The following is a 57,474-nucleotide window of genomic DNA, read 5'->3' as shown; positions in this document are numbered from 1 at the left end:
GGCTGAACGGCCTGGTCATTATCCATCTGCTTTTTAATAATGGTTCCTTCAGCCGGAGCAGTAATGGTTTGGCTGTTTTGGCCGCCTTGGATTTTGGCAATTTCTGCTCCTTCTTTCACCTCGTCCCCTTCATTGAGGGTGAAATCCGATAACTTTCCGGCCACAGGCGCTTTGATCGTCTGTAAATCACCAGCCACCTTTGCATTATCGGTCGTAACAAAATTCGTCTGCTGGTAATAGTAATAAGCTCCTCCTGCTACTAACGCAAGAATAACAATGATTCCTGCCATATTCAGTAAAACAAGCTTTCCTCTCGACATACCCATTTCCTCCCTATATTTCTATTGGTTAATTACTTTTTAAAAAAGTTACTTTTTTATAAAGCTATTCACAGAATGATACTCTATCACACCTTTCTTTTGTTTTTCAATCAATTTCATTCGGAATAATAGATGATTGATCCCATATTGCATGAAAACAATGAGCAGAACCGCTTTACAATGCATTAGAATTGAACTAAATTTATAGGAGAAAAAGGGAAGCATAAAAGGAGAGCGAGGATGAAAAAGAGCAAAGATCTTCAGCTGGAACGGCTGGATGAGATAAAAGATACATTTTTCACTCATAAGCAGCGTTTGATTCAAACGAAAATTAAAGAAGTGCCCTATAATTTAACCCCAACCAAATACCACATCTTAAAATTCATCTTTAGAAAATCAAAATGCAAAGTAGCAGACATTTCACAGAAACTCTTCTTAACATCGGGAGCAACCACGACCTTGCTCAATCAGCTTGAAGAGGATGCTCTCCTGGCGAGGGAGCGGGACATTGCAGACCGCAGGATTGTCTGGATTGTTTTAACAGAGGCAGGAGAGCGCTTCGTCGAAAGGATGATTGAGCAGCGGAATCAATTTTGGACAAATATGCTTTCTGTCCTGGAAGAGGATGAAGTAGAAGAATATTTTCGAATTCTTAATAAAATTGAGGCCGGAATACTGGAAAGAGATCAAACCAACTAAAAAACGGAACCCCCGGGTTCCGTTTTCGTTATTTGCCAAGATACGCATTCAGCATCCAGTTATGTTTTTCAAGGGCCTGGTGAATGGCGAGCAGCATGTCACCAGTCGTTTCGTCCCCTACTTCAGCAGCAAGGTCCATTCCCTCTTTCAGCTCTTCCGCTACAGCAGTAAAATCTGCGAGCAGCTGCTGTACCATCTGTTCGGCGTTTTCATTTCCTTCTGCTTCCTGAATGGTTGACAGCTCCAGGCATTCTTTCATAGTTGCTGCCGGTCTGCCTTTCAGGGCCAGAAGGCGTTCAGCCAGTTCATCAATATTCGTGTTTGCCTCATTATAAAATTCTTCAAACTTCCCATGAAGCGTGAAGAAATCCTTCCCCTTTACATACCAATGATAGTTATGCAGCTTTACATAAAGCACCGTCCAATTCGCTACCTGTTTATTGACGGTGTGAAGTAATTTTTCTGACACTCTTTTTTCCTCCCTCATTCATTGCTAAACTTCTGATTCCCTTATTATTTTGACGCAAAACCAGCTTTTCTATCCAATCGGCCGTGCTACAATAAATGAAAGGGGTAAAGGGGATGGGACCATGTATATATGGATTTTAGGAATCTGCATCATAATTGTATTTATCGTCCTTGCGTTAAGCGTAATCACCACAAATAAAGCGTATAAGTATGAACACACCATTGATCCGGAAGATAAAAAAGAAGACGGCAAAAAAAACTCTGCAGATTGAGCAGAGTTTTTTTTACAGTGTGCTCTATATGTTTCAGTCCGTTCTTTCCGGGGAATCTAACCAGTACAACAAAGTGATAAAGGAGTAACACTGATGCTCTGGCAAGACGACGGAATCTGCGATTGTATGGCTGCTAGGCTGAGTACTAAAAATTGCCGGCATTTCTGTTAACCTTATATTTCGAATCGCTGCCGTGCTACTTGTAATGCAGCTTATAAAGCGGAGGAAAAAGCATGTGGTGCTCTTTCAACGCCGCACTTAATCAACTGGCGCAGCTTCGGGGCTGCAAGGGTGTATGAGAGGAAGGGCTTACACTGTTTAGGTGCTGAATGACAAGATTCCTTTATCCCAGAACCGGATTCCGGTTCTTTATTTATGACTTTGTATAAAAAAGCCCCTCTTCATCGATGAAGAGGGGCTTTTGTTCAGCTGCTTGTAGAACTTAACGTTTCTGTTAAAATCGGAACGATTTGTTTTTTACGGGAAACGACACCTTTGAGGATTGCTCTCCGGTCCTCCAGTTTCACGCTGTATGCTTGCTCAACAGCCTGCACTTGCTTGCCTGCAGCCAAAGCAATGGAGTCACTTTCAAGAATATCGGTAACAACAAATACAAATAGATCCAACCCTTTTTCCGCTACGGTCTGCTCGATCGCCGCTTCAATTTCTCTTTGGCGGGCAAGAATGTCGTTAGGGTCCACCGCGTTTACCTGGGCGATTTCCACACGGTATTCTCCCATCTGGAATTCCTTTGCATCGAGGGAAATCAGCTCTTCAACCGTCTTGCTGCTCAGATCCGCTCCCGCTTTCAGCATTTCCAGGCCATAGCTCTCAAGATCGATCTCTGCAATCTCAGCAAGTTCTTTTGCTGCTGCAACATCCTGCTCTGTGCAAGTTGGGGATTTGAAAAGCAAAGAGTCTGAGATGATCGCAGACAGCATCAGACCGGCAACATTCTTTTCAATCTCAACGCCGTGTTCTTTATACATCTTATTTAAAATGGTCGTCGTGCATCCAACCGGCTCTGCGCGGTAATACAAAGGGTCACTCGTTTCGAAATTTGCGATTCGGTGGTGATCAATTACTTCAATCACACTTACTTCTGTAATATCATCCGCACTCTGCTGGCGCTCATTATGGTCAACCAGGATGACCTGATTCACCTCAGGAGCCACTCTTTCCACCAGACGGGGAGCCTGCGTATTAAACGTTTTCAGCGCATATTCCGTTTCTCCGTTGATCGCACCAAGACGGACAGGCTCAGCATCCATGCCGAGTTTTTTCTTAAGCTCCGCGTATGCGATTGCGGAGCAAATCGTATCCGTATCCGGATTTTTATGACCGAAGATCAATACTTTTTCCATTGTATCCTGCTCCCTTGCTATCCATAATTATGGCAGAGCTAGTGTCTAACCCTGCCTCCGTCCTCTATTTTAACATAATTCGGCCATTTTATAAGCAGTAGCAAACAAGCTTTTTTCCCACTGCTGCACTTGGCTCAAAACCTGTCTTCCTATATCATGAAATACAAGAACCGAACAGGGAGAGGAGGAGACCGGATGCCGTTTGACAAAGCTCTGTATCTGCTTGTTCACATCGCTTTGCCTCTTACTTTTTTCATCTCTGCAGTGGGATGGGGACATTTCGGACTTTCCAGAAATTTATGGGAAAACGTTACGGACAACCTCTCAATCATGGCGATTTATTATGCCGGAGTGTCCCTCTTATGGATAGCGAATATGAAAGCAATCAAAAAAGTGAGCGCGGAGATGGGGAAGTCCCGTCAGCATGAGGACTTGTAATCCCGCAAAAAAAAACGGATCCGATGTCCAGCGGGGTGGCGCTGAAGACTCAAGGATCCGTTTTTTTTCCTCCAGCCGGAGCGGCTGCAGGACGTTTAATAATTTTCATACACATACGGTGTTTCCGGCTGGTCTATTTTCTTTAGCTTCGTGACCAGAATGACCGGGAGCTCTTTCCCATTAAAAGATTGATGCGTCAACGTACCCTCTGCTTCGACCCAATCATCTTTTTTAAATTTGGCAGCCTCTCCATATTCCCCTATCATTCCATATACGGCAGCATCCGCTACACAACAGGAGATTCCGAATCTCGCAATCGCAAGCTGGCTCTCTGCAAATCCCGGTTCACGGTACACGAAACCTTTGATTTTGACCTTTTTCCCTTTATACTGCTCCGGTTTTTCGTCCATCAGATTCGTGATCTGGATAAAATCCTCATCTGTGAAGGGGATCACGTCCATTTTCTTGAGTTCAGCTTCTTTTTTGCTGTACGCTTTTTCTATCTCTTCATCTTCAAGGATAATGCCATCCGGGTTTTCTTCAAGCATTTCCTCCCGTGCTTTTTTGGATTCCTCTCCGGGTGCTTTTGTGCGCTCATCCAGCTCTTCCATGTACCCTTCCGGATCTTCCAGATAGGCCTCAGCAAGACTTGTATCTCCGGCTGAACCACTATCACCTTGGGAAGCAGCCACACCTGATTTAAATCCTCTTTTCTCTGCTGCCGAACTGTCCAGAATCACTTCAGGAAACATGAATCCGGTTAAGACCGGAAAAATAAAAATCAAATATACCGCACCCGAGCGAAAAGGATTTTTACTGATCTCATGCCCTGCCCCGCAGCCGCAATCATGTTTTTCCTGTTTATCTGATCCGCTCCGCCACATTTGCATGATCCCAAGGATCAGAAAAACGGCCATCGCAAAATACATGAAAGGGAGCATCCTTGGTGCAATAAAATTCTGGATGTTCCCAGTTGTAATGAGTTTGAACAGGAGCATGGCAAATCCAGTTAAAATGATCCCTCTAATAAACAAGTGAGACTTGAGCTCTTTCTCTTCCATCTTAAGCACCTCCTTTACAAAATAAGAGCCTGGTAGAGAAGGGTGACCCCATAAACAACTGCCGTTATCACCAGGATTAGAACGAACACAAATTTCGCTCTGAAATAGGCAAGCAGCATAATCGTATTCTTTAAATCAATCATAGGCCCGTATACCAGAAAAGACAGGATGGCTCCGGCAGAAAACATGCCGCCAAAAGAAGCTGCTACAAACGCATCCGCTTCTGAGCATAAGGACAAAACGTAAGCGAACGCCATCATAATCGCAGGCGACTGAAAATCACTGGAGCCAATAGCCTGCAAGAAGGAGCGGTCCAAAAATGTTTGAAATAGACTGGCAATGGCTGCGCCGAAAATAAGATACTTGCCCATATCAAAAAACTCATCGCCGGCATGATAGAAAGTAGATTTCCATCTGCTTACACCCTCGTGAACATGTCCGCTCCCGCTGACATCCCCTGCCGAATGCTTAAGCTGATCGGTGTTTTTAAAAAGAAGATAGATCGTTAGGCCGATCAACAGAGCGCAAACGAAGGCCATCGCCATTCTTCCGTACGCAATTTGCGGATTTGATTGGAATGCATAGTAAGTAGAGGCAAACACCACAGGGTTCAATACCGGTCCGGCAGCAAGGAAAACGATGCCGGTATGCAAAGGCATGCCCTTTTTGATCAGTCTTCTCACAACCGGTACGATGGCACATTCGCATACCGGAAAGATGATGCCCATTAGAGAAGCCGGCAGCAAAGCAAGAAGAGGATTCTTTGGAATCATTTTTCTGACCGTCTCTTCTGAAACAAATACCTGGATTAGTGCTGATACAAATACTCCTAAAATAATAAATGGGATGGCCTCAAGAATGATGCTTAAAAAGATCGTATTTACATTAAGCAAGGAAGCTGGAATATCCCAGGTGTCTTTGTGAAGATCGGCAAATAAAAACAAATAGAGGAACAGAGCGATAAGAAGATAGGAAGCCGAATCTCTTAACAGCTTTTGATTTCGTATTTTCATTCTATTAATCTCCTGAAATAGAGTTTGTTTATTCTATGCTGCTGCCTCCTGTAATATGTACAAGCATCTACAGTTTAACAGGGATGGTTGAAAAACGGAATACAATCCTTTATTATAAATCGTAATAATTACGTTTTATTACAGGAGGCTGTTTCATGTTTAAGTGGCTGATCATCGGCGGCGGCATTCAGGGAATCGCTGCTGCCTCCTTTTTAAGGGAATCATCGAAAATAAAAGCGGAGGACATTTGCATCCTGGATCCGCATGATGAGCCTTTGCGGCACTGGGACCGGTGCACATCTCTTATTTCCATGCCCTACTTGCGCTCACCATCTGTTCATCACCTTGAAAGAGATCCCTTCGCTTTACAGAAGCACGAGAGAAAACGGCCCGACCCGCGTTCTTTTTACGGCCGTTACAAGAGGCCTTCCCTAGATTTATTCAACACTCATTCTGCGGACCTTATCAGCAAATTGGCCATCCGAAAATCATGGGTCCAGGACCGGGCCCAATCCATCCTCCGCTCAGGCTCCTGCTGGAAGGTTTCGGGAGAGTCAGGGAACCTTTATTCAGCAGAACATGTCATACTTGCAATCGGAATAGGAGAACAGCCTGCTCTTCCGGAATGGGCAGAGAAATTGGCCCGTGATTGCTCAGAACCGGTCTATCACATTTTTGACCAGCACCTTCCGCCTCTGGAAACGCTAGAGGGTCCTATTGTGGTTGCAGGAGGCGGGATCACAGCGGCCCATCTATTAATTAAACTTTCTGATCTATATCCCGGAAACGTAAAGCAAGTTATTCGCCATCCACACAGAATCCATGATTTCGACAGTGATCCTGCCTGGATTGGACAGAAGAATCAAGGGCCTTTTAGAAAAGTATCCAGCTATGCAGAGCGGCGCAAGATGATCAGGGAAGCAAGACATAGAGGCTCAATGCCAAGAGAACTTTCATTGAAACTGAAAAAGCTTGTGCATGATGGAAAAATTGAATCTGTGACTGGAAACATTACTTCCATAGAAAAGCAGCAAACCTCTCTTTCGATCCTTCTTAAAGAATGGCCGGAGCCGTTAAATGCGGGAACGGTTTTACTGGCAACAGGATTTGAAAACAAACTGCCGGGTGCAGAACTGCTCGCTCCCCTGATTGAACAGGAGGACCTTTTATGCTCGGAATGCGGGTATCCGATCGTATCGCCAAGCTTAGAGTGGAAATCAGGTCTTTATGTTATGGGAGCACTGGCAGAGCTTGAAATGGGACCTATAGCCAGGAACATTGCAGGAGCAAGGCAGGCAGCAGAAAAAATTGCAGACACAATCTAGCTAAGCGGACACAAATAAAAAGACTGGCAATCGGAACTTTATGTTCCCGCTGCCAGTCTTTTTTTATATAAAGCATAGAAAGCATAGTTTTTCCGGCTGATCCTGTTGGCCGGTATAATCCATCCATTTATACCCTTTAAGTCTTTCTTCCAGCTTTGTCCCTATTTTATCTTCAATTTTCTGCATGGCGGCAACGGTCTCTTCCAGGGTTAACTGAAAACGCTTTGCTGCCTGATGGTGAGGAGAATGTACGGTGAGCAGATTCATAAACTGCTCTCTTGTATCACTTTGGCGTGCGAGATTGTCCTCCGCCTCCGTTATGAACCGGTAAAGCGCTCTTTCCGGTTCCGGCAATGCGGCTGCAATCTCCCGTACTAAAATTTCCATTACATGCGCATTCCTCATGTCTGTTACCAGCTTGCTTTCTTTACACCCGGCAACTGCCCTTTATGCGCAAGCTCGCGAAAGGCGATCCGCGACATATCAAACTTTCTCATATATCCTCTTGGACGGCCTGTCAGAGCACAGCGGTTATGAAGCCTTGAAGGAGCAGAGTCTCTTGGAAGCTTGCTCAGTGCCTCATAATCCCCCTTCTCCTTCAACTCCCGTCTGATTTCTGCATATTTTGCAACCATCGCTTCTCTTTTCAGCTCTTTGACCACTTTAGATTTTTTAGCCATATTGGTTCTTCATCCTTTCTTTTGTTAATTTTTAAATCGTAATTATTACGTTTTATAATTTAATCACATTCTAATGGTCTTGGCAAGTGTGATGATACAAAACAAATTTTCCGGTCTCCAGAGCCGCTATTTTCACTCAGTAAACGTTTACACACCCAGTTTCGGTCTCAGATGCACCTATTTCCCTCTCACAGCCCGAAATCCGGCCTCTTTTTACAAAATAGCGGCCGCTCAGACCGAAACGGCCTCTCCTATCGTTTTTTGGCACAAATAACGGCTCCTGAGACTGGTTTAGCTGTTTTCCGGTCTCCAGAGCCGCTATTCCTACTCAGTAATCGCTTACACACCCAGTTTCGGTCTCAAATGCACCTATTTCCCTCTCACAGCCCGAAATCCGGCCTCTTTTTACAAAATAGCGGCCGCTCAGACCGAAACAGCCCCTTCTTTCGCTTTTCTGCACAAATAATGGCTCCTGAGACCGATCTAGCTGTTTTCCGGTCTCCAGAGCCGCTATTCCCACTCAGTAATCACTTACAAACCCAGCTTCGGTCTCAGATGCACCTATTTCCCATTCACAGCCCGAAATCCGGCCCTTTTTTACAAAATAGCGGCCGCTCAGACCGAAACAGCCTCTTCTTTCGCTTGTTGGCACAAATAACGGCTCCTGAGACCGGGTTAGCTGTTTTCCGGTCTCCAGAGCCGCTATTTTCATAAGGTAAACGTTTACACACCCTGTTTCGGTCTCAGATGCACCTATTTCCCTCTCACAGCCCAAAATCCGGCACCTTTTTAGAAAATAGCGGCCGCTCAGACCGAAACGGCCTCTTCTTTCGCTTTTCTGAACAAATAACGGCTCCTGAGACCGATCTAGCTGTTTTCCGGTCTCCAGAGCCGCTATTTTCATAAGGTAGACGTTTACACACCCTGTTTCGGTCTCAGATGCACCTATTTCCCTCTCACACCCCGAAATCCGGCCCCTTTTTACAAAATAGCGGCTCCTCAGACCGAAACGGCCTCTTCTTTCGCTTTTCTGCACAAATAATGGCTCCTGAGACCGGGTTAGCTGTTTTCCGGTCTCCAGAGCCGCTATTTTTATTAGACCGAAACGCTGCCCTTTAATGATTTCCCCGTATCCATCTGACCCGATTCACGATCAATGATGATGATGCTCAAGTTCCTCGTCTTGTTCTTCTTCAGGTTCAGCACCAGCCTGTCCAACGGTTATTTTTGTTTTCGGCATGACATGCATATCCCTTGCGGTTACGTGGGTTTGAACATAAAAAATCCCATCTTCCCCGAACGTTTTTTTCACAGAATAGATTCCGTCCCCTGCGTGCTTTGCTTCAAGCATCTCGCTGCTTTCCTTCTCTCCGGATTTCCAGATTTCAAATTCCACTTCATTGGCATCCTGCACGATTTCTCCACCCTGTGTCACTTTTACTTTTAACTCCTGGGTGCTTCCCGGGTCCAGCTTCTCCGGTATGATGATTTTCGCTTCCACCATTTCCGGCAGATCAGAGGCTTTGCTTCCCTGGCAGCCTGCAAACAGCATGGAAATGGCAGCGAGAATGGCGAGCAGACCGTATTTTTTCACGATTATCCCTTCCCGTCTTTCCTTTTCTTTCTATTATAATAGACCTTTGTAAGCGATACCATCACGAAATCAAAAAAAACCGGCAGCTCACAGCTGCCGGCCGATTTTAACCGAATACCTTTTCAAGCTCTTTTTTATCCTGGTCCAGCCAGAATTTCATTAAGCGCTTTGCTCCATCTAAATCATGCAGCTTCGCCTGGCCGCACTGCTTTTCGTTGGCAGCCGGAATTTCTTCTGTTTCAAGCGCTGCTTTCAATGTGTCGTCCAGTAAATCAATGATTTCCGTTACGGTCGGCTCACCGCTTACAACGAGGTAATAACCTGTCTGGCAGCCCATTGGTGAAATGTCGATAATATCAAAGTGATCATATTTCTCTGCATGATCACGGATATTGAAGGCAAGCAGGTGTTCCAATGTGTGGATCGTGTCCGGTTTCATCGCCTGTTTGTTCGGCTGGCAGAAGCGGATATCAAATTTATTGACGAGGCCGTCCGACCCAACTTTGTGTACTCCGCAATGTCTTACATACGGTGCCACTACCGCGTTATGATCAAGCTCGAAGCTTTCTACTGATGGCATGAATCATCACTCCTCTTTTTATCCTTAAGGTTATTGTATCAATTCCGATAAGTTCCATCAACTTAATAGGCTATTATCCCGGAATTTATCCTTTGATTTTTATATTCCTTTAGATTAAATTTAGAACATATAGTAGGAGGGTCCCATTATGAAAAGAATATTCCTATCCCTTATCCGCTTTTATCAAAAGTTTATTTCTCCGATGACGCCCCCGTCATGCCGGTTTTATCCGACCTGCTCCAATTACGGGCTCGAGGCCATTCAGAAGCACGGCGCCATCAAAGGATCCTATATGACAGTAATGAGAATCCTCCGCTGCAATCCTATGCATCCAGGCGGTTTTGATCCGGTTCCTGAGAAGAAAGAGAAGCATAGCCATTGATCACTTCATCGAGTTTCCCGGTAGCCGGATCAATCACCAAGCCGTGAACGGGAACCCCATCCGGAAGCAGCGGGTGATTTTTGATCACATCTACGCTGTGCTTCACACTGTCTTCCACTTTATCAAACCCTTTAAGCCATTCCTCTAAATGAACTCCGGAGTAGCGCAGCATGTCTATTTTCTCCGCAGAGACTCCTCTGCTTTCTGCTTTTTCCAGGAACGAAGCAGCATTCAGCTTGCTCATTCCGCAGTCATGGTGCCCGACTACACAGATTTCATCTGCTCCAAGCTCGTAAACTGCAACAAGCAGGCTTCTCATAATGCCTCCAAACGGATGAGCGACAACTGCTCCTGCACTCTTAACAATTTTCACATCGCCGTTCCTGAAATTCATCGCTTGCGGCAGCAATTCCACCAGTCTTGTATCCATACATGTGAGAATGGCCATTTTTTTATCCGGAAACTTGCTTGTTTGAAACTCCTTGTATTTTTCTGTTTCAACAAAAGTCTGGTTATGTTCGAGAATCTGATTTAAAAGTTTCAAATTACCTGTCTCCTTTTTCATTTGATTTCTTTTAATATAGCATACCCCTTGCCATGTTTGCTTTATTGAAGTAATATGGAAAAAGTATAAATCGTAATCATTCTTTTTTAAACAAGGAGAGATGTATGAGTACATTAATACCCGTTACCGTGTTAAGCGGCTATTTAGGGGCCGGAAAAACAACCCTTTTGAATCACATTCTTCATAATAAAGAGGGGAAAAAGATAGCCGTCATCGTGAATGATATGAGCGAAGTCAACATCGATGCCAGCCTGGTCAAACAGGGCGGCTTTTCCAGAACAGATGAAAAATTAGTTGAAATGCAAAATGGCTGTATATGCTGCACACTCAGAGAGGACCTTTTAATCGAAGTTGAGAAGCTTGTTTCTGCAGGAGAAATTGATTACATCGTAATCGAATCATCCGGAATCAGTGAACCTCTGCCTGTTGCCCAGACTTTTTCTTATGCAGATGAAGAATCAGGGATTGATCTATCTTCCATTTGCCGGCTGGATACCATGGTGACTGTAGTAGACGCGAACCGTTTCTGGGCTGACTATGGATCGGGTGATAGTCTGCTCGACCGCAAGCAAGGCGCAGATGATTCAGATGACCGGGATGTAACCGATCTTCTCATTGACCAGATCGAGTTTGCAGATGTTCTTATCCTTAATAAGAAGGATTGCCTGGCCCAGCCGGAATTCGAGTTGCTTGAGGGACTTTTACGAACATTAAACCCTTCTGCATCCATTATTCCGTCAGTTTACGGAAACGTCCCTTTACCCGAACTGCTTAATACGAACCGGTTTAATTTTGAAGAGGCGAGTCAGGGTGCCGGATGGATTAAAGAGCTGAACAGCGAGCATATTCCGGAAACAGAAGAATACGGAATCTCTTCATTTGTTTATGAGCGCAGACGGCCTTTTCATCCTGAAAGGCTGATGGAATTTCTTGAAAATTGGCCAGCTGAGGTTGTCAGGGCTAAAGGATTTGTATGGATTGCGACCCGTAATCGTACAGCCGGTCTTCTTTCACAGGCCGGCAGCTCCATCATGCTCCAAGGGGCTGGAGACTGGATTGCAGAATATCCTGAAGAAGAAAGACGTTCAGTGCTGGAAGAAGATCCGGATCTCTTGAAAAGGTGGGACAGCCGTTTCGGAGACCGGCTGAATGAAATTGTGATGATCGGGATAAGAATGGAACAAGAGAAGATAATGGATTCTCTTGATGCCTGTCTCCTCACTGATGGAGAGATGAATGGAAATTGGAATTCCCTGAAAGACCCCCTTCCGGAATTTATGTAAATGCCTGTTTTCAAATCGTAACCTTTACGATATAATGACGAAAGACTGATAGATGTACATGTGAGAGGAGAACGTAATGAAAAAACTAGCTTTGGCTTTTGGCGTTTTGCTTGCCGGCTCTGCTTTTGCTGCAGGATGCTCGGCTGACAATCCGTCTTCTGAAGAGAAGAATGATAAATTGAAGGTCTACACGACAATTTTTCCTTTAAAGGACTTCACAGAGAAAATTGGCGGTGATCTCGTGGAAGTTGAGAGTGTGTACCCTGCAAACGCAGATGCACATTCTTTTGAACCAACTACCAAAACAATGGTCAAAATGGCGGAGAGCGATGCTTTCATTTATACAGGTGCCGGAATTGAAGGCTTTGCTGACAAAGCGGCCGAAACGATCAAAAATGAAGAAGCTGAAATCGTGAAAGCAGCGGACGGAATTGAGCTGATTGGTGCCGAAGAGCACAATCATGAAGAAGAAGCTCATTCCGAAGAAGAGCACAATCATGAAGAGGAAGCTCATTCTGAAGAAGAGCACAATCACGAAGAGGACGCTCATTCTGAAGAAGAGCATAATCACGAAGAGGACGCTCATTCTGAAGAAGAAGGACATACCCATGGTGATAAAGATCCCCACGTTTGGCTAGACCCGATCCGTTCTATTCAAATGGCTGAAAACATTAAAGATGCCCTCGTTAAAAAGGATCCTGAACATAAGGAAGAGTATGAAAAGAATTTTTCTTCCTTAAAAGCGGAATTAGAGAAGCTGGATCAGGAGTTTAAAAGCACTTTAACTGAATTGCCGAAAAAAGAAATCCTTGTTTCCCATGCCGCCTATGGCTACTGGACAGAGCGATATGGAATTGAACAGATCAGTGTGATGGGGCTTTCTTCTTCCGAGGAACCGTCTCAGAAAGAAATTAAAAACATAATTGAAGAAGCGAAAACCCATAAAATCCAGCACATTATCTTTGAACAAAATGTAAGCAATAAAATATCGAAGGTGGTTCAAAACGAGATAGGGGCCGAGCCTCTGACCATCAGTAATCTAGAGTCTGTGACAGACGAAGATATGAAAAACAAAGAAGATTACTTTAGTTTAATGAGGGAAAACCTTACAACGCTAAAAACCGCATTATCCGGTTCTTAATCCCGCAGCTTTCCCGCTGCGGTTTTTTTATTTTTCCGAAAGCTGCCGCAACGCCCCCTTTTCGTGCTTCCCGGTTCTCTTCGACAGAAAAATAGTTATCCCGATCGGTTTTATAGGTCTAAATCCTTTTGCAATAGATCCTAATCGGACTCAATCGTCCTGCTCTCTACTCCATTACTATATCGAAAAACAATAACGGCGTTGCTTTAAAGTATATAATTGAGAAGGAAATTCAATTAGAATCCTTGTATTTACCTGTATTTTTTATGAAAAATTTCTTTATTACCATTCTCTTTTATTTTATCTTTTCGAAAATAAATCCTATTCCCTATTAAAACACTGTCACAGTGCGTCCTAGTAATCATTTTGAATTTTTAGAAAACTTTATATGTCTTTTTCACCCCTATGGTGCTACTATTCTATTTGTAGTACACATCTTAATAGTGGAGAGGGGAATTCATTTGAACAAAAAGTTTGCTGCTATAGTGATTGGAACTGCATTAACCTTAGGTTCTGCCCTGCCGTCTGCATCTGCATTATCAGGAGATCACAATCAGGAAAAAGTACAGCTTGTTCAAAAACAATGGTTAAAGGACAAAGGATCCCCGTCCTTCAGCACTGGAAAACAGGCAGCTGGCAAAGTAAAAGCAGAGAAGGAAGCAAGAAGCTTTATTCAGAAGCATTTTGCAGGAAAAATCAATGCTTCGGCCGAATTGACGCTGCTTGGGCAAGAGAAGGATGAGCTTGGATTTACCCATTACAAATACATTCAGTCCGTGAACGGCGTACCGATCGATGGTGCCATCTATATGGTCCACGCTGACAAAAACGGAAATGTAACAGCCTCTAACGGAGCACTACACGAAAATGCAGGCTCCGAAGTAAAATCGGTAAAAGCAAAGCTCTCCAAATCTAAAGCCGCTGCTCTAGCCTGGAAATCGATCAACCTCTCCAAAAAGGAAACAGAAGGAGCTGAGCCTGGAGCCCCACTCGGTTCAGTAAAAGCAAGCAAAGTGAAAAACACGAATGAAAAGGGCGAGCTGGTTCTTTATAAGAAGGGCGGAACATTCTACTTAACCTATAAAGTGCAGCTGCAATTTATTAAACCATACGGTGCGAACTGGCAAATCTATGTGGATGCCAACAGCGGAGCCATCATCGACTCCTATAACGCTGTGAATGATGCAGCGACAGTTGGATCAGGTACTGGAGTACTTGGTGATACGAAAACTCTCAACACCTACTTCTCTAATAATACGTACTACTTGTTCGATGATACAAAGACAGCGGTCATCGAGACCTATACAGCCAGAAACGGCTCAAGTCTGCCAGGTTCCTATTCTGTTGATTCCGATAACAGGTTCATCGCCTCAAATCAACGCGCAGACGTTGATGCACATTTTTATGCAGGTAAAGTGTTCGATTACTACAAAAATACGCATGGCCGCAACAGCTACGATAATGCCGGAGCAACGATCCGCTCTACTGTTCATTACGGAAGCCGCTACAACAATGCTTTCTGGAACGGATCTCAGATGGTGTATGGTGATGGTGACGGAACAACCTTTACATCCCTGTCCGGAGCGCTTGATGTAGTTGCCCATGAGATTACGCATGCTGTAATTGAGCGGTCAGCAAATCTGCAATATCAAAATCAGTCAGGAGCATTAAATGAATCAATGGCAGATGTATTCGGCTACTTCCTTGATCCATCTGATTACCTGATGGGTGAGGATGTATACACTCCAGGCAGAACAGGAGATGCACTCAGAAGCATCTCCAATCCGGAAGCTTATGGTCAGCCAAGCCACTTCAGAGACTATTACTATACTTCTTCTGATAACGGCGGCGTCCATACGAACAGCGGAATTCCAAACAAAGCGTTCTATTATATTAACCAGAGCATCGGAAAAGCAGCATCTGAGAAAATCTATTACCGTGCTTTAACCAGATATCTTACTCCAACAAGCAGCTTCAGCAATGCACGTGCTTCCCTTCTTCAATCGGCAGCCGATCTGTATGGAAGCGGCAGCAGCCAGTACAACGCGGTAGCCAGCGCCTGGACACAGGTTGGCATTAACTGATTGCCGCAATACAGCTGAGTAGGCAGCAAAATCACCCGGGACCCTGTTCCCGGGTGATTTTATTTCCCGTTTATCACAGGACTTTCTCCCCGAAATGCTATACCAGAAAATAATCCTTTTCCTTCTTTTCAACTATGTAAACGAGCAGAAAGTATTTTGCATTTTTTTGTTTATTGGATTCCCACTTTCAAAAGGTATGGGAAATCTCTCTATTTATCAAGGTCTAAAGTCTAATTCGCAACGTAATCCCTATACAAATCAGAGACTTATGAGCACTAGTAATCATTTTGAATTTTTAGAAAACTTTTCATGTATTTTTGTCATCTATGATGCTAGTATTCTATTTGTATTCATATTTTCTACTAAGGAGAGGAGACTGCACGTGAATAAAAAGTTTGCTGCTATAGTGTTCAGCACCGCGTTCCTTATGGGATCCACCCTTCCTTCCGCCTCAGCTTTGACAGGAGAAGCAAAACAAGCCCAGAACGGTAAGGCTCAAATGATGCATGACCAATGGAAGAAGGATAAAGGAAGCCCCTCCTTTGTCACCGCTTATAAATCGAAAGTAAAAGTAAAAGGGGAATCGGAAGCAAGACGATACATCCAAGAGCAGTTTACAGGCAAAATCGATGGAGAAGCTGGCTTGATCCTGCTTGGTAAAGAAAAAGACAGCCTCGGGTTCACCCACTACAAATTTGCCCAATCCATCAAAGGCGTTCCCATTGACGGAGCTGTTTACATTGTACATACAGACAAAAATGGAATCGTTACCTCATCAAACGGTGCGATTCATGAAGAAGCAAAAGCTCAAGTAAAATCGGTTAACCCTAAGCTTACAAAAGCAGAGGCAGCAAAACGTGCATGGAAATCAGTCAATCTATCCATAGAAGATACTGAAGAAGAGAGACATGCAGCACCGCAGGGGTCGTTTAAAGCAAGCCAGCTAAAAAAGTCGAAAGAAAAAAGTGAACTGGTCCTCTACAAAAAAGACGGCACATTCCATCTGGCCTACAAAGTTCAGCTTCAGTTCATTAAGCCATACGGTGCCAACTGGCAAATCTACGTAGACGCTGAGAGCGGCTCCATCGTTGACTCTTATAATGCTGTAAATGATGCTGCCTCCACCGGATCCGGCACCGGCGTCCTCGGAGACAGCAAAACATTGAACACCTACTTCACTGAAGATGCATACCGCTTATATGACACGACTAAAGATGCTGTTGTAGAAACCTATACTGCGGATAACGGGACAAGACTCCCCGGAATCTTCTCTGAGGACAGCGATAATGAATTTACAGCGGATAACCAGAGGGCAGATGTAGATGCCCACTACTACGCCGGGAAAGTATACGACTATTTTTACGGCGTGCACGGCCGCAACAGCTATGATGATGCCGGTGCCGCGATCACTTCCACCGTCCATTATGAAACGGACTACAACAATGCTTTCTGGAATGGAACTCAAATGGTTTATGGAGATGGGGACGGATCTGCTTTCACATCCCTTTCAGGAGCATTGGACGTTGTAGCCCATGAACTGACCCATGCAGTAACCGAGCGCAGCGCTAATCTTCAATACCAGGATCAGTCCGGCGCTCTGAACGAATCATTTTCTGACGTCTTCGGCTACTTCCTTGATCCTTCAGATTACCTGATGGGAGAGGACGTCTACACACCTGGCCAACCCGGGGATGCCCTCAGAAGCATCTCCAGCCCGGAAACGTACGATCAGCCTGGACATATGGATGACTACGTCAATACATCGGAAGATAATGGCGGTGTCCACATCAACAGCGGAATTCCAAATAAAGCTTTCTATTATACGAATGAGAGCATCGGCCAATCCGCCTCTGAAGAAATTTATTACCGGGCACTCACAGTATACCTGACACCAACCAGCAGCTTTACAGATGCCCGTGCCGCTCTTCTTCAATCGGCAGAAGACCTTTTCGGCAGCGGAAGCACGGAATATGATGCCGTCGCAGATGCCTGGACCCAGGTTGGAGTAGAATAAGGTAGAGTAGGATAGAGTGTGGAAACCGGGAACCCACCCGCTTTTGCGGCTGGGTTTCTTTTTGATTCTGCTTTATCCATTGACCGATACCGATATACTTAAATTTTCGCCGATTAACGGTTTTACAAGGCCGCCGATTCATCTTTTGAAGCCGACTTACTTGTCGAACCCTCCCGAATAATCGATATAGCATGAAATTCGGAGATAACTCCCACATTTCCGGAGATAAAATGTTTATTTCGGAGAAAAACCTGCTGTTTCGAAGATAAAATGATGGTTTCGCAGATATCCTTCATTTTTCCAAACCAAAGTCATGATTCAAGTGCCAGTCTCAAAACAAAAGTCCTAACTTTTCAAAAATGCGTGCATCTTAACCATTCAGCCCCTGACTCCACAGACCATTTCGCCATTTCGAGGCCTAATTCTCATCCCGCCCTTCACTTTATGTCCTGCCCCACAAGAAAAACCCCGTTCAGCACTCTATGCCAAACGGGGTTTAATCACTCAATTGTCTTGTTTCATGTTGTATTTTTGCATAAACCGATCAGCACGTCCGCCTTTATCTGCAAACTTCTGTCTGCCAGTATAGAACGGATGCGTGTCTGAAGTGGTTTCCATTTTAATAAGAGGGTACGTATTGCCGTCCTCCCACTCGATGGTTTCGCTGGATCCTTTTACGGAACCGCTCAGGAATTTAAATCCGCTATTTATGTCCATGTAAACGACTTTTTGGTAATTTGGATGAATTTCTGGTTTCAATTTCATCGCTCCTTTCAGTAAATCGTAACCTTTACGCTTTAATATTAACAGAGCTGCAGATTCGTGTCAATCTTCTCGATCTGCACTTATGTTCATACCACTTTGACCTGCTCTTTTTCTGCCTTCAGGCGGCTGTTCTTCTTTCTCGATAATAGAATACAGGAAAGTACGATCAGTGCACCTCCAAGCACTGTGAAAGAATCTGGCACTTCCAGCCAGAAAATCAGCCCCCACATCGCATTGAAAACAATTCCAATGTACCTTGTTACTTCAACCACTACGACATTTTCATGTGTAAAGGCACCGGTAAGAAAGATTTGTCCTGCCAGGGAAACGGCACCGATACAAACAAGAATAAACCAATCAGCTAAAGTTGGTACCACAAATTGTCCCCACATTAACGGGATCGAGACAACCGTTCCTGTTGCCAGAAAGTAAAAAACGATTTCATAAGCATGGTGCTTTTTACTTAAATACCGGATGGAGGTTGCTGCACCTGCAGCAAAAACAGCACTTAAAATGCCTGCCAGAGCGTAGATGGAGTAGGCAGACGGATCAAATGGCTTCATTACGAGGAGAGCACCGGCAAAGGCAGCAGGCAAGACGATCCATATTACCTTTGGAAGCCTCTCCTTTAAAAAGAAAGAGGCACAAAGAATGGCAAAGAACGGTGATAAATGAGCCAGTATGCTTGCTTCTGTCAGCGGAAGCTTGGAGATTGTGTAAAAATAGGCGAGCAGGTAAAAAGCTCCCAGCACTCCTCTCAATGCAAGCATTGGCACACCGCTCTTGGAAAAGGACACCTTCTTCTTTCTCATCAGCAAATAGATGAGGGCCGTTCCAATCACGCTCCTGAAAAAAACAATTTCAGAGGAGGGGATATCTGCACTGACCAATTTTACAAGTGCATTCATGATACTGAAGACAAGAGACGACAGTAAGGCAAGCAGGATCCCTTTATTCATGGCAGTGCACCCTGTTCTTCATACTCTCTAACTTTTAGCGAATAAAGAAATTCAAACTTTTCCTTCAGGCTCATTTTTTCATCCCTTCTACCAAATCGTAACTGTTTCGATTTAAACACAGTCTCTTATCGCTGACAACCCTCTTTGTTTTCTGCAAAAACAGATTGACTGTCCGACTCATTTAATGCTACTATCAGCATTGTAAATCGGAATAATTTCGTTTTAATCAATAAGATCATAATGGAGGAACGAAAAGAAATGAAAAGGTACATATCTATATCTCTATTAGTTGCTGCCCTTCTGCTTTTAGGAGCATGCTCGAAGGAAACCACTCAATCTGCAGACACAAAAAAAGACCTTACATTTATTTCTAATTTCCCAAGTGAGACGTTAGATCCACACTTGAACTTCACCACTCTGCGTGCGGGAATAGCAGAAACTTTGCTAAAGGTAAACGAAGAACAAGAGATTGTACCTTGGATAGCTGAAAGCTGGAAAACAGACGATAACGGCTTATCATGGACATTTATAATAAAAGAGGGAGTTACCTTCCATAACGGAGAGAAAGTGGATGCAAAAGCCGTTAAAGAATCTTTGGAGAGAAACATAGAAGTAAGCGAGGCCATAAAGGCTTCTTTAAAAATCAAGTCAATGAAAGCGGATAAGCAGACACTCACAGTAAAACTGGAAAATCCTCTCCCCCAGTTCCCATCAGAGCTGGTGCACCCTAATACTGCCATTGTTGACAGTGCCACTGAAAACATGGAACAGAAACCGGTTGGGACCGGTCCGTTCAAAGTTAAATCCTTTGCTCCAAACAGCAAGCTCGTTCTGGAGAAGAACAAGGATTACTGGGACGGCAAGCCGAAGCTGGATGAGGTTACGCTGACATTTAATGAAGATGAAAATGCGCGCACCGCAGCTCTTCAATCGGGAGAAGCAGATGTTGCCTACCGGCCAGCATTGGAAAGCCTGGAGAGTCTGAAAAGCGGCTCATTTAAAACAGATATTGTCACTGGATTAAGGGATCAGTTCCTGATGTTTAATTTCAATGAACCGCTTTTTCAGGATCTGAATGTCAGAAAAGCCTTTAATCTCCTTTTGGACAGAACAGAAGTAGCAGAACAGACACTGGCAGGACTTGCTGCACCTGCTGAAGGGCCTTTTGTCCCTGACTCCCCCTTCTCACCTGACTATGAAGAAAAAACATTTAGTATAGAAGGTGCGAAAGATGAACTGAAAAAAGCGGGCTTCCAATGGAAGAATGGAACAGCCTATCAGGATGGGAAACCTGTTGAAATGAAGCTGCTTACCTATTCTTACCGTCCTGAACTTCCGTTGATGGCTCAGCTGCTTCAGGCAAATGCAAAGGAGCTAGGGATCAAAATTGATATCCAATTAGCGGAAAACATTGATGAATATATGGCAGAAAAAGAGGATTGGGATCTTGCCACATACAGTATGATCTCTGACCCGCGCGGAGATGCTGCTTACTTCCTAAATGCCGTGTATATGGATGGAGGAGCTATGCATCACAGCAGCATCAAGCAGGATGAGCTTACAGGAAAGATCCAGCAGCTGAACGAAACGGTAGATGAAAAACAAAGGGATGCTCTTGCACAGGAGGCTGCTGCGATTATTGACCGTGAGGTTCTTCATTCCTTTATTGTGAACCCTGAAAACTTTGTATCTTATACAGACCGTGTACTGAACTGGCAGACTTCAAAAAGCGAATACTATGTCATAACAAAAGATCTTGATGTGAAAGCAAAGTGAAATTAGTTCTCAAACGGGTCACCGAGCTGATTCTTTTTCTCTTCATTCTGTCTGCCGTAAGCTTCATCTTTATTCAGGCAGCTCCAGGAGACCCGGTGCGTTCCATGATGAAAACAGATGATACGGCCGTTTCAGAAGAAGAGATGGATGAGCTGAGAGAAGAGATGGGGTTTAACGACCCCATTTTTTTGCAGTATGGAAAGTGGGTCACGCGTTTTTTCCAATTTGATCTCGGCACGTCGTATTCCACCAATCAGCCAGTTTTGGACATGCTGCTTGAAAGAATACCGTCTACACTTGAGCTCACCTTCGCTTCTCTGGCTGTCATGACCCTCATCGCCGTTCCAATCGGTACGCTCTCAGCCCTTTATAAAGGCAGCTGGATCGATCATGCGAGCAGAGTTTTTGCCCTTGCAGGTTCAGCTGTTCCGAGCTTCTGGCTTGGTCTTCTTTTTATTCAATTTTTCTCTGTCAAGCTTGGCATCCTTCCCTCCATGGGAATGGATTCTCTGGCTCACCTCGTCCTGCCGTCCCTTACACTTGGGATCGCCATGGCCTCGGTTTATGCCAGAATTCTCAGGTCCAGTCTGCTTGAAAGCTTAAATCAGGATTTTATTCTCTCAGCAAGAGCGAGAGGACTGCACCCGGCTAGAATCTTTTTTTATCATGCATTGAGAAACAGTCTCGCTCCTGTCATTACTATTTTTGGCATCAGCCTTGGAAGCCTTCTTGGTGGAACGGTTGTCATCGAGGTTCTTTTCAGTTATCCGGGAGCGGGAAAGCTCGTTGTCGATGCGATGATTAAAAGAGATTATCCTGTTATACAAGGTTATATCCTGTTTATGGGTTTATTTGTTTCCTGCATAAATCTGCTTGTTGATCTATCGTACCGGTATGTCAACCCGGAGCTTAGAGTAAAGGAGGCTGGCCGCAGATGATTGGAATCCGCATCAGCAGGGAACTGAAATACTCTCTGATCATCTTGATCGCTTTGCTTGCCTTCTTAGCAGCTCCCTTCCTTGCACCTGTCGATCCGCTTAAGATCGATTTGAAGGAACGGCTGCTTCCGGCAAGCGGCAGCCATTTCTTTGGAACAGATCATCTGGGCCGGGATATCTTTTCAAGGCTGCTTGCCGGTGCACAGAATACGGTCGGCACCAGCTTGCTGATTTTACTATTATCTTGTGCGATCGGTCTGCCAATCGGACTGTATTGCGGCTACAAATCAGGAATAATCGACCGGATATTCATGAGGATGGCAGATGCGTTCATGGCATTCCCCGACTTTATCATTGCCATTATTTTAACAGGCTTAATTGGACCGGGAATGTTCAATGTCGTGATGTCTCTCGTAATGGTCAAGTGGGTCGGGTATGCACGTCTTGTCCGCAGTACGATTTTGTCTGAAAAAGAAAAGGAGTATATCATGATGGCGAAGGTCAACGGAGCAGGTGATGCAAGAATTCTATTCAGACACCTCCTGCCTCATGCAGCTGGAAATCTGCTTGTCATTACCACCCTTGATATCGGAAAAATCATCCTGTTAATTGCTTCTTTATCCTATATCGGTTTGGGTGCACAGCCTCCTGTACCTGAATGGGGAGCGATGCTAAATGAATCAAAAGCCTTTTTCTACCATACTCCCCACCTCATGCTCTACCCCGGGTTTGCGATTATGCTGACTGTGCTTTTGTTCAATTTAGCAGGAGACCGTTTAAGAGACCGCTTAGATGTCCGGGGGAGAGGGGGAGAATAAATGAAGATTCTGGAAATAAAAGATGTAACAGTCCATTTTCAAAACCAGGCAATCCTCCAGTCTATTCAACTATCTGTAAAGAAAGGAGAATGGGCCGCATTAATCGGGGAAAGCGGAAGCGGAAAAAGTGTACTCGCCTCCTCAATCGGAGGGCTGCTTCCTTCTGAGCTGCGGGTTTCAGCAGGCGCTGTTTATTACAAAGGCAGGAATGTTCTCGCCTGCGGGAAGGAAGAGATGAGAACCATATTAGGGGCGGGGATTTCTTACGTTTTCCAGAACCCCCAAAGTGTTTTCAGCCCGTTTTATTCAATCGGAAAACAATTTGAAGAGGTGCTCAGAACCCATAGAAGGCTGACAAAGCAGGACAGGAGAAAGAAAGCCCTGGAAATGCTCGAACAAGTTGGACTTCCTGCTGACAGAGCATACAGCAGCTATCCCTTTCAGCTGAGCGGAGGCCAGCTTCAGCGGGCTTCTATTGCGATTGCCATGATGCTGGAGCCGGAATTACTGATCGCAGATGAACCGACAAGCTCTCTTGATAGTTTAACAGCAGCTTCTATCCTCCATCTTATTAAAAAAATGCAGGATAAAACAGGGTGCGGCGTGCTTTTTATCACTCATGATTTAAGGCAGGCAAAGAAGTACTCGGATCACACGTATATTATTAAGAGAGGAAATATTGCAGAATCAGGACCGACCAGCCGGGTGTTCAGCAATCCATCCCACCCTTATACAAAAACCCTGCTCTCTTCCATCCCTTCTTTGAGAAGCACCCCGGACAGACTGCCTGTGGCATACGGGAGGACTGGAAAATAATATGGATTCAATGATTATACTTGAAGCTGAAAATCTATTTAAGGGCTATAACAAGGGAGTGCAGGCACTGAATGGAGTTTCTCTTAAGATTGAAAAGGGAGAAGCTGTAGGGATTGCGGGTGAAAGCGGCAGCGGGAAGAGTACTCTTGCCAAATGCCTTCTTGGACTGGAAATACCTGATAAAGGCTCCATCCGTCTTGGTAATCACACGTTTCATCCTAAAGATAAAAAATCCATTCAAAGATCTAGAAGCAGTATACAGACCGTGATGCAAAACCCAACTGCCTCTTTAAATCCAAAGCTGAGAATCATCGACTCCCTGATGGAGCCGCTGGATATACGAGAGAAATGGACTCTGCTCCCTGGAAGAGAAAGGCGGAAAACGAGGGAACGAAAAGCGCTTGAACTTCTGAGCCTAGCAGGCATCCCTGACAGCCATTTATACAAATACCCCCATGAACTGAGTGGCGGCCAGAAACAGAGGGTTAATATCGTAAGGGCACTGAGCACTGAGCCGGCCCTCCTCATTTTAGATGAACCGACTTCAAGTCTCGATGCCTCTACTCAAGCAAGGATGCTAAATGATTTAAAAGATTTGCAGGAACAGTTTGGCACCTCTTATCTGTTTATATCCCATGATCTGGCGGCGGTCCATTTTATGTGCAGCCGGACCATGATCATGAAGGATGGGGAAGTAGTGGATGCCTATGAGAGGCAGGACACTTTTGCAGAGAACAGGCATCCCTATACGAAATCCCTTCTAGAGGTATTTGAAAAGTGATGAAGTTCTGTTCTGAACGAAGAATTTATTTACCTGTTTACTAGACAAAACCTCCGGAATTTAAGTTTTCCGGAGGTTTTGTTTGAATCATTTTCTTTCGGTTACACGACTATCGTTTCTTCCTCATGCTAATCACAGCGATTACAATGACAGCCACAAGCAGAATTCCACCGATTACGGGCAGAAGGATCTGTGAATTTTGTGATTCAGTATTGTTTTCAGAAGCGGTTTCCGTGTCCTTCTTCTCTTCACCTTCTGGCTCATCTGCTTTAGGCTCCTCATCTGCCGGGGCCTCTTCAGTTTTCTCTTCTAGTTGGTCCGGCAGCTGAACTGTGAAGTTTATGGAGTCTTTTATTACATGCGTATCAGCTCCGACGATGTCCCAGCTGACTGTGTAAGCTCCATTTTCCAAATCCTGCGGAATGGTCCCCCTCAATGTATCATCATCAATAGTAATATTGTCTACCTGCACTTCTTCCCCGCCTTCGCGGCTCAATGTAAACGTGCTGGACTCTTCGATCCTTGTATTAAAGGTGAGAGAAATCTCTTTTAATGGCTCTGTTTCCGTGGCACCTGCCTCCGGATTAGAGCTTTCGAGCTTAGAATGGGCACTGGCAGGCTGCTGGCTGAAGATTAGTATAACAGCAAGCAAAAATAGTATTTTTTTCATTTCAGCATCTCCTTACGTTGTAATCTGGCTGTAGGTGTAACCAGGCTTTAAGCGGTTTGATTTTACGGATGATCAACCGGTCTTTGAGCAAGACAGCGGCAATCGATATCCTTGCGGGGGCATCAGAATGGACACTCCTTTTGCTGTCTCCGGTTCTTAGCAGAAGCTTTTTATCAGTCTTTCTTTTTTCCCGCATGATATACGAAGCGGCCAATGAGCCCGTACAAAAATGGTCCTTCATGCACGATAAATTTGGTTTGTTATGAGCAGTTCCTTGCCGGAAGTGTCCTGTACAAAATATAAGTCCTTGTAAAGCACTGATAAATATGCCGCCACGCTAAAAGCCAGTATGAATAAAAATGATGCAGATCATATGCCTGCATAGTCATTTCCAAACCGTCTGATAGACGAAACGATCCTCTTTTCTCCCTTCGGATCATTTTTAGGTGCTTCCACCTAAATTATTCCCCTCCTAAAGCTGTCCTGCTGCTTCAGATTGCGAATGATGGTCCTTATGCTCACCTTCACTGCTGCAAGCACCCATCAGGAGCAAACCCATCATGCAAAAAATCCCCAGCAAACTCTTTTTCAAATGAATCCCTCCCTATGTTTTCCTTCTTGAAGCTTAGCTGCGTGTTTCAGTATACCGGTGAATCGGTTTATGCAAATGCCTCTAAAGAGTGATTTTCCATACATTTTCCGGCAATTTTTTTGACAAAATGGTAAACTGTAAGCAGATTAAACGAAAAGGTGATCACATGAAATATCATCAAATAAAATGGCTGATCCTCATCCTTCCCACCGTTACAATCGGACTTTGGGAATTTGTGCGCCATGAGTATCTGCTGCCATACCTTTCAATGGACATGGGAAATCTGTTATCTCCAGTTATCGTTTTTGCTGTGACCATCCTTGTCGTCATGCGGCTCTTCTCTCTTCTTGAAAAAATGCAGGAAGAACTGAAGCAGGAAAAGGCAAAGAAAGCAGCCTTGCTGGAGAGAGAAAACCTTGCACGCGAACTGCATGATGGGATTGCTCAATCTCTCTTTCTTTTGTCCGTTAAACTGAATCAATTCGGAAAGAGAAAATCCCTTCATTCCGATGCCGATTATGTGAACCTGCAGCAGATCCTTCAACATATCCATGAGGATACACGGCAGGCCATTTCCAGCCTTAAAAAGCCTCCGGCAACCGGAGTTTTCTCCTGGCAGAAAAATGTGAAAGACTATTTAGCAGAGCTTGAAGGCAGCCATTCGCTGAAAGTAGATTTACAATGGGCACTGCCGGAGGAAATGCTGACTGATAAAGAAAAGGTCGAAATTTTCTCCTGTATTAAAGAAGCTGTAACAAATGTGATCAAACATGCCCAGACGGATCACGTTCGGATTAAGGCCTTCCAGGTACCCGGCGGCTGGATGTGCGAGATTAAAGACAACGGTACTGGGTTTAATGAGGAAAGCCTGCCAGGGGGCAAGGGATTCGGCCTTCAAATCATGAAAAACCGGGCCGCATCAATGGGCTGGACTTTTACGATTTCCAGCATGGAAGGCGAAACGAAGATTCAAATTCAAAAGGAGGCGGAACGGAATGCAGCCTTATCGAATATTGGCAGCGGATGATCATGCTCATGCACGTGAAGGCATCCGCCTTATATTAGAGGATTATCAGGAGTTTGAAATGATCGGGCAAGCCGAAAATGGAAAAGAGGCAGTGGAGCTTGCAGACCGGCTCCTGCCGGATATCATTTTGATGGATATAAAAATGCCAGTCATGGACGGTCTTGAAGCAACAAAAATCATCAAAGCGAAGCATCCTTATATAAAAATCGTGATGATAACGGTCTCAGATGATGTAACCGACTTGTTCGATGCTTTAAAGCATGGAGCTCAAGGATATCTTCTAAAAAACCTTCAGTCCCATCAGTGGTATGAATATTTGAGAGCGTTCGCACTTGATGAGGTCCCGATGTCGAAGGAAGTAGCCATCCGCATCTTAAAAGAATTCCCTCAGACGCCGGAGCCTAAGACAGTCAGCACTCCACTCTCTTCCAGAGAAATAGAAGTTCTTCAGCTCGCAGCAAAGGGCTTTTCGAACAAGGACATATCCATACAGCTCTTCATTTCCGAGCATACGGTCAAGAGCCATTTGAAAAACATTCTGGGGAAACTCCATTTAGAAAACAGGGTCCAGCTCGCCAATTATGCTTTTCATAACGGTTTTATCTCATGAAACATCCATTGCGGATGTTTTTTTTTATGCCTTTTTCCAGAGATGAATAACACATGGTAAAAAGCGGATAATAAGGAAAGTTCAATTGACCTGAAAGGCGGATTGCCATGACTGATTTAGTGTTTGCCAGGTCCCTGTTCGGGACGACAATGGGGTTCCATATTATTTTTGCTTCACTTGGAGTCGGGATTCCGCTCATGATCTTGTTTGCTGAGATTATGTTTCAGCGGACGAAGGATGTCGACTACTCCGTAATGGCTAAGCGCTGGACAAAGGGCCAGGCTGTTCTTCTTGGGGTAGCCATTCCAACCGGAACGATTGCTGGCGTGCAGCTCTCGCTTTTATGGCCAGGCTTTATGGAGGTCATCGGAAAAGTGATGTCCCTCCCGTTCCAGATTGAAATTTATGCATTTTTTATCGAAGCACTCTTTATGTCCATCTATGTATATGCGTATGACCGGATTGGTCCGAAGACTAGGATATTGAGTGTGTTCCTGATTTTCCTTGGGGCTACGGCATCAGCGGTCTTAATTACAAACGTTCATGCCTTTGAGGGGACACCTGCGGGTTTCCGGATTGAAAATGGGGAAATCACCGACGTTGATCCGTGGGCTGCCTTTTTTAACCCGAGCTTTGTCGTCTCGGCAGCACATGTTGCGTTCTCTGCCTTTATGACTGGAGCTTTTATGATCACGACGATTGCAGCGTATAAGATGCTGAAATACAGGAAAAAAGATCATCTCTTCGCCTTCCACCGCAAAGCTTTTATCCTGAGTCTTGCGATCGGGCTTGTCTCTTCCTTCCTGACAGCCATTAACGGGCATGAATCAGCTCAGATGCTTCACGAGTACCAGCCGGAAAAGCTGGCAGCTGCGGAGGGCTTGTTTGAAACGCAGGATTACGCGCCTCTCTCGATCGGAGGTTTTACAGACCGGGAAACGCAGGAGGTCAAATATGGGATTGAGATTCCATGGGCGCTCAGCTTCCTTGCCGGCAACAGCTTTGATACAGAAGTAAAAGGCCTTAACGATTTTCCGGAGGATTATTGGCCTCCGCTGTTTGTCCATACCCTTTTTAATGCGATGGTGCTGATTGGAAGTGCCTTAATCGGTTTGTCCTTTTTTGGACTGGTTTGGAAGCGGTTTGTCAAAAAACCGTTCCCTAAGTGGTTCCTCTGGATTTGCATTCCGTCTGGCCCGCTTGCCATTTTATCAATCGAATTCGGCTGGATTTTCGCCTGTACGGGCAGACAGCCGTGGGTCATCTACAGGCTGCTCCGCACCTCCGAAGTTGTCACCAAGTCCGGCAACATCGGGACGCTGTTTTTTGCCTTTACCATCGTATACGTCATTTTGGGAGCAGCGGTTTTGCTTGTCCTGCTGTATTATTTCAAGCGCAATACAGTTGAAAAGGATTTGGCGGCAGCAAAAGGCGCGAACAGTGAAGGCGGCAGTGTGGATGCTTATTAATTCCTTGTACTCAGTTCATTTTTCAAAAAGGAGGCTGCCTTTCCATGGGTGTATCAGCTGATGCTTTATTAGCCATTTCCGTTCTGTGGGGGTTTATTTTTATCTATGCAGTCATGGGGACAATGGATTTTGGGGCTGGCTTCTGGTCCATGATCTACCTGAATCAAAAACAAACAAAAGCAACGAACATCGCCAATCGTTATTTGAGCCCGACATGGGAAGTGACCAATGTTTTTATCGTGGCGATTGTGGTAGCGGTCTTCAGTTTCTTCCCGGGTGCGGCATTCATCCTTGGGACCGTTTTACTCATACCGGGGAGTCTCATTTTGCTGCTGCTTGCGATCCGCAGCGGGTTCCTCGTCTTTTCACACATTGCAAAAGATTATGAACGGGCATTAACGTATGTTTCCGGGATCTCCGGGTTTATCATTCCTGCCCTGCTTATTTCAATACTGCCAATTACACATGGCAAATACATTAAAGTGGTGGACGGAGTGCACCAGCTTCAGCTAGGAGCTGTTTTCACAAGCCCGAATGTTCTTGCGTTTATCGGTTTTGCGGTCAGCAGTACGCTGTTTCTATCGTCGCTTCTGCTCGCGGATTATTCCAGGAACTTGGCCGGCGAGGAAAGAGCCTATGAAATCTACCGCAGAGACGCTTTAATTACCGGTCCGATTTCCCTTGTAATGGCTTTTCTGATTATGGTCACACTACGGAACGAAGCAAATTGGATTTACACGAACATGATGGAGTACCTGCCTGCTCTGATCACTTCAGCTGCCATGTTCCTGGTAGCAGGAGCTGCCCTGTTTCTGCCTGCGAAAAACAGGCATACCCTCGGCAGGCCGCGGATTGCGATGGTCGCCATCCTGATCCAGTATTTCCTGGCGAGCTATGCCTACGGAAGAGCACATCTTCCATATATGATTTATCCGGATATCACCATTGATGCAGGATTCACGCACCCCAATACGTTCAGAGCTTTGTTTATCAGCTATCTCGTTGGCTTCGCGATCCTGTTCCCGGGCTTCATCTTCTTTTGGAACCTGTTCATGAAAAATCCAAAAAAGGCAGAAGGAAATGAAACGTGATAAAAGACAGGTATGGAAGTCCTTATACGGTTAAAAATAGAAGTAAACGCAAGGAGGGATGACAAATGGCCAACCAGAAAATCCAATGCGAAGTAAACAACTGCACATATTGGGGACAGGGCAACCAGTGCACGGCTGATGCAATTTATGTTGTAAGCCACACTGGTAAGCATGCAAGAAAAAGCGAGGAAACAGATTGCAAAACGTTTAAACCGCAAGATCTGTAAAGGGAGCGATCTAAAACAGGGAAACGCATCATGGGCGTTTCCCTGTTTACGTTTCAGGTATTCAGTTTTCCGGACTCTCCACTTTTCTTCTTCCAATCGCATTTCGGCTTCTTTTTTTCGCGACAATGCCGTGCGAGGGGGAGAAGATGAAAGCAAGGATAAAGAAAATCCCGGTCATTACAGCCATTGAACCGGCAATGGAAACGTTCGCTGCAACGGCTGCATAATAACCGGTTACAGCCGAAGCAATGCCGATGCCTGCACTGATGAAGAGCATGTGCAGAAGCTTCTCTGTAAGGAGATAGGCAGCAGACGGCGGCACGATAATCATGGCCACCACAAGAATCGCACCGACACTGTCAAAGGAAGCAACCGTTGTAATCGACAGCATGCCCATTTGAAGGTAGTGGATCATCAATACCGGAATTCCAATAGCAGCTGCCATGGCCGGATCGAATGAGGTCAGCTTAAATTCCTTATAGCAAAGGAAAATAATGCAGGCATTCAGGATAAGGACAAACCCAAGCATCCAGACAGCTGAAGGACCAAGATTCATTCCGTTCCACTCAAGCAGATCCCACGGAACGAACGTAATGTCTCCCATCAATGCATGCTGGACATCCAGATGCACGTTCCCCCCGTAAACCGATATCAAAATGACACCGACAGCAAATAACGAGGTAAACACCACACCGATTGAAGCATCAGACTGGACCCCTTTACCATCCAGCAGCTGAACAAGAAAGGCGGTGAGCAGCCCGACAATGGCAGCTCCGACAAGCATGGCCGGTCCGTCAACAAATCCGGTCACGAAGTATGCGCCTACGATCCCAAGCAAGACCGTATGGCTGATCGCATCTGCAAGCATCGACATTTTCCTCAGAACAAGGAAACAGCCGATCATGGAGCAGGTGATTCCGACCAGTGATCCGGTCAGAAGAATCCACGCTTCATAGCTCATTGCAGCAGCCCTCCCCTCTCCGCAGACAAATGATTTGGAATCAATGACGGCAGCCTTTTATGCTTTTTCAAAAGCACAGATAAGCTGGCTTTCAATTCTTTTGAAAGATTGCCTTCATCCAGATCCTCTTTTCTGACCTGCTGAAGATGAGCCAACTCCATTTCGTGCATTAAATACATTTCATACATCCGCTGCCTGAGCACCAGGTCATAGGATACCTCAATCCCTGTATCTGTCAGGCACCATGTGTCTTCTGATACAGCGGTAATAAATCCTTTTTTCTCAAACCCCTTTAGAACGGACAGGAGCAGACCTCCCGGGACAGGCCGCTTCCGGAGCACCTCTTCTGATGAAAAACAAGCATCCCTGTTTTCCGCTGCTGCCGATTCGGATAAATCATAAAACGAGAGAAGAACATGTTCTTTTGCAGTCGCCTTCCGGACCTTCCATTTTTTGATCAAAAGAGAAAGCAACCCTCTTTCAGGGGCAAAAATCAGAGAGATCAAGAACATGAATGTAGCGGCCAATATAATAAGCGGTCCGGTCGCCATGCCTTCTGTTACTGTACTCAGGTACGTGCCCGCAATCCCCGATATTCCTCCGATGACACCTGACAGAATGATCATGATATGAAGCTTTTCTGTCCAATACCTTGCGGCGATGGAAGGAGTGATGAGCATGGCTGCCATCAGCACAACTCCGACGGTTTGAAGCCCGATCACGACGGCACTGACAATCAGGGTCATAAGAAGCCCGTTCAGGAAGGACACAGGCAGTCCTGCTCCTTTTGCAAATTGACTATCAAAGGTCAGCAGCTTGAACTCCTTGAAAAAGAGGAACGTTAGGAGCAGGAGGAGGGAAGAAGCGATCGTGATCAGGCGGACATCTTCCCATACCATGGAAGCGGCCTGCCCGAAAATGAAATCGTCCAGCCCGCTCTGGCTTCCGGACGAACCTTGCTGAATATAGGTCAGCAGGACGATTCCAAAGCCGAAAAACACGGATAAAACCAATCCAAGCGCGGAGTCTTCTTTAATTCTGGAGTGGCGGACAATCGTTTGGATGGCCCAGGCTGCAATCAGCCCGGAAATGGCTGCACCTACGAGAAACCATAAAAGGGATTTTTGTCCGTAAAGAAGAAAGGCGATGCATACCCCAGGCAAGGCAGCATGTGCCATTGCATCTCCGATAAGGCTCTGTTTCCTTAACAGGGCGAAGCTGCCGAGAACTCCGCTCGCCATGCCAAGCAAAAGCGTACCGAACAGCACCCACTGTGTATTTGGATCCTGTAGCTGATACAGCAGTTCAGACCACATCTCCTTTACCCCCTGCTGTTTTCTCCTTTAAAAAGGCAAGTCTGCCTCCATAGGTTTTTTGAAGGTTGTCAACGGTAAAGGTATCTTCTGTCGGTCCAAATGCAATCTTCCGCATGTTCAGCAAAAGTACCCAATCAAAGTACTCATCAACAGTCTGCAAATCATGATGGACGACGAGTACCGTTTTCCCCCTGTTTTTTAAATCATTCAGCAGGGAAATAATCGCCTTTTCCGTTGCCGCATCTACACCCACAAATGGTTCATCCATAAAATAGACATCGGCATCCTGTGCAAGGGCCCTTGCAAGAAACACACGCTGCTGCTGGCCTCCGGAAAGCTGGCTGATCTGTCTGTCTGCATAATCCAGCATTCCCACCTTATCCAGGCTCTCTTTTGCAAGCTCCATATCTTTTTTTCCAGGCCGCTTAAACCAGCCCACGTGCCCATACCTGCCCATCAGAACAACATCCAGCGCATTAGTCGGGAAATCCCAGTCGACCGAGCCGCGCTGCGGAACATAACCGACAAGCTTGCGCTGCTTTTTGTATTCTTTTCCGAAGACCTCTATTTCACCGGATGCTGTTGGAATCAGCCCCAGGATTCCTTTAATTAGAGTAGATTTTCCTGCTCCGTTCGGACCGATAATGCCGATGAGTTTCCCGCTTGGAACTTCAAACGAGACCTCCTGCAGAACGGGTTTTTTATGATAAGCGATTGTGAGGTTTTCTACTTTTACCGGAATCACTTCTGCTCCTCCTTCTTCTGGCAGTATCCTATTAATTTCTTATTTTAAGGAAGAAACAATCATATCCACGTTATGTTTGAACATCCCGAGGTATGTGCCTTCTTCTGTCCCGCTTTTGCCCATCGCATCCGAATAGAGCTCTCCGCCGATTTTCACTTCATGCCCTTTCTGTTTAGAGCCCTCCACTACTGCATTAATGGACTTTTGGGAAATGCTGCTTTCTACAAATACAGCCTTGATGTTCCGGTCTGACAAAACACCGACAAGCTTCTGAACATCCTTCAGCCCATATTCGGAATCAGTGCTCAGTCCCTGCAAGCCCATGACTTCCATGCCGTATTCCCGGCCGAAATATTGAAAGGCATCATGTGCTGTAACCAGAACCCTGCTTTTCTCCGGAATGGATGCAATCTGCTCCCGTGCATAGGAATCCATTTCCTTCAGCTTCGCCTTGTACGCTTCTGCATTCTTTTTAAACTCGTTTTTATACTCGGGCATTTCTTTACTCAGCACTTCTTCGACCTTATCCGTTACCTGAATCCAGTTAGGAATGCTGAACCAGACGTGGGGATCATGCGCATTTTTGTTTCCCTCTACAGTGAGGATTCTGTCTTCATCTACCGACTCTGCAACGGGAATGACCGGCTTGCTTTTGGAAATCTTCTCAAACACTTCCCCCATCTTCCCTTCAAGGTGAAGCCCGTTGTAAAGGATTACGTCTGCTTCGCTCAGTTTTTTAATGTCTCCCTGGGAAGCTTTATACAAATGCGGATCCACACCCGGACCCATCAATGAATTTACCTCCACTTTGTCACCGGCTACGTTCCTGACCGTATCTTCAAGCTGCGCGATTGTCGTTGTCACTTTCAGTTTGCCGCTGCCGGAAGATGGCTCTGCGCCGGAACAGGCGCTGAGTAAAGTTCCCATCATCAGGACAGCTGCCATAAACATCTTTTTCATTTCATTTGTCCCCCTATTAAGTAATTATTCTGGACTCTTTTACCTTATGTGAAAAGTATAGAATCGTGCTATTCTCTTAGCCAAAAGAATGTTTTATTGCCTTAACTTAAAAAGTTTACCTTATGCAAAACTTTAACTTAAGGCGAATAGAATTGTCAATGGTAAAAGTTCGACATTTGGCTGTAAGGACATAGAAAAAAGCACCTGCCTGACCGGCCGGTGCAAAAGAGATGAGCGCAGTGGAATAGATTTGGTTTAACGATTGGATAATTGCAGTTCTTTAAGCAAAAGCTTGATTTCCATTTGGGTGAGCTGAGTGAGGTGCTGGACCGTATCGGGGGATATTTGCCGCTTCAGCAGAAGGGCAGCTATAAATTTCTTTCTCGTTTCGTGTTCTTCCGGGGTCTTCATGGGCTGTTCTCTTCCTCCTTTCTGAAGAAAGTATAAAACAGCCTCTCCTTTTAGACAAAACTGGAATTCTTACTATTCCATCTCATTCTGAGTGTTTTACGTTTTAAAAAATAAAAGCCTCCTGGCAGGAGACTAGTTTGAAGCGTGAAAAGTCTGTTTTGTATATTTCCCCAGTTTCTTTCTGTCTACCTCAAACCCTATTCCGGCACCTGAAGGGACGGCAACAAGACCATTTTGGACGGTTACTTCCGGAGAGATCAAATCTTCTTTCCAATATCTCGAAGAAGCAGACAGATCGCCTGGAATTGTAAAGTTCGGCAGCGATGCAGCAGCAAGATTATGGGCCCTGGATATTCCAGTTTCGAGCATCCCTCCGCACCATACCGGGATGTTCCTTTTGAGGCAGAGATCATGTATTTTGATTGTCTCAGCAAGTCCTCCAACCCTCCCAGGTTTGATGTTGATGATTTTGCAGCTGCCAAGATCCAGTGCCTTCCTGGCATCTTCAGCAGATTCTATGCTCTCATCCAAACAGATCGGCGTATTTACCATCTTTTGCAGGACAGCGTGATCAATGATGTCATCAGAAGCAAGGGGCTGTTCGATCATCATCAGTCCGAAGTCATCCAGACTCTTCAGCTTATCCGCATCCTCAAGCGTATATGCCGAATTGGCATCTGCCATAAGAGGAATATACGGATACTGTTTTCTGATTTCATGAATCAAATCAAAATCATAGCCCGGCTTGATTTTGACTTTAAGCCTCTTGTAGCCCGCTGCCAGGGCATGGTCAATGGATTTCAGCATTGAAGGGATCGTGTCCAGTCCGATCACCATCCCCGCCTCGACCGCTTCTCTCGTACCTCCAAGCACACTTGAAAGCGGCCGGTTCAGCTGTTTAGCGTATACATCCCAGACAGCCATTTCAATCGCCGCTTTTGCCATCCGGTTCCGTTTGATTCCGGAAAAGGATGCATGGACCTCCTCCGGATGTCTGTACTCCCGGTGCAGACAAATCGGGATGAGGAAGTCCTGCAGCATATGAAGGCTCGTTTTTACGGTTTCTTCCGTATACCATGGAGAAGAAAAAGCTACACCTTCTCCCCAGCCCACTGTTCCATCTGAGTTCTCCGCCTCTACGATAACGCTCTCCCTGGTCTCCACCCTTTCAAGGCTCGACTCAAAAGGCTGAACGAGCTCCATCTCTGTAAGATGAAGGGTGATTTTTTTCAGCCGGATCATCTAATTGTCCAACTCCTTCAACAGGTTCCTCTGAAGCTTGCTCGATGCGTTCCGGGGCAGCTTCTCCATAAATGTCACTTTTCCAGGCACCTTGTATTTTGCCAGCCGTTCTGCGCAATATCGGATGACGTCACTTTCAGTCATCGGATCGCTTGCCACGATAAACGCATGGGGAACCTGCCCCCACTTTTTATCCTCTTTAGCGGCGACCCCTGCATCTGCAATGGAGGGATGAGCTGTGAGAACTGCTTCAATTTCAGCCGGATACACATTTTCCCCGCCGGAAATAATCAAATCAGAGCGCCTGTCCAGCACGTAAAGGAATCCCTCTTCATCAACTCTGCCAATGTCTCCTGTATACAGCCAGCCGTTCCTGAGAGCAGCCGCTGTTGCGTCTTCCCTATTCCAGTACCCTTTCATCACGTTCGGCCCTTTCACTGCAATTTCTCCTGGCGTCTGAACGGGCGCCTCTTCCCCGTTTTCATTCATAATGCGAACCCGGCATGGAAAAAGCGGCTTTCCCGCCGAACCCAGCTTGCTTATGGCATATTCAGGGGACAAAGTGGCGAACTGGGAAGACGTTTCGGTCATCCCGTATGTTTGAAAAACAGGAATCTGCTGATCTCTGCATTGCTCCAGTAAAGCTTTTGGAGCGGGTCCTCCGCCAAGCAGCATACACCGGAAAGACCCGGGATACGGACGTCCCTTTCCGTTTTCAACTAAAGCAGCCAGCATCGTGCTGACCACTGATACAATTGTCACTTTTTCATGAAGGATGGCATGGTTGACTGCCTCCGGATTAAATGGTCCATGCAGCTGAACCGGCATTCCATAGATGATTCCCCTGATCAGGATGGAAAGTCCGCTGATATGAAAAAGAGGAACGGCTGCAAGCCATTTATCTTCCGGCCCTAAGCCAAGATTAAGTACTGAGCCCACTGCGCTCCAGTAATGATTACCGAAAGTCTGCATCACACCCTTCGGCTTTCCTGTTGTTCCGGATGTATACATCAGCACGGCTGTGTCTGATAGTACAAATTCCTCCACAGGATCCTTTAATGGAGCAGCCATTTCCCGCATTTGAGATGGAGTTACAATGTTTGCATCTGGAATCTTCTTATCAAATTCCTCCCCGCAGATGAAGAGAGCGGCTTTAGAATCCTTAAGCTGGTAGTTCCACTCCTCAGCAGTCAGCCTCGTATTCAGCAGCACCGCGGTGGCCCCGCAGTAAAAAACGGCTTGGATCTGATGGGCCATTTCCGCACTGTTTTTCAACAGGATCGCGATACGGTCTCCTTTTTTAATCCCAAGCTTACGCAGTGCGCCGGCACGCTTTAACGCTTCGGAGTGAAGCTCACGGAATGTGAAGGATTGGTGTTCTGTTTCAAGTCCGGTGCGGTCTGGTGTCAATGCGGCCCTCTGCATGAGCCAGTTTGGAATCGTATCATTCACTGGTATCACTCCTTTATGTATACAAAGACAGGCAGCCTTTATGGCTGCCTGAATCACTGTTTAAGGAAAACGCGGGAATTGTTTGAAGTCCGGATCGCGTTTTTCTTTAAACGCATCTCTTCCTTCTTTTGCTTCGTCTGTCGTGTAGTAAAGCAGTGTGGCATCGCCGGCAAACTGCTGGATGCCGGCAAGGCCATCCGTGTCTGCATTGAATGCAGCCTTCAGGAAGCGGATTGCCGTCGGGCTCTTTTCAAGAATTTCTTCGCACCACTGAACAGTCTCTTTTTCAAGCTGCTCAAGAGGAACAACGGTGTTGACGAGTCCCATATCAAGAGCTTCCTGGGCATTGTACTGACGGCACAGGAACCAGATCTCACGTGCTTTTTTATGGCCTACGATGCGGGCAAGGTAGCCTGACCCGTATCCTGCATCAAAGCTGCCTACTTTTGGTCCGGTTTGGCCAAATACGGCATTCTCAGCTGCAATGGTGAGATCACAGACAATGTGAAGCACGTGTCCGCCTCCGATTGCATATCCGGAAACCATCGCGATGACCGGCTTTGGAATGACCCTGATCAGCCTTTGAAGATCAAGTACGTTCAGTCTCGGAATCTCATCTTCCCCGACATATCCGCCGTGTCCGCGGACCTTTTGATCGCCGCCTGAACAGAACGCTTTTTCTCCCGCTCCTGTCAGGATGATGACTCCAACATTGGAATCGTCTCTAGCATAAGCAAAAGCATCGATTAGCTCCATAACCGTTTTCGGACGGAATGCATTATGTACTTCCGGACGGTTAATGGTGATTTTGGCAATCCCATTATACGTTTCATAAAGGATATCTTCATAATTGCGGCCTGCAACCCATTCAAAAGATGACATCTTAAAAAACCTCCTTATTTTTCGGCACAGCATTTACTGGCTTTGTTTCAGGAACCCACTTATCATTGTACCAAAAATCTCCGGCTGTTCCACATGGATTGTATGTCCGGCGTGATTTATCCTCTCCAGACGCGCATCCGGGAACAATTTTTCCATTTGGGCTCCGATTGTGCAGAACTTTTTGTCCAGCTGACCTGTAAGGATCAGAACCGGGAGTGACAAGTTCGGAAGCTGTTCCCACCAGTCAGGCTGGATCCCGGTGCCCATCCCTCTAAGACTGTTTGCCAGACCTACTGGATTTGAACCGAGCCTTTGCTTTCGGATTGCCGCTCTTTTTTCCGGAGACAGTCTCTCCTGGCTTAAGAGCGGAAGTTTCTCCCAATAATCAGTGAAACGGAGAATTCCTTCAGTCTGGATTTTTTCCGCCAGATTTTCGTCGCTCTGAATCCTCGCATCCCGTTCCTGTTTTGTTCTCAGCCCCGGCGATGCGCTTTCCAGAATCAATCTCGAAACCCGGTCAGGGAAGAGCATTGCAAAGGACAGTGCAGCCCTTCCCCCCATCGAATACCCGCAGATAGATACTTTTCCAAATTCAAGCGCATCCAGCAGTTCCTTCAAATCCCTGCACGTCTCCTCCATGGAATACCTTTCTTTCAGAGGAGGAGCTTCTGTCTTTCCGTGTCCAATCAGATCTACAGCAAGAATCGTAAATCCGTCCAATTCATCTGCCATTTCCCCCCAATCTTCAGTGGACCCGGTAAACCCATGCAGCAGAAGAAGCGGATCTCCTTCTCCTGACAGCTCATAATGATAATGGACTCCCCTAATCTCTTTTTTCATTCAGAAGCTCTCCGATTATTTCCCGGGAAACAGATTCCAGCAATTCCCGATGAATTTTGACACGGGTATGCCGGTTCGTCGGCACCTCAATAATCTGAACCCCTTCAGAGCCGGCATATTCGGTGAAGCATTTTCTGAATGATTCCCACGATTCTGCCTTGAAATAGGAAGTCTGATATAATTCCGCTGCTTTGCGGTAATCGAGACCCGCCGGTGTACCGAATAAATACTCAAAATGCTTCTCTTCTGCGGACTGAGGAAGAAATGAAAAAATTCCGCCTCCGTCATTGTTCAGCAAAACGATGGTCATTGACACACCATTCAATTTTGCCCCAAGCAGTCCGTTTAAATCGTGATACATCGACAAATCACCGATCACCAGGACAGTAGGCTGTTTTGAGGCTGCCGCAATCCCGAGACTTGAAGACACTACTCCATCAATTCCATTCGCGCCCCGATTCGCATAGATTGAGACCTGCTTTTCGGTTGTACCGAAATACGTGTCTGCATCCCGGATCGGCATACTATTGCCTACAAACATCTGGGAATCCTCCGGCATGAGATGTGAAAGCTCCATAAACACCTTGCCTTCAAAGAGATCCGCGCCCTCTTCTATATCCGCAACCCGATCGCGGAAAATCCGGTTGGCAAGCTTCCACTCCTCTGCAAAATCCGCGTTCTTGCTGCTGCGGATGCTTTCTGCAAGCTGCCTGCAAAGCTGCGCTTCGTTCACTGGAAAGATTTCTGCCGCTGCCAATGCAGGATCCCGCCATTTGCCGTTTTGATCGACAATCACCTGATAAATCTCTTCTTCATCTCTCAGCATGACAAATAAGGGCTTTGAAACAGGAACCGCACCAAAACGAATGACTAAATCAGGCCTCAGATGATCCCTGAGCTCTTCATTTTTCAAAATGGAATCATAATGCTCGATGATTTCTTCCTTGCTTCCGCTGCCTGTACGCAAATTAGAAAGGGGATCAGCGAGAATGGGAAAGCCTGAAGCTTTGGAGAGCTCCATCACTGCTTCTTTAAATTCAGGATCATGCAGTTCTCCGCACACAAGCAAGCCTCTCTCAGATGAACGGATGATTCCCGCAAGCTTTTCCGCTTCATGCGGGTCCGCAACTGCAGCAGCTTGTCCCTTATACGTTTGCTTTTCCTGCCTCCCCCATAAAGAAGGAAGGGAGAGATCCGGAATCAAAGGCTCCCGCAGCGGGAAATTCAGATGCACAGGACCCATCGGCACAGCAGCTGCCTCTCCATAGGACCTTGACGCAAGCGTTCTGGCGTAGCGGCGCATGAATGGAGTGTCCTCCGGAACAGCCGCGTCAGCGAACCATTTTACATAGCTTCCGTACATTTCGTTCTGGTTGATGGCCTGCGGTGCTCCGACATCCCTCAGCTCATGAGGCCTGTCAGCTGTCAGAACAACAAGCGGGACATTGGAGAGGCTCGCCTCTATTACAGCGGGAAAATAATTGGCCGCCGCTGTTCCGGATGTGCATAGAAGAACGATAGGCCGGCGAAGTTTTTTTGCCATTCCAAGTGCATAAAAAGCCGCGGATCGCTCATCGATCTGCAGATGCGTTTGTACGGAAGGATGCTCCGCGAGCAGGATTGCAAGCGGAGTCGATCTGGAGCCGGGACTGATGACGGCATCTGTCAGTCCCTGTAAAGCCATTTCATTTACAAACCCTGCCAAATATTTTGTGTGTGCATCATGACCGGTCATATTTCAGGCCTCCCAGAGCTGAAAGCATAGGCCTTAGCTTAATCTTTGTCTCTTCATACTCCATCTCAGGAATGGAATCTTTCACAATCCCGCAGCCGGCATAAAGAACGGCAGAATGATCTTTTACGAGAGCTGATCGGATGGCAACCGCAAATTCACCATTGCCTTCTGCATCCATCCATCCGACAGGTGCCGCATACCAGCCCCGTTCCATCGGTTCCAGGTCTCTAATCATTTCCAGGGCTTTTTGCTGCGGCAGTCCTCCAAGCGCAGGAGTAGGATGAAGCTGCCTGACGATGTGAAGCAGGGAAGAATCCTCGCTCAAGCTTCCTTCAATAGGTGTAAACAAATGCTGAACATTTTTCGTTTTATAGATGCCGGGATTTTCCGGGATCATCAGCTCTGAACTATGCTCCTGCAAAGCTTCCCGAATCATTTTTACAACATAGGCATGTTCCTCAAGATTTTTCTGATCATTTAACAGCGAATTCTCAAGTGCACGGTCCTCTTTTTTGCTCGAACCCCGCTTAATTGTTCCCGCAAGACAAGCAGACTGCATGAACCGGTCCTGGATTTTAATGAGCCGTTCAGGTGTAGCACCAATAAAGCTTGAACTGCCGTTTTCAATCACAAAGCGAAAAGAAGTCTGCTGTTCCTTGATCAGCGTATCCAGTGCGGATCGCACATCAATCGGTTCATCTGATTTCATTGAAATCTCCCTGGCCAGGACTACTTTATCCAGCTGCCCCTCTTTTATGGCAGCAGTTGCTTCTATAATGGAATGGAGCCAGTCATCCGTATGGTGCTCCATCATCTCAAACGGTGCAGGATTTCCGGAAGCCACCCCGGACTTTTTGACAAGACTTTCTATATAGCGGATTCTGCCGAGAAAATCAGCTTCCGCTTCGATAAAGGACTCTTCTCCATTTAAGACTTTGCATATGGTGACTTCGGGTTTCTTCCCCCGTTCCCATCTGCAAAGGTATTTAGGAAGTGTAAAGCGCCCGTTTTTATAGGACGTCCAGTCTGCACTGCTGTTTTTGAGCGGATCAAAGGAAAAACCGCCCATGAGCACAGGACTTGGGCTGTCGGCATCACGAATGAATTTAAAGCGCTTCCATTCTTTTTCGATGTCCATAAATCTGCTATTGGAGGCTTCATCTGTATCAATGATCCATTCATTTCCTGCCCCAGCCAATACCGTATCTGATTCCGGCGGCATCCAAAATGTTCTTTCCCCGGAAAAGGCGTCTCCTGCTGCAGCAAAAAAATGAAGGGGGCTGATACCGGCAAGGGGAACTGTACGGCTGACAGCAACCCGGTGTCCCTTCTTTGCCTCTTCTACAGCTGAGGCTAAAGTCTCTATGAATGTATCGCCCATCGTGGTAATCACCTTGCATACCCCCGTAATCCGTAAAAATCGCTTTATCTAACATACACCCGCATACAGGGTGTGTCAATAGAATGAGACTGCCTTTCAATCCCTGCCTGATATCCTTATTATAATACGTTTCCGGCGAGGAATAAATCCGTAAGGCTTCTCTGCGGCGCAGCGTCATGAATCATTGACAGTAAGTGCCTATTTAACTACACTTAATAATGAAGAATTTTGTCTTCCAAGTGATTAAAAGGAGAGAAGAGAAATGCACCCTGATACACACACGCATTCCGCTCCTTCCATAGAACCTGATAAAAATTGGCGGATCTGGTGGATGCTGTTGCGGCCTCACACCTTAACGGCAGCCTTTATCCCGGTGTCGATCGGCACGGTCATGGCCTTAAAGGAAGGATCATTTAATGTTTGGCTGTTCTTAGCCATGCTTCTCGCTTCTGTTCTTATTCAGGCAGCGACGAATATGTTTAATGAATACTTTGATTACAAGCGGGGACTGGATAATGAAAATTCAGTCGGAATCGGCGGAGCCATTGTCCGCAATGGGGTAAAAGCCAAAACCGTTCTTGTTCTTGCGTTTGTATTTTTTGGTATTTCAACCCTGCTCGGTATCTATATCTGCATTGAATCCAGCTGGTGGATCGCTGCGATCGGAACGCTGTGCATGGTCGCAGGCTATCTTTATACTGGAGGACCCCTCCCGATCGCCTATACACCGTTTGGAGAGCTGACAGCAGGCCTGTTTATGGGTGTGGTCATCATCCTGATCTCATTTTATATTCAGACTGGCACCGTCAGTATTGATGCATTTTTAATTTCACTCCCGGTATCCCTGCTCGTTGGAGCAATCCTGCTTTCGAACAATATCCGGGATCTGGACGGAGATAAAGAAAACGGCCGCAAAACCCTTGCCATCTTAATGGGAAGAAAAAAAGCCATCGATTTTCTCGCTCTCATCTTCATATGCTCTTATATTTTTATCATTGCCTTTATTCTCGCCGGAACTGCCTCTCTCTGGAGCCTGCTTGTTTTCCTTAGTGTTCCAAAGTCCGTGTTCGCGGTTAAATCCTTCAGAGGAAAAAGCCGTCCGATCGAGATGATGCCTGCAATGGTCGCTACCGCTCAAACAAATACGCAATTCGGACTTCTGCTCGCAGCAGCCCTTTATATCAGCTATCTCATTTAACACGGTCACGTACCGTGTTTTTTTTTTGCCTTTGCTCATACTAACGGTATAAATCCAATTCATTGCCCGGAGGTAGAAAATCATGCTAACTCAACAGCAGCTGGAGGCCTTTCGCACACAACTGGAGAACGCGAAGGATGAACTGAAGAACAGATTTGAAGAAAACGGCCATTTTGGTCTTAAAGCCGGTCATCCCCATGAATCAGTTGGGGAATTATCCAGTTATGACAACCATCCCGGTGATGAAGCAACCGAACTGTATGAGCGCGAGAAAGATACAGCTTTAAATGAACATGCTGAGGAAGAATGGAAGGACATCAACAGGGCCTTGCATGCAATGGAACAGGGCACGTACGGGAAATGCGAGAAATGCGGAAAAGATATCCCGCCGGAACGGCTTGAAGCCATCCCTTCTGCCACAACTTGCAAAGAACATTCCCCAAACCAGACAATTTCCGGGGACCGCCCGGCTGAAGAAGACGTCCTCTCCCCTCCATTCGGCAGATTTTCTTTTGACGGCCGGGATGTTGAAGCTTTTGATGCAGAAGATACGTACCAGGAAACAGCCAGATACGGTTCCTCTGAAACCCCGTCAGATTTTGAATACCCGATGGAGGATTACAATGACGCCTATACAGAGTCAGATGACAAGATTGGCTTTGTCGAGGACTATGAGAATTTTGCAGCGACTGATATAGAAGGAAAAAACGTGGTCGTTTATCCGAACGAACAGCACGAGAAATATGAGGATGAACTGGATGAAGAGGGAATCATGACCTCTTTCGGCGACCTGCCTTATTCGGAGAAAGAACGCTATACCGATTGAAAATGAGGATTACGGAGTCAGGACCGGATTCAGCATAAACAGGTGAACATTCAGCATATATCTCAAAATTTCATCATATATCCCGGATTTACAGCATAAGTTTAAAAATTTCAGCATAACGCCTCCCTTTTCCGGTATAAAAAGCCCCCTCTGCTCTGAGACCTTCATCCTGTCTTATTCTTATGGCGTATTCAAAGGTTTCAGATGGGGGTTTCAAGTGAATAAGTCCTGAAGAGAAACAAGGAGGGATAACATGCTTCGTTCCATCTTCATTTTTGTAATCACCTATGCTTTATTTTCCATCAGCGGCTTTCTTTTCAGAGTAGATGAGAGCTGGTATGATGCACTCAATAAACCTGAATGGACTCCGGCAGGGGGAACAATCGGAATAATCTGGTCTGTGCTGTTTGCCTTGATTGCTGCTGCTTTGGTGATCATTGACCGTAAATCAGGAGGCCTGAACAAGCTTCCGCCAGCATTCTGGATTGTACTGATCGTCAATTATTTGTCCAACCAGCTTTTCAGTTATTTTCAGTTTAGTTTAAAGAATCTTGGACTGGCTACTGCAGATTGCGCAGTTGTTGCGGTCACTGCTATTCTTTTAGCTGTAATGGCTTTCAAAATGAACAAAGCTGCAGGAATCCTTCTGATTCCTTATGTGCTGTGGACATCCTTTGCTACCTATCTCTCTTACACCATTTACTCGATGAATCTGTAAAAAGGACGGCCTGCTGCTTAGCGGGCCGCCCTTTTTCAGCTTATTGATTGTTTTTCCATTCAGTGAGATAAGGATAAGGATTGATGGCGTTAAATTCAGAATCGTATATACCGAAGTGCAAATGGCTGATGAACTGATCGGTCGTCCCTTCAGGACCATAACCGCTGCTTCCCACATAGCCAATCAGCTGCCCTTTTTGAATCTCATCTCCTGCTTCGATCCCATCGGCATATTTGGAGAGGTGGGCGTAATAAAGGCTGTAGCCATCTGGAGCCTGAATGGTTAATCTCCAGCCACCGAGTTCATTCCAGCCTTTTCTGGAGATGGTTCCATCTGCTGCGGCATGAATGGGTGTTCCTTTTTCAGCAAAAATATCGGTCCCTTCGTGGACTCTTGCTCCTCCATATTCACGGGATTTCCCCCATGTATCCACAAACGGATCATATGTACCTTCCTTTAAAGGAAACTGTCCTGAATCAATAGAAGAAAGCGTTTCTTCTTCCTGAATTGTAAGCTCCTGACCGGCATAAATGGCATCGGATGAGAGACCATTCATTCTCTTCAGTTCATCTGTGCTCATCTTATATTGCAGCGCAATCCCGCTTAATGTTTCACCGCTTTCTACAATATGGATCGCGGACCCTTTTACTTCTTCACCGCTCTCTGGAATCACGAGGGTTTGGCCGGCAAAAATAATATCAGATGGTAAATGGTTTTTCTCCATGATTGCCTGATATGTGGTTTGATGGCTCAATGCCAAATCGGAAAGGGTTTCACCTTGCTGAACTATGACCGTTTCTTCCGCTTTCGCTGCATGGCCTATCGAGACAGCAGAAAAAGCGGCAGCCAGAAGTGCTGGCATGCATTTACATTTCATGTTGCCGGATTCCTCCTCAAAATAATTGGACGGGGACATGCCCCATGAAAGAATTCGTCTGTTTCACGGCATTTGCTTCCCCTTTTTACAAAAACAAACAGGAATGACTAACAATAAGAGAATTCTTACAAGAAAAGGGGCGGTTAGTCAGTCTGCATAGCCCCTCCAATTGTCCGGAGTCATTTTGATTTGCTCCTGTCAACCTTCTAAATGGATCATCTTGCCGGATTCCAAGCCTCAAGCGACCAGCAATCGAGTAGGAGGGGGTGATTAACCCCCGACCTCTCACACCACCGTACGTACGGATCCGTATACGGCGGTTCAATTTTATTCTAGGCACGTACTTTCATGTAATGATTTAATCCAGGGGTTAGCCCAAATGAGGCTAGTTTCTTATTTGTTATGGTTGTGGTCATTACCCACGAAGATGCAATTCGTGCTGGTCCCTTGCTTGTGTGGCTGTTTTTGTAAGCATCATTTCGGTTCATTCCCAGTTTGATTAGGTTCTTTCGGCGGTTTTTAGCTGTCTTCCACTTTTTCCAGATACACATTCTGAGCCTGTACCGTGTGTGAGCATCGACTTTCTTCAGAAGCGTTTTCATATAGCCAATCTTAAAGTAGTTGACCCATCCTCTGATAAGCTGGTTGATTCGCTCCACTTGATACTTCGTATCTACACTCCAGTTCTTTCGAGTCAATTGCTTGAGTTTATACTGGAATGCTTTTACCGACTTCCGGTGCGGTTTCGCTTTGTATAAATGAGACTGGAAGTCTCGAAAGAAGCCAAAACCCAAGAACTTCATATCAGGGTCATTCGGTTTGGTGATTCTTGATTTGTTGACATTGACGATGAGACCCAGCTTTTCTTCAATGAATCGTGTCACCGACCTCATCACCCGTCTGGCTGCCATTTCGCTCTTGACCAAGATTATACAGTCGTCTGCGTACCTAACAAACTTGAGTCCGCGGCTTTCAAGTTCCCAATCGAGTTCATTAAGCATAATGTTGCTCAGTAAAGGTGACAGATTACCGCCTTGCGGCGTACCGATGACGGTTTCTTTATACTCGTCATTGATTTGGACCCCACTAACTAGGAACTTTCGGATTAAGGAGATGACATCTCCGTCGTCCACTGTTCTTGAAACAAGGTTCATGAGTCGGTCGTGATGGACTGTGTCAAAGAAGCGTTCTAGATCAACATCTACAATCCAGTCGTATCCATCGTTCATATATTCCAGAGCTTGTAGAATCGCCATTTCCGCGTAACGTTTTGGTCTAAATCCATAGCTGAATTTGCTGAATCCCCTATCAAACAAAGGAGTAAGAACTTGTGCAATGGCTTGTTGAATCACTCGATCCGTAACGGTCGGAATTCCCAGTAGCCGCACACCACCGTTCGGTTTCGGAATCTCCACTCTTTGGACCGGATGAGGCTGGTATTTTCTTTGCCGAATTTGCCGGATGAGTTCATCTTTGTTCTTTAACAAATGTTCTTCCAGCTCTCCCACCGTCATACCGTCGACCCCGGCCGCACCCTTGTTTCGTTTTACTTGTTTGAGTGCTTCGTTGAGATTCTCTTCCTCGAGAATCGCATCTAATACTTTTCTTTCGTACATGCCTGTTATCTCCTTTCCTTCTCGTAGAGTCGGTATCCACTTTCTCGCATCTCGCCAGTGGTCTTTTTCCTCTCCCAATTGAGATGTCAATAACCATAAAATTGTTCAGCCCTTCGCTCCTTCTAACTTTCGTTAGCTCTCTTCACTACTACGGCTTCGGCTGACTTCTCATGGCCCAGTTCTGCATCACTGCAGAAGTTTGGAACAGGCTCATGAGATCTCCCCAGTTAAGGTGCGAACTCTTTCCCTCCATCTATCTGCCATATATACGACGAAAGTACAGTAGCTACTGGACTTCAGCTTCTTTTGCAGCCTTATCCTCTAACGGCGCCTCTTATATGATTTCTGTTCGTCAGACCGGAGGTTTGCCTCGAGCTTCCTTCAGATTCCACGTCGCCGTGGACACCCTTGCTTTTGGCTATGTACTTACCGCTACTTAAGGTCGTACTCGGGACTTTCACCCGTTAGAGTTCACCCATGCTGGGCGAACAAAAAAGAGGAATCGCGCTAACCGCGATTCCTCTTCTTTCTTGCGTTTCACCTGATCATGGGCTTTATCTTCCAAATCTCATCCGAATATTCCTTAATGGTCCGGTCGCTGGAAAAAGAACCGGAATGAGCAATATTGATCAGGGATTTTTCCTGCCACTCTGACCGGTTTATAAAAGTCTGCTCCACTCTTTCCTGAGCTTCCGCATACGAAGAAAAATCCTTCAGCACGAAATACTGGTCATTATGGGCGAGCAGGGAATCATAAATTGCTTCAAATTCTCCTTCTGTCTCATGAAAGAAGCTGTTGACCAGCTGGTCTGCAGCTTGCCGGATCCGGGCATCGTGATGGTAATATTCAGTGGATCGGTATCCGCCATTCTCATAGTAATTCAACACCTGGTCTGCTGTTAAGCCAAAGGTGAAGATATTGGCCGGTCCAACCGCTTCGAGAATTTCCACGTTTGCCCCATCAAGAGTGCCAAGTGTGAGGGCACCGTTCATCATAAATTTCATATTGCCAGTTCCTGATGCTTCTTTTGAAGCTGTAGAGATCTGCTCACTGATATCAGCAGCGGGAAAAATGGATTCAGCGAGGGAAACCCGGTAGTTTTCCATAAAGATCACCTTCACCATCTTTGAAACCTTTGGATCCGAGTTCACTTTGTCTGCAAGAGAATTAATCAGCTTAATGACCTTTTTCGCATAGTAATAGCCTGGGGATGCCTTGGCTCCGAATATAAACGTCCGGGGATAGACAGAGAAATTCGAGTCCTCCCGGATCCGGTTATAAAGATACATAATGTGAAGAACATTGAGGAGCTGCCGTTTGTAGGCATGCAGCCGCTTTACCTGAACGTCAAATATCGATTCCGGATCTACTTTTATCGCTGTCTGACTGTAAATTTTCTGGGCCAGCATCTCTTTTCGAAGCTGTTTGATCTGTGCAGTCTTTTCCTTCATTCCTGCATCATAAATAAACCGTTTCATCTGGATGAGCGCTTCCGGCTCCCTGACCCAGTCCCCGCCGATCGCTTCAGTAATGGTGTCGGAGAGTTCCGGATTCGCTTTCAGCAGCCACCTTCTGTGAGCGATCCCATTCGTCTTATTATTAAATTTCTCAGGCTCAAAACCATAGAAAAGCTTCATTTCGCGGTTTTTCAGAATCTCAGAGTGTATTTTAGCCACTCCGTTCACACTGTGGCTGCCTGCGATGGCAAGATGAGCCATTTTGACCACACCGTGCGCGAGTATGGCCATCTGTTCGATCCGGTTCCAGTCCCCTGGATACCTTTCCCACAGAGCCTGGCAGTACCGCTCGTTAATTTCTTCTACAATCATATAAATTCTTGGAAGAAGAGGTTTAAATAAATAGACGGGCCACTTTTCGAGTGCTTCTGAAAGAGTTGTATGGTTTGTATAGGAAATGGTCTTCACCGTAATTTCCCATGCTTCATCCCATTCCATCTTTTCCTCATCCAAGAGGATTCTCATCAGTTCAGGTATAGCAAGTACCGGGTGGGTGTCGTTGATGTGCAATGCAACTCTATCGTGGAAACGGTGCATGGTGCCGTTTTTATTCCGATAGGAGCGGATAATGCTCTGCAGGCTTGCTGATACAAGAAAATACTGCTGTTTCAGACGGAGGATTTTCCCTTCATCATGAGTATCATCCGGATATAAAAATTCAGATACTGCTTCGGTTTCCCGTTTATAGGAAAGCAGATCACGGTTCAGCGGAGGATGATGGGCCGGCTCTGCACTCCAGAGCCTCAGCGTATTCACGGTGTTTGTCTGGTAGCCGATCATCGGCATGTCATATGGAACGGCAACGATTGTTTCGGCAGCTGTGTGGGAAAATTCCAGCCGTCCGTCTGCTTCTCTGCTTTCTACTTCCCCCCAAAAGGAGATGTCGACGCATTGATCAGGCTTCCGGACTTCCCAAACATTCCCGTGCCGCAGCCATTGTTCCGGGTATTCAACCTGGTAGCCGTCTGCAATCTTCTGATCGAACAGGCCATGCTTATACCGGATGCCGCACCCATGTCCGGGCAGGTTCAGCGAGGCAAGTGAATCAAGAAAACAGGCAGCAAGGCGGCCAAGACCGCCATTGCCAAGACCTGCGTCCGATTCCGATTCTTCGATCTTTTCCAAATGAATCCCAAGCTCTTCAAGCCCCTCTTGAACTACATCACGGATGCCGAGATTCAGCAGATTCTGCCCCATCAATTTTCCGAGAAGAAACTCAATGGACAGATAATAGACCTGCTTATTATTTTCAGCACGGTTTCGTTCATTGGTCTGGATCCAATTCGAACTGATGTATTCCCTGACCATAATGCCTAAAGTGTTGTATTGATCTCTGCTAGTCGATTCCCTGAATGTCTTTCCGTACGTCATTTCCAGCCGCTTAAGAAAATTTTTCTGGAAGGATTCTTTACTTGAGAACAATACTCCCACTTCCTATCAAGTCAGTATAGAGCTCATTGTATTTAGCTGCAGACCGGGCCCAGCTGTAATCCTGGCTCATCGCATTTACAACAAGCTTCTCCCAAAGCTCTTTGTCTTCCCTGTAGATGTCAAGCGCCCTTTTGATGGTATGCATCATATCATGGGCATTGAAATTACGGAACGAGAATCCGTTCCCTTCTCCTGTTCCCTCATTGTAGGAAAGGACGGTATCATTCAGTCCGCCTGTTTCCCGAACGACCGGAATGGAACCGTAGCGCAGAGCGATAAGCTGCCCCAGCCCGCACGGCTCAAATCTTGAAGGCATCAGGAAAAGATCTGATCCTGCATACACTTTGTGGGCGAGCGGTTCGTCAAAGCCTATGTACGCTTTTACCTTGTCAGGGTACTTATTCTCCATGTAGCGGAAGTAATGTTCAAACTCCTCTTCCCCAGTACCAAGGATCAGCCATTGCGTGTCTGAGTCCACCATTTCTTCCATGACATGTCTGACAAGATCAAGCCCCTTTTGCTTCGTCAATCTTGTTACCATTGAAATCAGCGGAACATCCGGTTTCTCGGGAAGACCGAACATTTTTTGCAGGGACGCTTTGTTCACCTGTTTTTGGCTGAGCTGCTCTGCGTCAAAAGGGGCTTCAAGATAAGGATCATCAGCCGGGTTGTAAATGGTGTCATCGATTCCATTGAGGATGCCGTGCAGGGAATCCCCTTTTGCCCGGAGAAGTCCGTCAAGGCGCTCTCCGTAATAAGGTGTTTGAATTTCTTCCATATACGTCGGGCTAACGGTCGTAATAGCGGATGACGAGATAATGGCCGCTTTCATAAAGCTGACGCATTGATAGAATTCCAGCTTGTCAGCCGTAAAATCTTCGTGTCCAAGATTCAGGAGATCATAAATGATCTCCTGAGGAAAGATTCCCTGGAACTCTAAATTGTGAATGGTGAAGACCGTTTTGATTTCTGAATAGAACGGATCTGATGAATAAACATTATCGAGAAAATAGGGAATCATCCCGGTATGCCAGTCATGGCTGTGAATAATATCCGGCTGAAAATCGATGGCTTTTACCGCTTCAAGGATCCCTCTGGAGAGAAAAGTGAACCTTTCCCCGTCATCATAATGGCCGTAAAGAGAATCCCGTTTAAAATAATATTCATGATCCAGGAAATAATACGTCACGCCGTCCATTTGCAATTCTTCGATGCCGCAGTATTGTGTTCTCCATCCTACCGCTACATGCACTTCCTTGATTTTCTTCATTTCCTTCCGGTATTTTTCAGGGATCTGGCCATACTTAGGCATCATTACTCTGACATCATGCCCCATTTTGACCAGCTCTTTCGGAAGAGCGCCTGCAACGTCTGCCAGACCTCCTGATTTTACAAAAGGAACACATTCTGCTACACCAAAGAGAATCTTCACGACTTCATCAGCGCTCCCTGTACAGATCCCTTCCGAAGAACGACAGGATGCTCCATTGTTCCTTTAAGAGTCTCATGGTTTCCTACCTTAACGTCTTTATCTAAAATAACATTTTCCAAGACACAGTTTTCTCCAATTGAAGATTTCTGCATGATTATGCCGTTTTTAATGACCGTGTCCTTCCCTATATGGACGGCTCTGAAGATAATAGAGTTCTCCACATGCCCTTCGATCCGGCAGCCGTTCGCAATCATGGAATTGCGGACGTAGGAGGATTTAAGGTATTTCGTTGGCGGTTCATCTTTAACTTTTGTATATACCGGTGCATTTTTAGGGAAGAGTTCCTTCCATACTTCAGGCTTCAGCAGATCAAGGCTGTATTGGTAGTAGCTCTTGATCGAGTCAATTACTGCCACGTAGCCCTTGAAGGAATATTCACAGATGTTCATCTGTGATCTTCCTTCGTTTACAACCTGGTTCAGCGTTCTGAATCCGCGGTCATCATAGGAAGAAATCAGATCCTTCAGAAGTGATGTTTTAATGATGTACATTTGAAGAGAACGGCCGTCTTTGCAAATTTCTGTTACATCGCAGCCCATATCAACATGGTGTTTAAGCACTTTGCAGAAATCTATATTACAGACCGTATGGCTGTTTGCGATGATGGTATAATCCTGTCGGCTTCTTCTGAAATAGTCAAAATGATCCTTAAACTGTCTGAAAGAGCCGAATTCATCATACTCTTCATGCAGATGAGGAGACGGGAAAAAGAAGAGCCCGTCCCTTTTCCGGTTCAGATCCCATTCTCTTCCAGATCCCAGGTGATCCATAAGGGACCTGTACTGGTATTTAGGAAAGATCCCCACACTGTCTACTCCCGAATTCACCATATTGGAAAGGACAAAGTCGATTAACCGGTAACGGCCTCCAAATGGAATTGCCGCCATGGAACGGTTCTGGATTAGATCATCGATATCCTGGCTATGCGCTGTTGCATCAATCACTCCGAGCAAATTCATATTCATGCTATTCCACCTCTTTCTTTTTCATTATTATTCAGTGATTTCCAAATCGCGGGCTGCAGCCTGCTGCTGTTTAATATAGTCAGGAGTGACAAGCAATACCTCATCAAACTCCGTATTGGAGCGGATGATCGTGTTATCCTCTATCGTTACTCCTCCAGGGATAATCGCGTTTTCAACGTGTACGTTATTTCCTACCACTGCGTCCGGCATGACCACACAGTTTTTCAGATAGGTGCCTTTTCCGACAGTAACCCCCTGGAACAGCACGGAATGGTGGACTGTACCATAAACTACACAGCCTTCATTAACAAGAGAATCTGAAACTTCTGCCTCTTCTGAAATAAACTGAGGCGGCTGATTTGGATTTACAGAGTAGATTCTCCAGTCCTGGTTAAATAAGTTAAGGTCCGGCTCATCCTTCAGCAGATCCATATTTGCTTCCCAAAGGCTTTTTACCGTTCCAACATCTTTCCAGTAGCCTTTAAAAGGATAAGCAACGAGTTTTTTCTTTTCTTCGATAAGAAGAGGAATAACATCTTTCCCGAAGTCATTGCTTGAGTATGGGTTGCGCTCATCCATTTCCAAATATTCCTGAAGCACGGACCATTTAAAGATATAGACTCCCATAGAAGCCAGATTATTTTTAGGATTTTGAGGCTTTTCATCAAATTCCACAACTTCAAGGTTCTCATTCGTATTCATGATTCCAAAACGGTTTGCCTCTTCCCAAGGGACTTCAATCACTGAAATGGAAACGTCGGCGCCTCTATCAATGTGGTAGTCCAGCATCTCGGAGTAATCCATTTTATAAATGTGGTCACCTGAAAGAATGAGTACATACTCAGGGTCATATTGCTCCAGGTAATTCAGGTTTTGGTAAATGGCGCTTGCCGTGCCTTTATACCATTTTACTTCTGAGGATTCAGCATATGGTGGCAGAACGGTTACACCGCCATTTTTCCGGTCAAGATCCCATGCGTTTCCAATTCCGATATAAGAGTGAAGAACGAGCGGCTGGTATTGAGTCAGTACTCCGACTGTATCAATTCCTGAATTCGTGCAATTGCTCAAGGTAAAGTCGATAATTCGGTATTTCCCTCCAAAAGGGACTGCTGGTTTAGCCAGGTTTTTCGTCAGGGAACTAAGACGGCTGCCCTTTCCCCCTGCCAGAAGCATTGCTACGCATTTCTTTTTCATTGTTGTTCTCCCTTCTCTTTTTAATGGCTCTCAGTAAGCTAAAACCAAATGGCGGCACCGTCATTTTAATGCTGTACGGCTGGCCATGGAGTTCCTCTTCTTCGGCTTTCAGTTCTTTCGGGTTGATCTGACCGGACCCGCCGAACCGCGTGTCATCACTGTTCAGAATCTCAACATACCTTGTATCAGCGGGTACCCCGATTTTATAGTCGTGGTAAACTTCGCTGCGGAAGTTGCTGACCGCAATAAGCATCTCCCCTTCCTTTGCTCCTTTTCGGATAAAGGAATAGATGCTCTGTCCTGAGTTGTCGGCATCGATCCACTCAAAGCCTTCCGGCGAATGATCAAGTTCATAGAGAGGACGCTGCTTTTTATACAGATTCATAAACTCCTGGAAATAAATCCGGGTCTTCTGGTGCATTTCATAGTCTTCGAGAAACCAGTCCAGTTCCTCGAGATCTTTCCATTCGTCGAATTGCCCGAATTCGGCCCCCATAAACAGGAGTTTTTTGCCAGGATGAGCGAGCATATAGCCGTAAAGCAATCTTAACTGCGCAAACTTCTGCCAGTAATCGCCCGGCATTTTATTTAAAAGGGACTTTTTACCGTAAACCACTTCATCGTGAGAAAATGGCAGAATATATTTCTCGTTAAATGCGTACATAAGAGAAAAAGTCATTTTATGATGGAGGTCCGTTCTGCCGTGCTCTTCTGTTTCCATATACTGCAGGACGTCATTCATCCAGCCCATATTCCATTTATAGTGGAAGCCAAGGCCTCCGTTCTCAACCGGATCTGTTACCATCGGCCAGTCTGTGGAATCCTCAGCTATCATAAGAGCGTAAGGATCGTATTCTGAAACCGTTTTATTTAATTTCTTTAAAAAATCAGCTGCATATGGATTTTCGAATGCAGAGTCTGTATTGGGCCAGTACAGCATATTGGCCACCGCATCCACTCTGAATCCGTCTATATGATACTTCTCCAGCCAAAACAGGGCATTAGAGATTAGAAAACTATGTACTTCAGGCTTGCCCAAATCAAAATTGGCTGTACCCCAAACTTCATTTTCACGGTCTTTATAATTGGTATATTCAAACACGGGCTCTCCATCAAACATATAAAGGCCGTGGGCATCCTTGCAGAAATGGCCTGGAACCCAGTCCATAATGACTCCTATATCATTTTGATGGCAGAGATCTATGAACTTCATAAACTCATGGGGCGTCCCATACCGGCTTGTGGCCGCATAATATCCGGTTCCCTGATATCCCCAGGACCGGTCGTATGGATGCTCAATAACAGGCATCAGTTCAATGTGTGTAAACCCGTGATCTAAAACATATGGAATGAGGAGTTCGGCAAGTTCAATGTATGAATAAAGCGTCCCATCCTCTTTTTTCTTCCAGCTGGCAAGGTTTAATTCATAAATAGATAAGGGCTTTTGATACGTATTCCTGGCTTTCTTTTTTTTCTGCCATTTCTGGTCATTCCATTGATAGCCGTCCAACTCCGTAACAATAGAAGCTGTATCAGGTTTCAATTCAGCGTAATAAGCAAAAGGATCTGCCTTAAGCATCCGTGAGCCATTTCTGGTGATTATTTCATATTTATATACATCCCCAGGCTTTACGTCTGTAAAGAAACCGGACCAGATGCCTTCACTGCTCACCTTCTCAAGTGAATGGCCTCCGCCCTTCCATTGGTTGAATTCTCCGGCAATCCGTACCTGTTTGGCATGAGGAGCCCAGACAGTAAACTGTATTCCGGACACACCATCTGCGGTTTTAATGTGAGCCCCGAAACGTTCGTAGCTTTTAAACAAATTACCTTCATGAAATAAATGAATTTCAAATTCTGTCGGACTGGCAATCATCCAGAATCAACCCTCCCCGCTTTTTAGAGTGTATCCCAATTTATATACCCTAATTTACACTTCTTAATTCCCCAATCGAATAAAAAATCCCTTTTGTGCAAACGCTTTTATATTTAGACATAATCCTACAAAATTCCTAACATGATCCTTTAAATGTTATTTTTCTAAACTGTTGTGCATGGGGAATAAAAAAAATAGAGGAGTCAGTCTTTTGTATAATGGAATAATCGTATATTTGGAGGAAAAAAGAATTATTTTAAAAGCATGTTTTTGTGATGTATTTGTCGAATTATGTAGAATTTCTTCAGGTAAGTTTTCTTCATATTTTGCAGTTAACAGACGTCGGGGAAGCTCTCTGCCTTTTTTACAGGTACAGTTCTCCTCCCTTTAGTCTGTCTTCTGCTTCAGCAGCCTTTTGAAAAAGCACCAGCATACAAAAGATCTCCGGTATGAAAAAGAATTGCATCCTCTGAAAGAATTGTGTATATTTCTGGAAAGGTTAAAAAATAAAAATCACCGAAACAATTAAAAGCAGCGCAGCATTAACGTAGTTGTTCAGTCTGGGAGAGAGGAATGAGAGAATGGTAAAGCTGGTAGAACCACATAAAAGATACGAGAAGGAATACAGGACTTTTTACGAGGAATGGATCCTTTCATCTGAAAAAATTGTTCCGTGGACTGCTGCTGAAAATCCTGCTGCCTTTGATGCATTCGTAAACTGGCTGAATCATCAGGAGGAAGAAACCGAAATGGTGCCTCATTCGACATTCTGGCTCGTGGAAGAAAGCGGGAAGATAACAGGGGCAGTAAACATCAGACATTCACTGAATGAAAGTTTAAAAATAAGAGGAGGGCATATTGGATATGGCGTGCTCCCATCTGAAAGAAGAAAAGGCTATGCCACCAAGATGCTTTCACTGGCGTTGGAAAAAGCAGGGGAACTCGGGATAAAAGAAGTGCTTGTCACTTGTGATGCAGACAATAAGGCATCACAAAAAACCATACTTAGAAACGGAGGGATTCTTCATTCCGAAGAGGAGATAAATGGGGTGTGGATCAAACGGTTCTGGATTCAGCTGCAGTCTTAAGCAAATAATGGGTACAAAAAAACGCTGCATGAGATGCAGCGAATTTTTGTATGACCCGTACGGGATTCGAACCCGTGTTACCGCCGTGAAAGGGCGGTGTCTTAACCGCTTGACCAACGGGCCGGATGAACAGATGGCGGAGAAGGAGGGATTTGAACCCTCGCGCCGCTTACACGACCTACACCCTTAGCAGGGGCGCCTCTTCAGCCACTTGAGTACTTCCCCTTACATAAATAGATGATTTGAGGGAATTCCCGCAAATCATTCGTTCATAAGTTATATGGCTCCGCAGGCAGGACTCGAACCTGCGACCGATCGGTTAACAGCCGATAGCTCTACCACTGAGCTACTGCGGAACAAATGGGCCTGAATGGACTCGAACCATCGACCTCACGCTTATCAGGCGTGCGCTCTAACCAGCTGAGCTACAGGCCCTCATTCTATGTATAGAATGGAGCGGGTGATGGGAATCGAACCCACGACATCAGCTTGGAAGGCTGAGGTTTTACCATTAAACTACACCCGCAAATGGGGCGACTGATGGGAATCGAACCCACGAATGTCGGAACCACAATCCGATGCGTTAACCACTTCGCCACAATCGCCGTAATAAATGGTGGCTTGGGACGGAATCGAACCGCCGACACATGGATTTTCAGTCCATTGCTCTACCGACTGAGCTACCAAGCCATATCGTTTCGGCTTCCACTAAGCTTCGGATCTCTTCGTCAGCTCCATCATTCACATCCTCGCGTATGAATTATACGCTACGGTGCTCATTCAGTCACTTCCTTGATCTTCTTGCTTAATGAAAACGTTAATTGATCTTACTATGTATGAAAAAGAAGAAATGGCGGTCCGGACGGGACTCGAACCCGCGACCTCCTGCGTGACAGGCAGGCATTCTAACCAACTGAACTACCGG

At 45.7% G+C, this 57,474-nt stretch carries 55 protein-coding genes and 7 tRNA genes (1 of these 62 only partly in view); 23 read left to right on the top strand and 39 right to left on the bottom strand.

The genetic code is table 11. The features are described 5' to 3' along the window. Positions 1-320, bottom strand: the 5' portion of a protein-coding gene (locus GKZ89_RS13670; protein ID WP_155112959.1) for a biotin/lipoyl-containing protein. The gene continues 319 nt to the left of window position 1, outside the view; the window shows 320 of its 639 coding nt (coding positions 1-320); its start codon is at positions 318-320; its stop codon lies off the left edge, out of view. Positions 321-560: 240 nt separating this feature from the next. Here GKZ89_RS13670 and GKZ89_RS13665 point away from each other — a divergent pair, with 240 nt between their 5' ends. Further along, positions 561-1,019, top strand: coding sequence for a MarR family winged helix-turn-helix transcriptional regulator (locus GKZ89_RS13665; protein WP_155112958.1), 459 nt, complete (start codon positions 561-563; stop codon positions 1,017-1,019). 28 nt (positions 1,020-1,047) lie between these two features. Here the strand turns inward: GKZ89_RS13665 and GKZ89_RS13660 are convergent, their stop codons facing one another. After that, on the bottom strand, positions 1,048-1,488 hold the full coding sequence (locus GKZ89_RS13660) for a ferritin-like domain-containing protein (RefSeq protein WP_162356871.1): 441 nt from the start codon (positions 1,486-1,488) through the stop codon (positions 1,048-1,050). A 121-nt stretch (positions 1,489-1,609) separates the two neighbouring features. On the opposite strand from GKZ89_RS13660, the gene ytzI reads away from it, so the two are divergent. Beyond that, positions 1,610-1,759, top strand: a complete 150-nt coding sequence (gene ytzI, locus GKZ89_RS13655; protein ID WP_155112956.1) for a YtzI protein — start codon at positions 1,610-1,612, stop codon at positions 1,757-1,759. A gap of 425 nt (positions 1,760-2,184) precedes the next feature. Here ytzI and GKZ89_RS13650 read toward each other — a convergent pair whose 3' ends face one another. Continuing rightward, the gene (locus GKZ89_RS13650; protein WP_155112955.1) at positions 2,185-3,123 is read right to left on the bottom strand and encodes a manganese-dependent inorganic pyrophosphatase; all 939 of its coding nucleotides are present in this window, start codon (positions 3,121-3,123) and stop codon (positions 2,185-2,187) included. Between the two features lie 195 nt (positions 3,124-3,318). On the opposite strand from GKZ89_RS13650, the gene GKZ89_RS13645 reads away from it, so the two are divergent. Continuing rightward, positions 3,319-3,561 (top strand): hypothetical protein, encoded by a 243-nt coding sequence (locus GKZ89_RS13645; protein ID WP_155112954.1) that lies wholly within the window; start codon positions 3,319-3,321, stop codon positions 3,559-3,561. Positions 3,562-3,656: 95 nt separating this feature from the next. On the opposite strand, the gene GKZ89_RS13640 is transcribed toward GKZ89_RS13645, so the two are convergent. Together GKZ89_RS13640 and GKZ89_RS13635 are read right to left on the bottom strand one after the other, a co-directional pair. Beyond that, positions 3,657-4,622 (bottom strand): TIGR03943 family putative permease subunit, encoded by a 966-nt coding sequence (locus GKZ89_RS13640; protein WP_155112953.1) that lies wholly within the window; start codon positions 4,620-4,622, stop codon positions 3,657-3,659. A gap of 14 nt (positions 4,623-4,636) precedes the next feature. Then, positions 4,637-5,635, bottom strand: coding sequence for a permease (locus GKZ89_RS13635; protein WP_155112952.1), 999 nt, complete (start codon positions 5,633-5,635; stop codon positions 4,637-4,639). 155 nt (positions 5,636-5,790) lie between these two features. Between GKZ89_RS13635 and GKZ89_RS13630 the strand changes: the two genes are divergently transcribed. Beyond that, positions 5,791-6,960: an FAD/NAD(P)-binding protein gene (locus GKZ89_RS13630; RefSeq protein ID WP_155112951.1), complete on the top strand. Its 1,170-nt coding sequence runs from the start codon at positions 5,791-5,793 to the stop codon at positions 6,958-6,960. Between the two features lie 63 nt (positions 6,961-7,023). Here the strand turns inward: GKZ89_RS13630 and GKZ89_RS13625 are convergent, their stop codons facing one another. The 5 genes from GKZ89_RS13625 to GKZ89_RS13605 form a co-directional block, all read right to left on the bottom strand. Beyond that, positions 7,024-7,347 (bottom strand): hypothetical protein, encoded by a 324-nt coding sequence (locus GKZ89_RS13625; RefSeq protein WP_155112950.1) that lies wholly within the window; start codon positions 7,345-7,347, stop codon positions 7,024-7,026. Positions 7,348-7,370: 23 nt separating this feature from the next. Next, complete coding sequence (gene rpsN / locus GKZ89_RS13620) at positions 7,371-7,640, bottom strand: 30S ribosomal protein S14 (RefSeq protein WP_155112949.1); 270 nt, start codon at positions 7,638-7,640, stop codon at positions 7,371-7,373. A gap of 520 nt (positions 7,641-8,160) precedes the next feature. Further along, positions 8,161-8,676: a hypothetical protein gene (locus tag GKZ89_RS13615; RefSeq protein WP_155112948.1), complete on the bottom strand. Its 516-nt coding sequence runs from the start codon at positions 8,674-8,676 to the stop codon at positions 8,161-8,163. Between the two features lie 117 nt (positions 8,677-8,793). Then, positions 8,794-9,234: a FixH family protein gene (locus tag GKZ89_RS13610; RefSeq protein ID WP_338324931.1), complete on the bottom strand. Its 441-nt coding sequence runs from the start codon at positions 9,232-9,234 to the stop codon at positions 8,794-8,796. 106 nt (positions 9,235-9,340) lie between these two features. Next, positions 9,341-9,814: an S-ribosylhomocysteine lyase gene (locus tag GKZ89_RS13605; protein WP_155112947.1), complete on the bottom strand. Its 474-nt coding sequence runs from the start codon at positions 9,812-9,814 to the stop codon at positions 9,341-9,343. A 148-nt stretch (positions 9,815-9,962) separates the two neighbouring features. Here GKZ89_RS13605 and yidD point away from each other — a divergent pair, with 148 nt between their 5' ends. After that, the gene (gene yidD, locus GKZ89_RS13600; protein WP_155112946.1) at positions 9,963-10,196 is read left to right on the top strand and encodes a membrane protein insertion efficiency factor YidD; all 234 of its coding nucleotides are present in this window, start codon (positions 9,963-9,965) and stop codon (positions 10,194-10,196) included. On the opposite strand, the gene GKZ89_RS13595 is transcribed toward yidD, so the two are convergent. Beyond that, positions 10,138-10,740, bottom strand: a complete 603-nt coding sequence (locus GKZ89_RS13595) for a beta-class carbonic anhydrase (protein WP_155112945.1) — start codon at positions 10,738-10,740, stop codon at positions 10,138-10,140. The genes yidD and GKZ89_RS13595 overlap by 59 nt on opposite strands. Positions 10,741-10,865: 125 nt before the next feature. Between GKZ89_RS13595 and GKZ89_RS13590 the strand changes: the two genes are divergently transcribed. The 4 genes from GKZ89_RS13590 to GKZ89_RS13575 all read left to right on the top strand — a co-directional run bounded on the left by GKZ89_RS13590 (position 10,866) and on the right by GKZ89_RS13575 (position 17,283). Beyond that, on the top strand, positions 10,866-12,044 hold the full coding sequence (locus GKZ89_RS13590) for a GTP-binding protein (RefSeq protein ID WP_155112944.1): 1,179 nt from the start codon (positions 10,866-10,868) through the stop codon (positions 12,042-12,044). 76 nt (positions 12,045-12,120) lie between these two features. After that, positions 12,121-13,185 (top strand): metal ABC transporter solute-binding protein, Zn/Mn family, encoded by a 1,065-nt coding sequence (locus GKZ89_RS13585; protein ID WP_155112943.1) that lies wholly within the window; start codon positions 12,121-12,123, stop codon positions 13,183-13,185. Positions 13,186-13,646: 461 nt separating this feature from the next. After that, on the top strand, positions 13,647-15,269 hold the full coding sequence (locus GKZ89_RS13580) for a M4 family metallopeptidase (protein WP_155112942.1): 1,623 nt from the start codon (positions 13,647-13,649) through the stop codon (positions 15,267-15,269). Between the two features lie 427 nt (positions 15,270-15,696). Next, entirely contained in the window at positions 15,697-17,283 is a 1,587-nt protein-coding gene (locus tag GKZ89_RS13575) for a M4 family metallopeptidase (protein WP_241680257.1), read from the top strand. A gap of 504 nt (positions 17,284-17,787) precedes the next feature. On the opposite strand, the gene GKZ89_RS13570 is transcribed toward GKZ89_RS13575, so the two are convergent. Both GKZ89_RS13570 and GKZ89_RS13565 read right to left on the bottom strand, forming a co-directional pair. Further along, positions 17,788-18,042: a type B 50S ribosomal protein L31 gene (locus tag GKZ89_RS13570; RefSeq protein ID WP_155112940.1), complete on the bottom strand. Its 255-nt coding sequence runs from the start codon at positions 18,040-18,042 to the stop codon at positions 17,788-17,790. A 92-nt stretch (positions 18,043-18,134) separates the two neighbouring features. Continuing rightward, on the bottom strand, positions 18,135-19,007 hold the full coding sequence (locus GKZ89_RS13565) for a DMT family transporter (protein ID WP_155112939.1): 873 nt from the start codon (positions 19,005-19,007) through the stop codon (positions 18,135-18,137). Positions 19,008-19,265: 258 nt separating this feature from the next. Between GKZ89_RS13565 and nikA the strand changes: the two genes are divergently transcribed. The 5 genes from nikA to GKZ89_RS13540 are packed head-to-tail and all read left to right on the top strand — an operon-like array spanning position 19,266 to position 24,136. Further along, on the top strand, positions 19,266-20,783 hold the full coding sequence (gene nikA, locus GKZ89_RS13560; protein WP_155112938.1) for a nickel ABC transporter substrate-binding protein: 1,518 nt from the start codon (positions 19,266-19,268) through the stop codon (positions 20,781-20,783). Beyond that, positions 20,780-21,721 carry a nickel ABC transporter permease gene (nikB, locus tag GKZ89_RS13555; protein ID WP_162356867.1) on the top strand — a complete coding sequence of 314 codons (942 nt, stop codon included), beginning with the start codon at positions 20,780-20,782 and terminating at the stop codon, positions 21,719-21,721. The genes nikA and nikB overlap by 4 nt, the downstream gene beginning before the upstream one ends. Beyond that, the gene (nikC, locus tag GKZ89_RS13550) at positions 21,718-22,539 is read left to right on the top strand and encodes a nickel transporter permease (protein ID WP_155112937.1); all 822 of its coding nucleotides are present in this window, start codon (positions 21,718-21,720) and stop codon (positions 22,537-22,539) included. Before nikB ends, nikC begins: the two co-directional genes overlap by 4 nt. Next, positions 22,540-23,355, top strand: coding sequence for an ABC transporter ATP-binding protein (locus tag GKZ89_RS13545; RefSeq protein ID WP_155112936.1), 816 nt, complete (start codon positions 22,540-22,542; stop codon positions 23,353-23,355). A 1-nt stretch (position 23,356) separates the two neighbouring features. Beyond that, on the top strand, positions 23,357-24,136 hold the full coding sequence (locus GKZ89_RS13540) for an ABC transporter ATP-binding protein (RefSeq protein WP_241680253.1): 780 nt from the start codon (positions 23,357-23,359) through the stop codon (positions 24,134-24,136). 109 nt (positions 24,137-24,245) lie between these two features. On the opposite strand, the gene GKZ89_RS13535 is transcribed toward GKZ89_RS13540, so the two are convergent. Continuing rightward, on the bottom strand, positions 24,246-24,806 hold the full coding sequence (locus GKZ89_RS13535; RefSeq protein WP_155112935.1) for a copper resistance CopC family protein: 561 nt from the start codon (positions 24,804-24,806) through the stop codon (positions 24,246-24,248). A 758-nt stretch (positions 24,807-25,564) separates the two neighbouring features. Here GKZ89_RS13535 and GKZ89_RS13530 point away from each other — a divergent pair. The 5 genes from GKZ89_RS13530 to GKZ89_RS13510 all read left to right on the top strand — a co-directional run bounded on the left by GKZ89_RS13530 (position 25,565) and on the right by GKZ89_RS13510 (position 29,822). Further along, entirely contained in the window at positions 25,565-26,425 is an 861-nt protein-coding gene (locus GKZ89_RS13530; RefSeq protein WP_155112934.1) for a sensor histidine kinase, read from the top strand. Next, a complete protein-coding gene (locus GKZ89_RS13525) occupies positions 26,394-27,035 on the top strand; it encodes a response regulator (protein WP_155112933.1) in 642 nt (213 codons plus the stop codon). The genes GKZ89_RS13530 and GKZ89_RS13525 overlap by 32 nt, the downstream gene beginning before the upstream one ends. 107 nt (positions 27,036-27,142) lie before the next feature. Next, positions 27,143-28,504 (top strand): cytochrome ubiquinol oxidase subunit I, encoded by a 1,362-nt coding sequence (locus GKZ89_RS13520; protein WP_155112932.1) that lies wholly within the window; start codon positions 27,143-27,145, stop codon positions 28,502-28,504. Positions 28,505-28,548: 44 nt separating this feature from the next. Next, complete coding sequence (locus GKZ89_RS13515) at positions 28,549-29,595, top strand: cytochrome d ubiquinol oxidase subunit II (protein ID WP_155112931.1); 1,047 nt, start codon at positions 28,549-28,551, stop codon at positions 29,593-29,595. Positions 29,596-29,660: 65 nt separating this feature from the next. Beyond that, positions 29,661-29,822 (top strand): DUF1540 domain-containing protein, encoded by a 162-nt coding sequence (locus GKZ89_RS13510; protein ID WP_155112930.1) that lies wholly within the window; start codon positions 29,661-29,663, stop codon positions 29,820-29,822. A 61-nt stretch (positions 29,823-29,883) separates the two neighbouring features. Here GKZ89_RS13510 and GKZ89_RS13505 read toward each other — a convergent pair whose 3' ends face one another. The 11 genes from GKZ89_RS13505 to GKZ89_RS13455 all read right to left on the bottom strand — a co-directional run bounded on the left by GKZ89_RS13505 (position 29,884) and on the right by GKZ89_RS13455 (position 41,759). Next, positions 29,884-30,783 carry a metal ABC transporter permease gene (locus tag GKZ89_RS13505; protein WP_155112929.1) on the bottom strand — a complete coding sequence of 300 codons (900 nt, stop codon included), beginning with the start codon at positions 30,781-30,783 and terminating at the stop codon, positions 29,884-29,886. Next, the gene (locus GKZ89_RS13500; RefSeq protein ID WP_155112928.1) at positions 30,780-32,099 is read right to left on the bottom strand and encodes a metal ABC transporter permease; all 1,320 of its coding nucleotides are present in this window, start codon (positions 32,097-32,099) and stop codon (positions 30,780-30,782) included. The genes GKZ89_RS13505 and GKZ89_RS13500 overlap by 4 nt, the downstream gene beginning before the upstream one ends. Continuing rightward, positions 32,089-32,844: an ATP-binding cassette domain-containing protein gene (locus GKZ89_RS13495; RefSeq protein ID WP_162356864.1), complete on the bottom strand. Its 756-nt coding sequence runs from the start codon at positions 32,842-32,844 to the stop codon at positions 32,089-32,091. Before GKZ89_RS13495 ends, GKZ89_RS13500 begins: the two co-directional genes overlap by 11 nt. Before the next feature lie 39 nt (positions 32,845-32,883). Beyond that, a complete protein-coding gene (locus tag GKZ89_RS13490; RefSeq protein WP_155112926.1) occupies positions 32,884-33,804 on the bottom strand; it encodes a metal ABC transporter solute-binding protein, Zn/Mn family in 921 nt (306 codons plus the stop codon). 255 nt (positions 33,805-34,059) lie between these two features. Further along, the gene (locus GKZ89_RS13485; RefSeq protein WP_155112925.1) at positions 34,060-34,215 is read right to left on the bottom strand and encodes a hypothetical protein; all 156 of its coding nucleotides are present in this window, start codon (positions 34,213-34,215) and stop codon (positions 34,060-34,062) included. A 132-nt stretch (positions 34,216-34,347) separates the two neighbouring features. Then, a complete protein-coding gene (menC, locus tag GKZ89_RS13480) occupies positions 34,348-35,454 on the bottom strand; it encodes an o-succinylbenzoate synthase (protein ID WP_162356878.1) in 1,107 nt (368 codons plus the stop codon). A gap of 3 nt (positions 35,455-35,457) precedes the next feature. Further along, positions 35,458-36,909 (bottom strand): o-succinylbenzoate--CoA ligase, encoded by a 1,452-nt coding sequence (locus GKZ89_RS13475; RefSeq protein ID WP_162356862.1) that lies wholly within the window; start codon positions 36,907-36,909, stop codon positions 35,458-35,460. Between the two features lie 60 nt (positions 36,910-36,969). Continuing rightward, positions 36,970-37,791, bottom strand: a complete 822-nt coding sequence (menB, locus tag GKZ89_RS13470) for a 1,4-dihydroxy-2-naphthoyl-CoA synthase (protein ID WP_155112923.1) — start codon at positions 37,789-37,791, stop codon at positions 36,970-36,972. A 33-nt stretch (positions 37,792-37,824) separates the two neighbouring features. Continuing rightward, positions 37,825-38,631: a 2-succinyl-6-hydroxy-2,4-cyclohexadiene-1-carboxylate synthase gene (gene menH, locus GKZ89_RS13465; RefSeq protein WP_155112922.1), complete on the bottom strand. Its 807-nt coding sequence runs from the start codon at positions 38,629-38,631 to the stop codon at positions 37,825-37,827. Next, positions 38,615-40,366, bottom strand: coding sequence for a 2-succinyl-5-enolpyruvyl-6-hydroxy-3-cyclohexene-1-carboxylic-acid synthase (gene menD / locus GKZ89_RS13460; RefSeq protein ID WP_155112921.1), 1,752 nt, complete (start codon positions 40,364-40,366; stop codon positions 38,615-38,617). Before menD ends, menH begins: the two co-directional genes overlap by 17 nt. Beyond that, positions 40,353-41,759 carry an isochorismate synthase gene (locus GKZ89_RS13455; RefSeq protein WP_155112920.1) on the bottom strand — a complete coding sequence of 469 codons (1,407 nt, stop codon included), beginning with the start codon at positions 41,757-41,759 and terminating at the stop codon, positions 40,353-40,355. Before GKZ89_RS13455 ends, menD begins: the two co-directional genes overlap by 14 nt. Positions 41,760-42,009: 250 nt before the next feature. Here GKZ89_RS13455 and GKZ89_RS13450 point away from each other — a divergent pair, with 250 nt between their 5' ends. The 3 genes from GKZ89_RS13450 (at position 42,010) to GKZ89_RS13440 (ending at position 44,489) form a co-directional block, all read left to right on the top strand. Then, the gene (locus GKZ89_RS13450) at positions 42,010-42,945 is read left to right on the top strand and encodes a 1,4-dihydroxy-2-naphthoate polyprenyltransferase (RefSeq protein WP_155112919.1); all 936 of its coding nucleotides are present in this window, start codon (positions 42,010-42,012) and stop codon (positions 42,943-42,945) included. Positions 42,946-43,027: 82 nt separating this feature from the next. After that, positions 43,028-43,771 (top strand): TraR/DksA C4-type zinc finger protein, encoded by a 744-nt coding sequence (locus tag GKZ89_RS13445; RefSeq protein WP_155112918.1) that lies wholly within the window; start codon positions 43,028-43,030, stop codon positions 43,769-43,771. A 253-nt stretch (positions 43,772-44,024) separates the two neighbouring features. Further along, a complete protein-coding gene (locus tag GKZ89_RS13440) occupies positions 44,025-44,489 on the top strand; it encodes a TspO/MBR family protein (protein ID WP_155112917.1) in 465 nt (154 codons plus the stop codon). A 40-nt stretch (positions 44,490-44,529) separates the two neighbouring features. Here GKZ89_RS13440 and GKZ89_RS13435 read toward each other — a convergent pair whose 3' ends face one another. The 7 genes from GKZ89_RS13435 to glgB form a co-directional block, all read right to left on the bottom strand. Further along, a complete protein-coding gene (locus GKZ89_RS13435) occupies positions 44,530-45,366 on the bottom strand; it encodes a LysM peptidoglycan-binding domain-containing M23 family metallopeptidase (RefSeq protein WP_162356860.1) in 837 nt (278 codons plus the stop codon). A gap of 332 nt (positions 45,367-45,698) precedes the next feature. Next, the gene (gene ltrA / locus GKZ89_RS13430) at positions 45,699-46,982 is read right to left on the bottom strand and encodes a group II intron reverse transcriptase/maturase (protein ID WP_155112915.1); all 1,284 of its coding nucleotides are present in this window, start codon (positions 46,980-46,982) and stop codon (positions 45,699-45,701) included. 537 nt (positions 46,983-47,519) lie between these two features. Then, the gene (locus tag GKZ89_RS13425) at positions 47,520-49,922 is read right to left on the bottom strand and encodes a glycogen/starch/alpha-glucan phosphorylase (RefSeq protein ID WP_155112914.1); all 2,403 of its coding nucleotides are present in this window, start codon (positions 49,920-49,922) and stop codon (positions 47,520-47,522) included. Next, a complete protein-coding gene (gene glgA, locus GKZ89_RS13420; RefSeq protein ID WP_162356857.1) occupies positions 49,909-51,363 on the bottom strand; it encodes a glycogen synthase GlgA in 1,455 nt (484 codons plus the stop codon). The genes GKZ89_RS13425 and glgA overlap by 14 nt, the downstream gene beginning before the upstream one ends. Beyond that, positions 51,360-52,388 (bottom strand): GlgC family sugar phosphate nucleotidyltransferase, encoded by a 1,029-nt coding sequence (locus GKZ89_RS13415; protein ID WP_155112913.1) that lies wholly within the window; start codon positions 52,386-52,388, stop codon positions 51,360-51,362. The genes glgA and GKZ89_RS13415 overlap by 4 nt, the downstream gene beginning before the upstream one ends. Before the next feature lie 27 nt (positions 52,389-52,415). Then, positions 52,416-53,585, bottom strand: a complete 1,170-nt coding sequence (locus tag GKZ89_RS13410; protein ID WP_155112912.1) for a glucose-1-phosphate adenylyltransferase — start codon at positions 53,583-53,585, stop codon at positions 52,416-52,418. Next, positions 53,530-55,461, bottom strand: a complete 1,932-nt coding sequence (gene glgB, locus GKZ89_RS13405) for a 1,4-alpha-glucan branching enzyme (RefSeq protein WP_155112911.1) — start codon at positions 55,459-55,461, stop codon at positions 53,530-53,532. The genes GKZ89_RS13410 and glgB overlap by 56 nt, the downstream gene beginning before the upstream one ends. Positions 55,462-56,042: 581 nt before the next feature. Here glgB and GKZ89_RS13400 point away from each other — a divergent pair. After that, the gene (locus tag GKZ89_RS13400; RefSeq protein ID WP_155112910.1) at positions 56,043-56,549 is read left to right on the top strand and encodes a GNAT family N-acetyltransferase; all 507 of its coding nucleotides are present in this window, start codon (positions 56,043-56,045) and stop codon (positions 56,547-56,549) included. A gap of 51 nt (positions 56,550-56,600) precedes the next feature. Here the strand turns inward: GKZ89_RS13400 and GKZ89_RS13395 are convergent. The 7 genes from GKZ89_RS13395 to GKZ89_RS13365 all read right to left on the bottom strand — a co-directional run bounded on the left by GKZ89_RS13395 (position 56,601) and on the right by GKZ89_RS13365 (position 57,239). After that, positions 56,601-56,672, bottom strand: a tRNA-Glu gene (locus GKZ89_RS13395). An 11-nt stretch (positions 56,673-56,683) separates the two neighbouring features. Next, positions 56,684-56,774: transfer RNA gene (locus tag GKZ89_RS13390), tRNA-Ser, on the bottom strand. Between the two features lie 56 nt (positions 56,775-56,830). Then, positions 56,831-56,905, bottom strand: a tRNA-Asn gene (locus tag GKZ89_RS13385). Between the two features lie 5 nt (positions 56,906-56,910). Beyond that, positions 56,911-56,984: transfer RNA gene (locus GKZ89_RS13380), tRNA-Ile, on the bottom strand. A gap of 17 nt (positions 56,985-57,001) precedes the next feature. Further along, a tRNA-Gly gene (locus tag GKZ89_RS13375) sits at positions 57,002-57,075 on the bottom strand. Positions 57,076-57,078: 3 nt separating this feature from the next. Further along, positions 57,079-57,154 (bottom strand) — tRNA-His (locus tag GKZ89_RS13370). A gap of 9 nt (positions 57,155-57,163) precedes the next feature. Then, positions 57,164-57,239 (bottom strand) — tRNA-Phe (locus tag GKZ89_RS13365). Positions 57,240-57,474: the final 235 nt, after the last annotated feature.

Origin of the sequence: Metabacillus mangrovi, from assembly GCF_009711125.1 — a bacterium.
Taxonomy (GTDB): domain Bacteria; phylum Bacillota; class Bacilli; order Bacillales; family Bacillaceae; genus Metabacillus_B; species Metabacillus_B mangrovi.
The sequence above is the reverse complement of the archived record's forward strand: the minus strand, read 5'-3'. Positions and strand labels throughout refer to the sequence as shown.

Excerpts from the sequence above, each read along its gene's own strand:
- GKZ89_RS13515 (WP_155112931.1), top strand. The coding sequence starts at position 28,549 with ATGGGTGTATCAGCTGATGCTTTATTAGCCATTTCCGTTCTGTGGGGG.
- GKZ89_RS13520 (WP_155112932.1), top strand. The coding sequence starts at position 27,143 with ATGACTGATTTAGTGTTTGCCAGGTCCCTGTTCGGGACGACAATGGGG.
- GKZ89_RS13535 (WP_155112935.1), bottom strand. The coding sequence starts at position 24,806 with ATGAAAAAAATACTATTTTTGCTTGCTGTTATACTAATCTTCAGCCAG.
- glgB (WP_155112911.1), bottom strand. The coding sequence starts at position 55,461 with ATGATTGCCAGTCCGACAGAATTTGAAATTCATTTATTTCATGAAGGT.
- GKZ89_RS13575 (WP_241680257.1), top strand. The coding sequence starts at position 15,697 with ATGGGATCCACCCTTCCTTCCGCCTCAGCTTTGACAGGAGAAGCAAAA.
- menH (WP_155112922.1), bottom strand. The coding sequence starts at position 38,631 with ATGAAAAAAGAGATTAGGGGAGTCCATTATCATTATGAGCTGTCAGGA.
- GKZ89_RS13645 (WP_155112954.1), top strand. The coding sequence starts at position 3,319 with ATGCCGTTTGACAAAGCTCTGTATCTGCTTGTTCACATCGCTTTGCCT.
- GKZ89_RS13505 (WP_155112929.1), bottom strand. The coding sequence starts at position 30,783 with ATGAGCTATGAAGCGTGGATTCTTCTGACCGGATCACTGGTCGGAATC.
- GKZ89_RS13635 (WP_155112952.1), bottom strand. The coding sequence starts at position 5,635 with ATGAAAATACGAAATCAAAAGCTGTTAAGAGATTCGGCTTCCTATCTT.
- GKZ89_RS13525 (WP_155112933.1), top strand. The coding sequence starts at position 26,394 with ATGCAGCCTTATCGAATATTGGCAGCGGATGATCATGCTCATGCACGT.
- GKZ89_RS13415 (WP_155112913.1), bottom strand. The coding sequence starts at position 52,388 with ATGAATATGAATTTGCTCGGAGTGATTGATGCAACAGCGCATAGCCAG.
- ltrA (WP_155112915.1), bottom strand. The coding sequence starts at position 46,982 with ATGTACGAAAGAAAAGTATTAGATGCGATTCTCGAGGAAGAGAATCTC.
- GKZ89_RS13590 (WP_155112944.1), top strand. The coding sequence starts at position 10,866 with ATGAGTACATTAATACCCGTTACCGTGTTAAGCGGCTATTTAGGGGCC.
- GKZ89_RS13545 (WP_155112936.1), top strand. The coding sequence starts at position 22,540 with ATGAAGATTCTGGAAATAAAAGATGTAACAGTCCATTTTCAAAACCAG.
- menD (WP_155112921.1), bottom strand. The coding sequence starts at position 40,366 with ATGACCGGTCATGATGCACACACAAAATATTTGGCAGGGTTTGTAAAT.
- menB (WP_155112923.1), bottom strand. The coding sequence starts at position 37,791 with ATGTCATCTTTTGAATGGGTTGCAGGCCGCAATTATGAAGATATCCTT.
- GKZ89_RS13485 (WP_155112925.1), bottom strand. The coding sequence starts at position 34,215 with ATGAAGACCCCGGAAGAACACGAAACGAGAAAGAAATTTATAGCTGCC.
- GKZ89_RS13410 (WP_155112912.1), bottom strand. The coding sequence starts at position 53,585 with ATGAAAAAGAAATGCGTAGCAATGCTTCTGGCAGGGGGAAAGGGCAGC.
- GKZ89_RS13650 (WP_155112955.1), bottom strand. The coding sequence starts at position 3,123 with ATGGAAAAAGTATTGATCTTCGGTCATAAAAATCCGGATACGGATACG.
- yidD (WP_155112946.1), top strand. The coding sequence starts at position 9,963 with ATGAAAAGAATATTCCTATCCCTTATCCGCTTTTATCAAAAGTTTATT.
- GKZ89_RS13445 (WP_155112918.1), top strand. The coding sequence starts at position 43,028 with ATGCTAACTCAACAGCAGCTGGAGGCCTTTCGCACACAACTGGAGAAC.
- GKZ89_RS13530 (WP_155112934.1), top strand. The coding sequence starts at position 25,565 with ATGAAATATCATCAAATAAAATGGCTGATCCTCATCCTTCCCACCGTT.
- GKZ89_RS13640 (WP_155112953.1), bottom strand. The coding sequence starts at position 4,622 with ATGGAAGAGAAAGAGCTCAAGTCTCACTTGTTTATTAGAGGGATCATT.
- GKZ89_RS13605 (WP_155112947.1), bottom strand. The coding sequence starts at position 9,814 with ATGCCATCAGTAGAAAGCTTCGAGCTTGATCATAACGCGGTAGTGGCA.
- GKZ89_RS13440 (WP_155112917.1), top strand. The coding sequence starts at position 44,025 with ATGCTTCGTTCCATCTTCATTTTTGTAATCACCTATGCTTTATTTTCC.
- GKZ89_RS13450 (WP_155112919.1), top strand. The coding sequence starts at position 42,010 with ATGCACCCTGATACACACACGCATTCCGCTCCTTCCATAGAACCTGAT.
- GKZ89_RS13500 (WP_155112928.1), bottom strand. The coding sequence starts at position 32,099 with ATGTGGTCTGAACTGCTGTATCAGCTACAGGATCCAAATACACAGTGG.
- GKZ89_RS13400 (WP_155112910.1), top strand. The coding sequence starts at position 56,043 with ATGGTAAAGCTGGTAGAACCACATAAAAGATACGAGAAGGAATACAGG.
- GKZ89_RS13565 (WP_155112939.1), bottom strand. The coding sequence starts at position 19,007 with ATGAATAAAGGGATCCTGCTTGCCTTACTGTCGTCTCTTGTCTTCAGT.
- ytzI (WP_155112956.1), top strand. The coding sequence starts at position 1,610 with ATGTATATATGGATTTTAGGAATCTGCATCATAATTGTATTTATCGTC.
- GKZ89_RS13625 (WP_155112950.1), bottom strand. The coding sequence starts at position 7,347 with ATGGAAATTTTAGTACGGGAGATTGCAGCCGCATTGCCGGAACCGGAA.
- GKZ89_RS13665 (WP_155112958.1), top strand. The coding sequence starts at position 561 with ATGAAAAAGAGCAAAGATCTTCAGCTGGAACGGCTGGATGAGATAAAA.
- GKZ89_RS13540 (WP_241680253.1), top strand. The coding sequence starts at position 23,357 with ATGGATTCAATGATTATACTTGAAGCTGAAAATCTATTTAAGGGCTAT.
- nikA (WP_155112938.1), top strand. The coding sequence starts at position 19,266 with ATGAAAAGGTACATATCTATATCTCTATTAGTTGCTGCCCTTCTGCTT.
- GKZ89_RS13630 (WP_155112951.1), top strand. The coding sequence starts at position 5,791 with ATGTTTAAGTGGCTGATCATCGGCGGCGGCATTCAGGGAATCGCTGCT.
- rpsN (WP_155112949.1), bottom strand. The coding sequence starts at position 7,640 with ATGGCTAAAAAATCTAAAGTGGTCAAAGAGCTGAAAAGAGAAGCGATG.
- GKZ89_RS13510 (WP_155112930.1), top strand. The coding sequence starts at position 29,661 with ATGGCCAACCAGAAAATCCAATGCGAAGTAAACAACTGCACATATTGG.
- nikC (WP_155112937.1), top strand. The coding sequence starts at position 21,718 with ATGATTGGAATCCGCATCAGCAGGGAACTGAAATACTCTCTGATCATC.
- GKZ89_RS13585 (WP_155112943.1), top strand. The coding sequence starts at position 12,121 with ATGAAAAAACTAGCTTTGGCTTTTGGCGTTTTGCTTGCCGGCTCTGCT.
- GKZ89_RS13490 (WP_155112926.1), bottom strand. The coding sequence starts at position 33,804 with ATGAAAAAGATGTTTATGGCAGCTGTCCTGATGATGGGAACTTTACTC.
- GKZ89_RS13435 (WP_162356860.1), bottom strand. The coding sequence starts at position 45,366 with ATGAAATGTAAATGCATGCCAGCACTTCTGGCTGCCGCTTTTTCTGCT.